Origin of the sequence: Pseudomonas vanderleydeniana (genome assembly GCF_014268755.2) — a bacterium.
In the GTDB taxonomy this organism is placed as follows: Bacteria; Pseudomonadota; Gammaproteobacteria; order Pseudomonadales; family Pseudomonadaceae; genus Aquipseudomonas; species Aquipseudomonas vanderleydeniana.
This window is the reverse complement of the sequence record NZ_CP077093.1, coordinates 2,350,329-2,405,616: the sequence shown is the minus strand read 5'-3', so window position 1 is coordinate 2,405,616 and position 55,288 is coordinate 2,350,329. Positions and strand designations below refer to the sequence as shown.

Here is a 55,288-nt window from a genome sequence, read left to right as displayed (position 1 = left end):
TTTTCCGCGATAACAATCACTTACCGCAATCCCCCGGAAAACCGGGGGTTGTTGGCCACACCTGCAACCGATGAATACGGCTGCGGCGTGGCCACTACCGGCTCAGGCGCTCACTCAGGCGATGGTGCCCAGCAGCTTTTCCCATTCCTTGTTTTCTTTCTTCGACACGCCACCCAGCAGCTCCAGCGCCTGGCGCAGACGGAAACGCGTCAGGTCCGGACCAAGGATTTCCATCGCATCGAGCACCGATACCGAGCTGGCCTGCCCGGTGATCGAGGCGAAGATCAGCGGCATGGCATCACGCAGCTTCAGCTCCAGGGCATCGACCACGGCCTGGATGGTCGCGGTGATGCTGTCCTTCTCCCACTGGCGCAGGCTTTCCAGCTTCCACAGGATCAGTTGCATCAGCTTGCGCACATCTTCCGGCGACAGCTTCTTGTGTTCGAACAGCTTGGGATCCAGCGGCAGGCTGCCGGCAAAGAAGAAATTCGCCAGTGGCGCGACCTGGCTGAAGGTCTCGACGCGGCTCTGCACCAGCGGCGCGATCTTCATCAGGTACTCGGGGTTGAACGCCCAGTTCTGCACGCGGCTGGCGAACTCTTCCACCGGCAGGTCGCGCAGCCACTGGCCATTGAGCCAGGACAGCTTCTCGATATCGAAGATCGGCCCGCCCAGGGAGACGCGGGACAGGTCGAAGTTGTCGACCATTTCCTGCAGCGAGAACTTCTCGCGCTCGTCCGGCATCGACCAGCCCATGCGGCCCAGGTAGTTGAGCATTGCCTGGGGCATGAAGCCCATGCGCTCGTAGAAGGTCACCGAGGTCGGGTTCTTGCGCTTGGACAGCTTGCTCTTGTCCGGGTTGCGCAGCAGCGGCATGTAGCACAGCTTCGGTTGTTCCCAGCCGAAGTATTCGTAGAGCAGGATCAGCTTGGGTGCCGATGGCAGCCACTCTTCACCACGCAGCACGTGGGTGATGCCCATCAGGTGGTCGTCGACCACGTTGGCCAGGAAGTAGGTCGGCAGGCCATCGGTCTTCATCAGCACCTGCATGTCCATGCGGTCCCACGGAATCTCGACATCGCCACGCAGCATGTCCGGCACCACGCAGACACCCTCGCTCGGCACCTTCATGCGGATCACATGGGGTTCGCCGGCGGCCAGGCGACGGGCCACCTCCTCTTTCGACAGCAACAGCGCACGACCGTCGTAGCGCGGGGTCTCGCCACGGGCGATCTGCTCGGCACGCATCTGGTCCAGCTCTTCGGCAGTGCAGAAGCACGGGAAGGCATGGCCCATGTCGACCAGCTGCTGGGTGTACTTCTTGTAGATCTCGCTCCGCTCGCTCTGCCGGTACGGGCCATGCGGACCACCGACGTCCGGACCTTCGGCCCAGGTGATGCCCAGCCAGTTCAGCGCATCGAAAATCTGCTGTTCGGACTCGCGGGTCGAACGCAACTGGTCGGTATCTTCGATCCGCAGGATGAACTCGCCACCGTGCTGCTTGGCAAAGCAGTAGTTGAACAGGGCGATGTAGGCGGTACCAACGTGGGGATCGCCGGTCGGGGATGGCGCGATGCGAGTGCGGACAGTGGTCATGGGTGGTCTCGAAATAGAGATAAAACAAAGGGCGAATGGTAACAGGCCGACCGCCCTCGTCTCCAGCATGGGCGGCAGGCAGAGGGCATATAAGCCAAGCTTCGGTCTAAAAATGGCGCCAGGCCACTAAAACCGGGCTTTATCCGTTGCTGGCATTTACCCACTAATTGCGCTGTGCCAGATTTGTCTACCGAGAAGTTCACTAATTACCCTGATCGTTGCCTGCCCATGCCCGCCCAACTCAAACGCCGCCTGTTCGTGTTCCTGCTGCTTGTCCTGCTGATCGCCCTCGGCTTCTTCGCCGAGTGGTTCTGGCACGGGCGCTTTTATGAAAGCACCGATAACGCCTATGTCCAGGGCGAGATTACCCGGGTCTCCAGCCAGCTTGCGGCACGCATCGACCAGGTGCTGGTAGCCGACAACCAGCATGTCGAGCAGGGCCAGTTGCTGGTGCGGCTCGAAGGTGCCGACTTCCAGCTCGCCGTCGAGCGGGCCAATGCCACCCTCGCCACCCGCGAGGCCGAGCGGCTGCAGGCGCAGAGCAAGCTGACCCAGCAGGCCAGCCTGATCGCCGCCGCCGACGCCCAGGTCGCCTCCAGCCAGGCCAGCCTGGGTCGTTCGCAACTCGACCTGTCGCGGGCCCAGACCCTGCGCAAGCCGGGCTACGTTTCCGAAGAGCGGGTCACCAGCCTGTCCGCCGACAACCACATCGCCCGCTCCCAGGTCGCCAAGGCCCAGGCCGACCTGCAGAGCCAGCGCCAGCAGGTCAACGCCCTGACGGCCGAGCTCAAGCGCCTTGACGGCCAGATCGCCAGCGCCCGCGCCGAACTGGCCCAGGCCGAGCTGAACCTGAGCCGCAGCGAGATCCGCGCGCCGATCAGCGGCCTGGTCGGCCAGCGCGCGGCCCGCAACGGCCAGTACGTACAGACCGGCGCCTACCTGCTGTCGATCGTGCCGGACCAGGACATCTGGGTGCAGGCCAACTTCAAGGAAACCCAGATCGGCCACATGCGCCCCGGCCAGAACGCCACGCTGCTGTTCGACGCCTACGAGGACACGCCGATCCAGGGCCGCGTCGACAGCCTGTTCGCCGCCTCCGGCGCGCAGTTCAGCCTGCTGCCGCCGGACAATGCCACCGGCAACTTCACCAAGGTGGTGCAGCGGATTCCGGTCAAGCTGGTCTTCGCCGCCGACAACCCGCTGCACGGCCTGATCCGCCCGGGCATGTCGGTCTACGTCAAGGTCGACATCCGCGACCACGCCGATGGCCGGTGATGCGCTGATCCGCCGGGTCGGCGAACCGACCCGGCGCGACTGGATCGCGGTGATGAGCGTGATGCTCGGTGCCTTCATGGCCGTACTCGACATCCAGATCACCAACTCCTCGCTCAAGGACATCCAGGGCGCCCTGTCGGCGACCCTGGAGGAAGGCTCGTGGATCTCCACCTCGTACCTGGTCGCGGAGATCATCATGATCCCGCTGACCGCCTGGCTGGTACAGTTGCTCTCGGCCCGGCGCCTGGCGGCCTGGGTCTCGCTGGGGTTCCTCGCTTCGTCACTGCTGTGCTCGATGGCCTGGAACCTGGAAAGCATGATCGTGTTCCGCGCCATGCAAGGTTTCACCGGCGGCGCACTGATCCCGCTGGCGTTCACCCTGACCCTGATCAAGCTGCCGGAACACCACCGTGCCAAGGGCATGGCGATGTTCGCCATGACCGCCACCTTCGCCCCGTCGATCGGCCCGACCCTGGGCGGCTGGCTGACGGAGAACTGGGGCTGGGAATACATCTTCTACATCAACATTCCACCCGGCCTGATCATGATCGCCGGCCTGCTCTACGGCCTGGAGAAGAAGGAGGCGCATTGGGAGCTGCTCAAGAGCACCGACTACGCCGGTATCGTCAGCCTCGGCATCGGCCTGGGCTGCCTGCAGGTGTTCCTTGAGGAAGGCCACCGCAAGGACTGGCTGGAGTCACAACTGATCCTGAGCCTGGGCAGCATCGCCCTGCTGAGCCTGATCACCTTCGTCATCCTGCAACTGTCCAGGTCCAACCCGCTGATCAACCTGCGTATCCTGCGCAACCGCAACTTCGGCCTGTCGAGTATCGCCAGCCTGGGCATGGGGGTCGGCCTGTACGGTTCGATCTATCTGCTGCCGCTGTACCTGGCGCAGATCCAGAACTACAACGCCCTGCAGATCGGCGAGGTGATCATGTGGATGGGCGTGCCGCAGCTGTTCCTGATTCCGCTGGTGCCCAAGCTGATGAAGTTCGTCTCGCCGAAGCTGCTCTGTGCCCTGGGTTTTGGCCTGTTCGGTCTGGCGAGTTTTTCCTCGGGGGTGCTCAACCCGGATTTCGCCGGCCCGCAGTTCAACCAGATCCAGATCATCCGCGCCCTCGGCCAGCCACTGATCATGGTGACCATCTCGCTGATCGCCACTGCCTACATCCTGCCCCAGGATGCCGGGTCCGCTTCCAGCCTGTTCAACATCCTGCGCAACCTCGGCGGCGCGATCGGCATCGCCCTGCTCGCCACCCTGCTCGATGCGCGAACCAAGGAATACTTCGACTACCTGCGCGAAGCCATCGTCCCGGCCAACCCGCAAGTGGCCGAACGCCTGGCGCTGCTGGCGGAGAAACTGGGCAGCGACACGGCGGCACTGGGCAAGCTCAGTGAAATCACCCACCAGCAGGCGCTGATCATGGCCTACAACGACGCCTTCCATCTCGTCGGGATCGCCCTGGGGGTGAGCATGCTGGCGGTACTGCTGACCAAGGCGCTGCCCGCCGGGATCAAGGCTGGAGAGGCGCATTGAGCCCAGCCCTGCCGTTCGCGGCGGGCCTGTTCGCGGATGAACCGGAGCGCCGGACCGCCGCCCCCCACCAACAGGTGCCGGCCCCTTCGCGGATGAATCCGGCTCCCACGGTTTTGTGGTGTTCACCGACCTTGTGAGCACTGCTATCCTCTGTGGGAGCCGGATTCATCCGCGAAGGGGCCGGCACAGGCAACAGATGATCACAAAGGCTGCCCACCCCGCTCGCGGATCAGTTCGATCAGCGCGCGCAAACCCGCCGGCACGTGCCGGCGGCCGGGGTAGTACAGCGACAGGCCATCCAGCGGCGGGGTCCAGTCCTGCAGGACGGGAACCAAGGTGCCCGCCGCCATATCGGCCGCCGCATTCCACTGCGAGATGAAAGCCAACCCCAACCCGGCCCGTGCGGCTTCCAGCACCAGGCTCGGCTCATCCAGGGTCAGCACGCCCGGCACATCCACCTCCAGGCTCTGGCCGTGACGCGAAAGCTCCCAGTGGTAGATCCGCCCGGTCGGCATACGCAGGCGAATGCAACGGTGCTGGTGCAGATCGCTCGGCGTCTGTGGCAACGGGTGTCGCGCCAGGTACTCCGGACTGCCCAGCACCAGCAAGCGCAACGGCAGGCCCAGGGGGATGGCGATCATGTCCTGGGGCACGCTCTCGTGCAGGCGAATCCCGGCATCGAAGCCTTCCACCACGATATCGATCAGCTTGCTCTCGGTGACGATGTCCACGTTCATCTGCGGATAACGCCGCATGTACTCGATGAACAAGGACATCGCCTGGTTCGCCGCCCCCGTCGAGGTGTTGATCCGCAAGGTGCCCGTGGGAACACCGGAATGGCTGCCGGCCTGCTCCATGGCCTGGCGAATGGTCGACAGCGCCGGCGAAATACTCTCGACGAACTGCGCCCCGGCCTCGGACAGCGCCACGCTGCGGGTCGTGCGATTGAACAGCCGGGCACCGATCCGGCCTTCCAGCGCCGAGACCGCATGGCTCAATGCCGAGGTCGACACATCCAGCTCGGCCGCCGCCGCGCGAAAACTTCGGTGGCGGGCCACCGCCAGCACCGCTTCCAGTTCACTGAGTCCCGACGTGCGCATTATCCCAAATCACTCATCAAGTCATGCCGAGTTATCCCACTTATCAGGCCAATGCTAGTCCCTTACCGTATTCGACACCACCCGCCTACGTTCTGGAGCAGCCATGCACCGCATCGACCGGATCTACATCAACGGCAACTTTGTCGCCCCCCATGGCCAGGAATGGTTCGACCTGTTCAACCCGGCCACCGCCCAGGTCATCGGCCAGGTTCGCCTTGCCGACGAACACGACGCCGATGCGGCGATCGCTGCCGCCAAGGCCGCCTTCCCGGCCTTCTCGCGAACCGGCAAGGCCGAGCGCGGAGCCATGCTGCTGCGCATGCACGCGGCCATTGCCGCCCGCGAGGAGCAACTCAACGAAGCGATCATCGAGGAATACGGCGCACCCACCTCGCGTTCACGCTGGATGGCCCGGCATGCGGCGAACGTGCTGCAGGAAGCGGCCAGGGTCCTGCAGGACTACGACTTCATCCGCCAGGCCTGCAGCGCCCAGGTCAGCATGCAACCGCTCGGGGTCGCCGGCCTGATCACCCCTTGGAACAGCAATGCCGGCTTCATCTGCGGCAAGCTCGCAGCGGCGATCGCCGCCGGCTGCACAGCGGTGATCAAGCCCAGCGAGATGAGTGCACTGCAGACCCGCATCGTCACCGAGGCGCTGCATGAGGCCGGGCTGCCACCCGGGGTGTTCAACATCGTCACCGGTCGCGGCGAGACCGTCGGCGCGCGGATCAGCGATCACCCGGACGTGGCGAAGATTTCCTTTACCGGCTCGACCGCTGTCGGCAAGCACCTCCTGCGCACGGCAGCCGACACCCTGAAACGGGTCACCCTGGAGCTTGGCGGCAAATCACCGGTCCTGATCCTCGACGATGCCGACTTCGACCAGGCCATTCCCCTGGCGCTGCAGGCCGGCTTCATGAACAGCGGCCAGGCCTGCATCGCCGGCAGCCGGATCCTGGTCCCGCAGCAGCGCCTGGCAGAAGCCGAAGCGACCGTGCTCAAGGTCATCGACGGATTCCGCAGCGGCGATCCGCGGGCGACGGACACCCACATCGGGCCGATGGTCAGCGAGAAACAGTGGCAGCGAGTGCAGCGCTATATCCGTATCGGCCTCGACAGCGACGCGCGCCTGTTGAGCGGCGGCGAAGGCCTGCCCGAGGGCCTGGACAGCGGCTGGTTCGTCCGGCCAACGGTGTTCAGCGGGGTGACCAACGACATGACCATCGCCCGTGAGGAGATATTCGGACCGGTGCTGTCGATCATCACCTACCGTGACGAGGCCGATGCCCTGCGTATCGCCAACGACACGCCATACGGCCTACAGGCCTATGTACTGGGCAACGATATCGAACGGGCCCGCCGGGTCGCCGGACAGATCGAGGCCGGGCGCGTGCTGGTCAATACCCTCGCCCATGAACCCCAGGCACCGTTCGGTGGGTTCAAGCAATCGGGGATCGGCCGCGAGTACGGCACGTACGGGATGGAGGCCTTTCTTGAGCCCAAGGCGCTGCTCGGACTGCCGGCCTGAAATACGATCCCCTGCAGGGGCCGGTGCAATCAGGATGAACGGACAGGCTTGCCCAGGCGGGCCCTCGGCGGTAGGTTGGCCGACATTCACTGGCCAACTGGCGGAGAGCCGCATGCCCCACGTAGTACTGGTGTTGACGGAGACCGTCAACGAATACCTGCCGATCATCGAGCGCCACGGCTTCGAACTGATCCTCGCCCCCACCAGCGCCCTGCGCGCCGAAGCCATCGCCGCTCATGGCGGACGCATCAAGGCCGTGCTGACCCGTGGCCCGCTCGGCCTGTTCGCCGATGAAATCGCGGCCCTGCCGCTGCTGGAAATCATCTGTGTGATCGGCGCCGGCTATGAAAAGGTCGACCTGCACGCGGCGAAGCAGCGCGGCATCGTCGTGACCAACGGCGCCGGCGCCAACGCCTCGTCGGTGGCCGACCACGCCATGGCCCTGCTGCTGTCGCTGGTCCGCGACATCCCTCGGGCCGACGCCTCGGTGCGCCGTGGCGAATGGCGCAAGCTGATGCGTCCGTCGCTGGGCGGCAAGCGCCTGGGCATTCTCGGCATGGGCGCCGTCGGCGCGGCGATTGCCCAACGTGCCGCGCTCGGCTTCGGCATGTCGGTGAGCTACCACAATCGCCGTCAACGCGAAGACATCGAGTATGCCTACTGCGCAACGCCGGCCGAGCTGGCCGCGGCGTCCGACTTCCTGATCATCGCCACACCCGGGGGTGCCGCCACCAACGGCCTGATCGGCAAACCGGAGCTGGACGCCCTGGGGCCTGAGGGTTTCATCGTCAATATCGCCCGCGCCAGCGTGGTGCTGACCGACGAACTGGTGGCGGCCCTGGAACAAGGCCGGATCGCCGGTGCGGCACTGGATGTCTTCGACGATGAGCCGAACGTGCCGGACGTGCTCAAGGAGCTGCCCAATGTGGTGCTGACACCCCACGTCGCCGGCCTGTCGCCGGAGGCCTCGGAGGCGACGGTCAGCCTGGTGGCGCAAAACCTGCTGGCGTATTTTTCCGGCCAACCGGTACTCACGCCCGTTGCCTTGCCCGAGTGATACCCCACGGGGCGATAGGCTATGATCGCCCCCTCCCTCCCCTACGGATACTGCCTGCATGGAACGCCTTTCCCGGCCGCTACCCCTTGCCTGCCTGCTGCTGAGCCTTGCGCCCCTGACCCAAGCCGCCGAGGCGCCGATCGATTGCGCGGCGCTGGATACCAAGGCCAATGCCGAAGCCGGCAGTTGGCGTCCCCCTATCGAAGGTACTGTCATCGGCCAGGGGCGCGTCTATTTTCACAGTGCGCCCAACAGCGCCTGTCTCGACAAGAAAGTCTTCATCATTCCCGGCGACAGCGTCACCATCTATGCCAGCACCCAGGACGATTGGGCCCAGGTCATGTACGTCGCCAAGGGCGGTAAGGACTTCACCGGCTGGATCGAGGAAAGCCGTCTCAAGCTCGGCGATCACCTGGGTGGCAACCTGGAGCCGGACGACGCAGCGGAAAACATGCCGGAAGATACTCCAGGACAGTAAACCGCCATTGGCCTGAACTTCCGTCGAGCAAAACCGGTCAGCTCAGTGAGTGCCGCCAAGCCGCGCACTCACCGCAGCCTGTTCCTCGACCCGGAGTCTCGTGGCCATGACCGATCACCCCAGCGAACCCCAGAGCCCCATCGAAGCCCATGGCATCATCGGCGACATGGGCAGCGCCGCGCTGATCAACGACCGGGGTAGCGTCGACTTTTTCTGCTGGCCGGCCTTCGACAGCCCGGCGATCTTCTGTGCCCTGCTCGACAGCCCCGACGCCGGGATTTTCCAGCTGGCCCCGGACCTGCCCGACGCGCGCCGCGAGCAGATCTACCTGCCCGACACCAACATCCTGCGCACCCGCTGGCTGAGTGCCCAGGCGGTGGTGGAAATCACCGACCTGCTGCCGGTCAGCGACGACGTGGACGACCTGCCGCTGCTGGTCCGTTGCGTGCGGGTGGTCAGCGGCCAGGCCACCTTCCACCTGCGTTGCGCGGTACGCCACGACTATGCCCGCGCCGCGACCACGGCCCGCCTGGATGACGACGATGTCTGCTTCGACGCACCGGGCCAACCGAGCCTGCGCCTGCGCGCCGACCAACCACTGCGGGTTGAACAGAACGCCGCCATCGCCAGCTTCCACCTGGGCCAGGGACAGGAGGCCGAGTTCCTCCTCGGCGCCCTCGACGACCCACGGGTCAAGCTTGGCGACGGCCACCTGGCCCTGCAACACACCATCACCTTCTGGCAGCACTGGATCGGCCAGTCCACCTATCGTGGCCGCTGGCGCGAAGCGGTCAACCGCTCGGCGCTGGCCCTCAAGCTGCTGACCTCGCGCAAGCACGGCGCGATCCTCGCCGCCGCGACCTTCGGCCTGCCGGAAAGCCCCGGCGGGCAACGCAACTGGGACTATCGCTACACCTGGATCCGCGACGCCTCGTTCACCATCTACGCCTTCATGCGCCTGGGTTATGTCGAGGTCGCCAACAATTTCATGCGCTGGCTGCGCCGGCGTATCGACGATGGTTGCGACCAGTCCATCAAGCTCAATGTCCTGTATGCCATCGACGGTACCCAGGAGCTGCCCGAGGTCGAGCTGACGCACCTGTCCGGCCACGGCAATGCCCGCCCGGTACGCATCGGCAACCAGGCGTGGGAACAGGTGCAGCTGGATATCTTCGGCGAGCTGATGGATGCGGTGTACCTGACCAACAAGTATGGCGAAGCGATTTCCCACCAGGGTTGGCTGCGCGTCGGCCAGGTCATCGATCATGTCTGTGCCAACTGGAACAAGCCGGATGTCGGCATCTGGGAGATGCGCGGTGGCAAGCACCATTTCCTGCACTCGCGGCTGATGTGCTGGGTGGCCCTCGATCGCGCCATCCGCCTGGCCTCCAAACGCTCGCTGCCGGCGCCATTCGCCCGCTGGGACGAAGCTCGCCAGGCGATCCACAACGATATCTGGAACAATTTCTGGAACGCCGAACGCGGGCACTTCGTCCAGCACACCGGCGGCACCGGCCTGGACGGCTCAATGCTGCTGATGCCGCTGGTACGCTTCGTCGGCGCCACCGACCCGCACTGGCTGGCGACCCTGGATGCGATAGAGAAGACCCTGGTGCGCGACGGCCTGGTCTACCGCTACCGCAACGATGATCACCCCATCGATGGCCTGCCGGGCAACGAAGGCGCCTTCGCCGCCTGCTCGTTCTGGTACGTCGAGTGCCTGGCCCGCGCCGGGCGCGTGGACCAGGCCCACCTGGAGTTCGAACAGTTGCTGCGCTACGCCAACCCGTTGGGGCTGTATGCCGAGGAGTTCGATCCCCAGGCCCGGCACCTGGGCAACACCCCACAGGCACTCACCCACCTGGCACTGATCAGCGCGGCGTGCTTCCTGGACCGTAAGCTCAGCGGCGACGTCACGCCCTGGCAGCCTTGAATGGCAAGGCCTGCAGCGTTTGTATGAAGTTTGTAACGAAACTGAATATATTGATTACCCCGTCGATACACTGGGTTAGAACTCTTTCAACAACCCTACATTCGACAGGATATTTCCCATGGTTTTCTCACCAGAAACCTGGCAGGACGCCAAGGCCGCCAGCCACCTGAGCACTGGAGGTCGGGTATGAGCGTAGGTTCGATCACCGCCTGGGCCACCGAAATGCGCTCGCGGGTACTCCAGCAGGGGACCGCCGCCGCGGAAAAAGCCGCCAAGCAGAAGGTCAAGACCGACGAGGTCCTCAAGGACATCAAGCCGGACCCGAAGGCGCTCGATACGGCCAAGATGGCCAAGGAAAAACTGCAGTCGAAGTTCCAGGGTTTCGATCCGAAGGCGGTCACCCCCGAGCAACTGTCCAAATACAGTGACATCCTCAAGGAACAGGGGCTGATCAGCGCTTCCACGGCGAACCTGCTGTCCAGTGCCGGCACGCAGAAGAAGCCGAACGAGAAGTTCAATGCCCTGGACTACTTCGCCAACCAGATCAGCACGCTGCAGAGCGGTCCGAGCAAGAACGAGCCGTTCGCCAACGTCATGATTCCCGAGTACAAGCGGGCGATCAGCGTGATGCTCAACCTGCAGCAGTTCGCCAACTCCGGCGCCAGCATCTCCATCGACACCAAGGCCTGATTGCCTTGCCCCCGCCCGTGGCGCAACCCGCCACGGGCGCCTGCTGCTCCTCTCCCTTGCCTAACGCATTGCGTCCACCCCTCGGATGATCGGCGCTTAATCGCAAATGATTTTTATCTATTTATGTAAATGATTATTATATAGATTGAAATCCGACAAGTTCGCGCAAACTGGAGTACCCGCAAGATGCCAGGCACCCTCCACCGGGCTTGGGCCGAAGCCTGCAAGCGTCTAAGCTGGGGGACCTATTCCCCAAGCCTTGGATCGCCGTGTGAAATTCAGCCTGCCGAAAGTTGCCACCGCCCCCTTCTGCCCTTCTGAAGTGAACGGCTCGATCGCAGTCGACAGCGGCGCGCCGTTCCTCAAGCGCGTGCTGCGCTTCGCCGGCCCCGGGCTGCTGGTTTCCATCGGCTACATGGACCCGGGCAACTGGGCCACGGCGATCGAGGCTGGCTCGCGCTATGGCTACAGCCTGCTGTTCGTGGTGTTGCTGGCGAGCCTGGCCGGCATGGCCGTGCAATGCCTGTGCTCGCGCCTGGGCATCGCCACCGGCCGGGACCTGGCGCAACTCTGTCGCGACCGCTACAGCCCCCGTTCGGCGAAGGCCCAATGGCTGCTCGCGGAAATCTCCATCATCGCCACGGACCTGGCCGAAGTGCTCGGTTGCGCCCTGGCCTTCCACCTGCTGCTGGGCTGTTCGCTGACCTTCGGCATCGTCCTGACGGCCTTCGACACCCTACTGATCCTGGCCTTGCAGAACCGTGGTTTCCGGCGCCTGGAAGCAATCATGCTGGTGCTGGTGGCGACCATCGGCGTGTGCTTCTTCATCGAGCTGCTACTGATCAAGCCGTATTGGCCGGACGTGTTCAGCGGGTTCAAGCCATCGGTCTCGGCCCTGAGCGAAGCGGCTCCGCTGTACCTGGCGATCGGTATCCTCGGCGCCACGGTGATGCCGCACAACCTCTACCTGCATACCTCGATCGTGCAGACCCGCCTGGTCGGCCGGGACCTCGAAAGCCGTCGCGATGCGGTGCGCCTGGCACGCTTCGACACCATCGGTTCGCTGGCCCTGGCGCTGTTGGTGAATGCGGCGATCCTGATCCTCGCGGCAGCGGCCTTCCATCAGTCCGGTCACACCGACGTGGTAGAGATCCAGGATGCCTACCACCTGCTCGATCCGCTGGTGGGCGGCGCCTTCGCCAGTATCCTGTTCGGCATCGCGCTGCTCGCTTCGGGGCAGAGTTCGACCTTCACCGGCACCATCGCCGGCCAGGTGATCATGGAAGGCTACCTGAACCTGAAGATCCCCTGCTGGCAGCGCCGCCTGATCACCCGTGGCCTGGCGCTGATCCCGGCGTTCATCGGTGTCTGGCTGATGGGCGAAGGTGCCGTCGGCAAGCTGCTGGTACTGAGCCAGGTGGTGCTGAGCCTGCAACTGCCGTTCGCCCTGTACCCGTTGATCCGCATGACCAGTGACGAGCGCCTGATGGGCGAGTTCGTCAATCGCTGGTACACCAAGGGCCTGGCCTGGCTGCTGTTCGTGGCGATCAGCGCGGCGAACATCTGGCTGATCGCCCAGGTCTTCAGCGACTGACGAGAGGATGCCCCGGCCATGACCGGGGCGCTCGCTCCACGCACGCTCACGGGCAGGCGTGTTCACCCAGCAGCGTCCACTCGACACCCGGCGGTGCCCGGTTCACCCAGTACTTGGCCTGGTACAGCTGGCCCTGGTGGATCACCTGGTTGCCCGCGACGTAGGGCCGCGACTGCCAGGGCACCGGCAGGTTGCTGACCAGCGCAAAGGCATCGACCCGGTCCGGCGCCATGCCACGGGTCGACCAGCCAGCCCGCCAGACCACGCCGTTGTATTGCACCATGTCGCCGCCGACGTAGGTCTTGGCCGATTCCCATGGCCGGTACTGGCCGGCGGCCGGATCGCTGGGCGCGCAGTCATCGCCACCGCCACTGCCCGCGGTAACGGTGACCGAGTGAGAGGCACGGCTGGTGCGGCTCTGCGAGTCGGTCACGGTCAGCACCACGGTACGCGGGCCGGCGCTGGCAGGCGCCGTGAAGGCAGCGCTGGAGGCGGTCGAAGTGGACGGAGTGAAACCGCTGGCGGACCAGGCATACCTGAGGTCGGCGCCGGTCGAGCCGGTACCGGACAGGTTGAGCAGCTTGCCTGCCTCGACCCGGCTTTCACCGGACACCACCGCCACCGGCGGCGCAATCACCGGCGGCAGGATCCGCAGGTTGTGCGTCTGGCTGGCACTGGCCAGGCCATCATCGACGGTCACCTCGAAGCGATATTCAGGGGTGCTGCCGAATGCCGGTGCGCTAAAGCGCAGCCGAGGCCCATCGGGCACGGCACCGACGATACCGCCGGGGATGCGCCAGTCGAAATGCAGCGGCGAGGCCCCGGGGTTGGCGGAGCTGGAAGCCGAGGCATCGAGTTCCACCGGTGCACCGGCCGACACCGCGGATGGGCCGGCGATGACCACCGTGGGGGGCAACGGCTGATTGGCAACCTTCCTGACCAGCAAGGTATCTTCCAGCCGGAGCGTTTGCCCGCCGCGAGTGACATCCACGGCGATCGGAATCGGGGTGTCGTCCTCCACCCGGGGCGCGCTCAGGCGAACTTCCTCGGCATTGCCGGGCGTGCCGGTCAGGCCCTCGGTGTGCCATTGGTAATCGACGGGCCGGGCATCGGGGTTGGACAGCACCACCTTGAGGGTGAAGGACGACTGTGACTCGATCTCCCCCGGGCTGGCCAACTGGCCAAGAGGCGGGCTGCCACTGTAGTCGCGCAGGAGTTTCTCCACCGCCAGTTTCAGGTCCGGCTGCACTCCGATAGGCTTGTTCTTGTCGGGAAAGGGCAAGGGGTGGCCGGTCTCCTGGAGAATCCGGCGCATGATCTTCGGAGGTACCGGGCCGATGCCATTGGCATTGGCGATACTCTGCATCAGGGCCACCGCCCCGGCCAGGATCGGGTTGGCCGACGACGTGCCACTGTAGGTATGGGTATAGAGCGTCGTCGGGTTGGCTGGCGAATAGCTGGTGCTGGTCACGTTGGAGCCCCAGCTGAACATCCCGACACGCTTGCCGTACTCGCTGTACCACGCACGGGCCCCCGTCGTCGGGTAGGCTCCACCGGCATAGATCGACCCGGAATCCAGCAGTTGCGGATCATAGCGCCCGCCAAAATACGGATCGTCCAGGTTGATATTGCCGTTGGCGGCGGCGATCACCACATGCACGCCCTTTTCCTGGGTCAACCAGGAGATCTCGTCCAGGATGGCGTCGCTGTATTCAACCGGCATGTAGCAGGGAGTCGCCGGACAGACCGACTCCGGCAGTCGGCCAACGCTGTAGTGAACCCCGACCTGCACCACGTCTCCCGGTTTCAACTGCGGCCCCAGGTCCAGCAAACCGCCAGTACCGAACTTCGTGTAGCCGGCCATGGCCCTGGGCACGAACCCGACGGTGCCATAGTCGTTGTCCAGGGAGAACATCACCCCGGCACTCGCCGTATCGTGGTGGCCGACCTCATGCTCACGCAGTTTCCAGTGGGTGATGAAGGGCTTGGGCAGGTCGACATGATCATAGGCCCAATGGTCGATCTCATCGGAAATGACCCGCACATTCTCTCCGTACCCACCCGGATAGCGCCTGAGCGCGAGTGCATCCAGCCCGCCAAGCTTGTAGGGCTCGACCGGCTCCGGCGACATCAGGTAGTTCTGCCGACTGATGTAGTCGGGCGGCGTGCTGCGCTGGCCGGCCTGCCGGGCCATCTCCGGCTCCGGTACACGCGGCGGCTCGCCCTGCTCCAGGCTGACGGGCTCGGGCTCGACATAGGCCCGTTGCACCAGCGGGTTGAGCTTGAGCTGGTCGAGCAATGCCTGGACATCCGCATCCGACCGGCCGGTGATGGTGATCCGGTAGTAGCGGTCCAGGCGATGGCGTTCAAAGGCGTGGGTATCGGCCACGGAGCGCGCCGCCGGCAATTGGAACACCGGGGCAAAACCGGGCTCGGCCTGCAACTGGCGCAACGCGTCGGAGTCTTGTGTACGGGTGGCGGCCACCTGGGGATTGGCCCGCAACAACACGATCACGGCATCGGAGCCGGCAGCGCCAACGCCCGTGGCCAGGGCCTGGAGGGACAAAAACAGAGACGTCAGGAACAGTTTCATCGGACGGCCTCGCGAGTCGGTCTGATCGCCACACGCTCCACGACAGTCCGCAAGGGACGGCGCTGGAACGTACCTTTCGGCACGACCACCTGCTCACGACACCCGGTAATGCATTCAATACGACAGGGCCGATCCGGCACCCGCGTGCCGCTGACCGACTCCAGCTGAAACCGACACCTGGCCCGCACCGCGGCCCTGGAACCCAGGAACCGCCACACGCCAGGAGCAGTTGGAGGACTACTGCGTTTGACTATATACGACAGCTGCCGGCCCCAGCGAATCGTCGCTATACGAAATCGGTATCTGCGCCGATACCGTTCTTCCAGACAGTTCTATGTACCCGCCCGGTGACCACTGGCGCCGACGCCATGCCGGCATGGACCCGTTCGGACCGTTAGCGATTACACTGTCCTCCCCTTGCCCCGGGACACCCCATGGATATCGACCTCGCCCGCACCTTCCTCGAAATCGCCCGCTGCGGCAGCCTGGTGGCCGCCGCCGAGAAACTGCACGTGACCCAGACCGCGATCACCGCCCGGGTGCAGAAACTCGAAAGCCAGCTCGATGCCAGGCTGTTCGTGCGCAATCGCGCCGGCGCCCGGCTGACCGCCGACGGAGAAGCCTTCGTGGTCTACGCCAACCAGCTGGTGCAGACCTGGGATGCCGCCCGCCGTGACCTGCCACTGCCGGAAGGCTTCAACAACGTGCTGCACATCGGCGGCGAAGTCAGCCTGTGCAACCCGCTGATCCTCAGTTGGGCCAAGGCCCTGCGCGAGCATATTCCGACCCACGCCCTGCGCACGGAAATCCGCGACGGCGAGCAACTGCTGCGCCAGCTCGAACTGGGCGTGCTCGATGCTGCACTGGTCTACCAGCCGACCTACTGGCCGGGACTGCAGGTCGAGCAGTTGCTGGAGGAAAAGCTGATCCTGGTACGCCTGGCGGAAAACCCCGAGCCCTACGTGTACATCGACTGGGGCGAGAGCTTTCGCCGCCAGCACGACGCCGCCCTGCCGGACAAGGCTCGGGCCGCCGCCAGCTTCAACCTCGGCCCGGTAGCCCTGCAGTTCATCCTCGGTAACGGCGGCTCCGGCTACTTCCGCACCCGCGTGGTCCAGAGCTACCTGGACAGCGGGGTGATGGAACGGGTGCCCAAGGCTCCCGAGTTCAGCTACCCGACCTACCTGGTGTATGCCCGCGAGCGGGATTCGGCCGCGCTGCAGAAAGCCTTCGAGCTGCTGCGCGACATCGTCAAGGCCGATACCGACTGGTCCCAGCGCTGGGACCCGATGATCTGAGTTTCAGGCCAGGCTGGCCTGCTCACGTCGCTCGTGTTCGGCGAGCACATGCTTGATGATGTCCATCACCTCCACATTCGAACGTTCCATGATATCCAGGTGGCCGAGGGTGTCTTCCAGACGACCCTCGCGGTGGGCCAGCAGCGCCTCGGCGCCCGCCGAATGCACCAGGCCATGGGGGCGCTCGATGCGGCTGAAGGCCTGGTAGCTCTTGAGTTGCTGGTTGCCTTCGCCGTAGTACCAGCGTCCGAACGGGCAATCATGGTCGCTGATCAGCGCACTGTCCTGCCCTTCACCCAGCACACCTTCATAGACCGAAACCTTCAGCGCCAGCTCGGCCAGGTTGGCCTGTTCGATGGAGGCCCGGAAGCAGGACTGGTTCATCTCCCGCTGCATGCGCTGGGCCAGCGAGTAGACCTCGTACATCGCCCCGCTCGCCTCGGTGGTCAGCCTGTGAAAGGCGCCGGCGGTACCGGCCTGCTGCTGGATGCCCTCCCGGGCGACACCGATCATGGCCTTGATATCGGCGGTTTCACGGATGATGTCCTGGGTGGCGCTGGCGGTCTTTTCCGCCAGGTCGCGAATCTCGCTGGCGACCACCGCGAAACCGCGCCCCGACTCGCCGGCCCGCGCCGCCTCGATGGCCGCGTTGAGGGCCAGCAGGTTGGTCATGTTGGCGATGGAACTGATCAGGCCGACGATCCGGTCGATCTCGCTGGCGCGGATCACCAGTTGCGCAATCTGTTCGTTGAGGTCCGCCAGGCCATCCTCCATGACATGGGCCTGTTCCTGCAGCACACCGAACTTCTGCCGGTTCTGGATCGCCGCGGCCGCCACGCTCGTGGCCCGCTGGTTGTTGTCCACCAGCCGCAGGTTGAGATAGTCGAAGGACTCGCCGACATGGGAGATGGAGCGGCCGAACAGCAGCAGGTTGCCGGCGAGCCCCTGGTAGAAGGCCAATTGATCGGCGGGGACCGCTTGCTGCTCCCCCTCAATCTGGGCGGCCTCGAGTATGGCAATGCGTTGACGGGCCTGGTCCAGTTCTTCACGCAGTCGGGCATTGTCCTGGAGCAGGGAGCGGTGGTGGCTGGCACGTACGAACAGCATGGGCATGATTCCGACGGAGATTAATGTCGTATTGCCACTCATCATCCATGCCAAGTGCATACCCCCTGAAAACAGGGCGCTGCAGCCTGCACGTGGTCATTATGACCCTGGGAGATCAATGGTCATATCGACTACACGGGTCAGTATGACCCTCCCTGGGGGCCTCCCCGAAGGATAAGGGCCGCAACCTTGACCAACGCTGTCGCTATCTCCAAAGGCCACTCGACTCTAGGAAACAACTGACAGGATGGCCACCTGGGCTCGACTAGGGTGAAGAACAGATACAAAGCCTGTCTTCCATTCTATACAAGGTCCAGTTGAGCAAACTGCAGCCGCTCGGGGCCGAGGAACTGGTGGCGATCCGTACCCAATTGAAACTGTCACGGGCGGTGTTCGCCATGTACCTGCGCACCAATACCCGCACCCTGGAGAATTGGGAACAGGGCCGGGCCCGCCCCAATGCCCAGGCCACCACCCTGATCCGGCTGGTTGAGAAATACCCGGAGACGGTAGAACACCTGGCCTCGCTTCGCTGAGTGGAAGGCTGGGAGCGGCAACCCGCTCCCAATCGGTCTCAGGCGAGTTCAAGCGTCTTATGCGCCCCTGACTCCACAGTCGCCGCAGCGTCGAACCGGTCCGCCAGGAACGGTGTGATATCCAGCGGCAGCGGCTGCTCGTTGACCAGGCGCTCGAGCATCACCCCGGTGATTGCCGAGGTCAGGATCCCGGTGCGGAAATGCCCGCAGGCGTTGAGGTAGCCCTCGACTCCCGCCATCGGCCCGAGGATCGGCAACTCGTCGGGCGAGCCCGGGCGCAGGCCGGCCCAGCAGCGCTTGAGGTTGATGCCCTGCAGTTCCGGTACGCAGCGCACGGCGCCCTGCACCAGCCCGGCCACTTCGGGGAAGGTGGTGCTCACATCGAACCCCTTGTCCTCGGTGGTGCTGCCGATCAGGATCTCGCCGTTGTCCTTCTGTGCCATGTAACAGTCGCTGGTGGTCAGGCACCCCCGCAGCAGGCCGGGCATGCGCTCGGTCAGGAGGATCTGTCCCTTGACCGGCTTGACCGGAATCGCGATCCCGGTGGCCTGCTGGCTGAGTTCGGCAGCCCAGGCTCCTGCGGCGTTGATCAGGGTCGAGCAATGGAACTCGCCCTCTTCCGCTGTCCGCACGCCGCTGACGCGCCCCCCCTGGTGCAGCACATCCGTGACATTGGTGTTGAAGAACAGGTCGACACCGTTCTGCCGCGCGCCCTCGGTATAGGCATCGGCCAGGCGGAACGGGCTGACCTGATGGTCGCAGAGGAACTCCAGCGCACCTTGCGCCTCGCCGCTGACCGCCGGCTCGGCCTCACGCAGGGCCTCGCGGTCCAGCCAACGCAACTGGTCGGCCAGGTGCGGAATATGCGAGACGATATGTTCGGCGTAGAGGCGATCCTCCTCGTCATAGATCACGTACTTCAGGCCGGTGCGTTCGAACTTGCAATCCATGCCATGGCGTTCGAGCAACTCGCGATGCAGTTGCGGGTACAACGCATTGGACTGCAGGGCGAAGTCGAAAAACGACTGCGGCAGGATATGCGGGGTACTGGAATCCACCACTACCGCCGCACCATGGGCCTCGCGACGACGCCGGGCGGACATCATGCGAAAGAAGATCACCCCGCAACCCAGGCCGACCGACTCACCGATGGCCCACAGGCCGCCCGCTGAGGCGCGGGTCGCGTTACCCGGACGCTTGGCGTCGATCAGGGCGATCCGCAGGTTCTTCTCACGGGACAGGTGATAGGCGCAGGAAGCACCGATCACACCGCCACCGGCAATCACGACATCATAGGTTCTGCTCATGGTTCAGGCGTCCTTGCCCAGTTGTTCGAAGGCGGAAAAGGGAATCGGCTCGATGGGAAAGCGTGGTCGCAACCAGCCGACATCGGCGCGCCCGGTGGCATCGCGCAGGCGGTCGCTGCAATAGCCGACACACATCCGCCCCTGGCAATCGCCCATGCTCACGCGAGTGCGCATCTTCAGCGCGGCCATGTCCTGCACGCCCTGGGACAGCGCCAGATCGATGTCGGCACGGGTCGCGTGTTCGCAACGACAGATCACCGTGTCGGGCCTGGCCAGGTCGATCTGCCGGGTACCTCGCCGGGTATAGCGATCGATGCCGGAGCGGAACCTGCGGATCTTCGCCAAGCGGTCGAGATAGCCCCGGCGCAGTGCCAGGGCCGCATCGGCCCCGAGCACGTCACGCTGCATCAGGATGGAGACTGCGGCGATTCGCCCAGCCAGCATCGCCGCTTCGCCACCGCGAATCCCGCCCATGTCGCCGGCCAGATGGATATGCGGCTCACTGCTCTGCTGCCAGATATTGGTCTCGGCGCACAGATAGCCGTCGGCATTGAAGGCATGGGCCAGGCCCATCTGCTGGCTGAGCTGGGTGCGTGGAATGAAGCCGTAGCCGACGGCGAGGGTCTGGGCTTCCACCTGATGCGCACGGGTCAGGTCCGGCTGCCAATCCTCGGAGTACGGCGCCAGGGTCACCTGCGCCAGCTCATCCTGGCCCTGCGCCTCGACCACGCCCCAGCCATAGTGCATCGGTATGCCGTGCAATTTCAGGTAGGCGAGCATGCTCAGGCCATCGAGGAACATCTGCGGTTTGTTGAGCAGAGCCAGGCTTTCCCGGGCAATGCGGCCAAAGGCACTGGCTTCGTAGATGCCCGCCACCGGCACGCCCGCCGCATGCAGCTGGCAGGCCACCAGCGGCAGCAGCGGCCCGGTACCGGCGATGACCGTGGCTCCCAGTGGCTTGACCACGCCACTCTTGATCTGCAACTGCAAACCACCCAGCAACATCACGCCGGGCAGGGTCCAGCCGGGAAACGGCACGTTGCGCTCATGGCAGCCGGAAGCCAGCAACAGTTGCGGATACTCGACCGAATACAGGGACTCGGCGGCATCCAGCGCCATCAGCGTCCGGGCGCCCTCGCCACCGACGATGCGGGTGTTGAGGCGCACATCGACCCGGTCCGCACAGGTGGCGAACTCGCCATGCAGTTTCTCCAGGGTCGAGCTGTAGCGCGCGCCCAGGTATTCAAGGTCGACCCCGCTGCGCAAGGGACCGCGATAGACCACCCCACCCAGGCGCGAGGCCTCTTCGAACAGCACGCTGGACACGCCATGGCGAGCCAGCTCGATGGCGGCGGACATGCCCGCCGGCCCACCGCCGACAATGACCGGGAGCTGGCTCATAGCACCTCCAGCGCGGCAAACCGGCTGACCCCGGTTTCGATACGCATGCCCGGTTTCACCAGGGTCTGGCAGGCCCGGCGCTTGAGCCGGCCATCAATCGACACCAGGCAACTCTGGCACACGCCCATGCCGCAGAAGGCACCGGCCAGTTGCCCATGGTCATTGCGCGAGACCTGGCGCAATCCAACCGACTGCAACACCGACAGCACGGTCTCGCCTTCTGCCGCGGGCACGTCCTGGCCATTGAGGTGGAGGGTCATATCCGCGCGGGGAAGCGGCTGGATATCGTATTTTCGATCCAGGTTCTGCATGTTCTGCATCATCCATGATTGACGTGAGTGGACTGCCACCCTGCGCCGGGCTCTTCCTGGCCTGGCCGCAACACACAGGGCGCGCATGGCGGCCACAGAGTGGTGGTTCGCCGCCGCGCGGTGAACCGGTGCGCATTCACGTTAAGGGGTTGTGCAGTGCAAAACCTTGACCCAGGCCAGTAAAGATGGGGAAAACCCTACCGGCCGTCAGTGCCAGTGGATCAAGACTGACGCCATAGCTCGTGGGAGCCGGCTTGCTGGCGATTGCGATGTGTCAGTCGATGAAAATGCCAACTGGCCTACCGCTATCGCCAGCAAGCCGGCTCCTACAGGAGACTGTGCCGTACGCGGAAGTGGCTTGGGCGTCAGTCGGCGACCGCCTGCAGCAGCCACTCGCCGTCCCGCTCCACGATCAGCCCAGAGGCCAGCAACAACGGACGCAGGCGGATGTGCAGTTCGGGTTTGACGAACTCCTGCACCCGGGGCAGGTCCAGCAGGCCGGGCACTTCCAGATCGGTCTTGAAGAACGACAGCCAGGCCTTTTTCAGCGCCAGCAACACGTCACTCGGTGTGGTCCGGGCAAATTGGCGATTGACCACCTTGCCCAACTCGAAGGTGTGTTGGAAGGCTTAGCCGGTCTCGGCACCCGAGTTCGCCGCGCAGCGCTGGCACTGGCACGGACCATCGGCGAACGCCTGGAGCAGGAAGGCGTTGAAGTCCATCACGGGCTTGAGGGAAAGCCGCTTGTCCACCTGAAACAGATCGTCCTGCTGAGGTATTTCCGCCATGCTGATTTCCTCGACTGTAGGCGACCGCCAGCCGCAGCCACCTGAATTCCGGGCAAAAAAAAACCTGCATCGCTGCAGGTTTTTTCTTCTATCTGGCTCCACAACCTGGACTCGAACCAGGGACCCAATGATTAACAGTCATTTGCTCTACCAACTGAGCTATTGCGGAATGGCCTCTATGTTACTGATATAAAAAGAGAAGTCAACCCCTGATCGAGGACTCTCGGCCACTCTCCTGGCCGTGTTCATGTATCACAGTGTGTCTCAGCTGCGTGGCGACACACTCACTCGATTTTCCGCGAACACCGAACACATCCCGGATACATCGACGCGATGAACTAGACCGGTCCTCAGTCACCCACGACGGGTGGACTGACCACCCCACGGAGATCATCAGCATGAGCATCACCCTTTACGGCTTCAGCGGCAGCACCTATGTCCGTACCGTCAGAATGCTTCTCGCCGAAAAAGGCGCGGACTATCGGCAGGTCCCGGTGGACGTCATCCAGGGCGAGCCCCATCACCCCGAACACCTGCTGCGTCATCCATTCGGCAAGGTGCCAGTGCTCGAACATGACGGCTTCAAGGTGATCGAAACCGGTGCCATCACCCACTACCTGAACGAAGTCCTGCCGGGCCCGTCGCTGCTGCCGGACACCGCCCAGGGTCGGGCCCGCGCCAACATGGCGATCGGCATCTACGATTCCTACGGTTACAACGCGCTGGTGGCGGTGGCCGGTTATCACCTGTTCCCCGACTTCATCGGCGGCAAGAACGAGGCTGCCCGCGAGGCCGGTATCGAAAAGTCGCGCCAGGTGCTGCGCGAGCTGATGAAGATCAGGGGCCAGGACCGCTTCATCGCCGGCCCGACCCAGTCCCTGGCAGACTTCTACCTGGTACCGTTCTGCAGCTACATCGCGCAGACCCCGGATGCCGAGCGGCTGTTTGATGTCGAGGGCTTTGCCCAGTGGTGGGAACAGGTGCAGGCGCTGCCGAGCTTCAAGTCGACCCAGCCCTGAGTCCCAAGCTCTGCAACCAGCCCGCTCCAGGCCGTTCTGGGGCGGGCCTTTTCATGTCTGTGCTCTTTACAGAATCGGCTTGGCGGTACGGTCCAGACGTGGCATCCAGTGGCCGAGGATGTCGGCCGACACTACGATATGGTGGGCCCGGCCGATCAGCAGGCGGCGTGGCACGAAGCCGATGTAGCGCGAGTCGGCGCTGTCGTCGCGATTGTCGCCGAGCATGAAATAGCTGTCCGCCGGTACCGTGACTGGTCCGAAATCACGGGCAGCCGCCACGCCGTGCAGAAACTGCACCCGGCGCACGCTGTTGTCCGACGCCTCGGTTACCGATACCCCGGGGATATTCACGCCATGGCCACCTGGCTCGGTGATTTCCTGATTGTCGCTGTAGTGCGCCGCAACGCCATTGACGAACAGCACCTCGTTACGCATTTCCAGCACATCCCCCGGGACGCCGACCAGCCGCTTGATCAGCCGTACACCATCCTTGGGCGAGGTGAATGTCACCACGTCACCGCGCTGCGGGTTAGCCAACGCCGCCAGGGAAATATCGCTCAAGGGCAGCTTGAGGTCATAGGCCAGCCGATTGACCAGCACCACGTCGCCTTCCAGCAGGGTTGGACGCATGGAACCCGAGGGGATCGGGTTCCAGTCCGCCATGGACGTCCGGAAGATGCCGAAACACAGGAGAAAGATCAGCAGCCCACGGTTATTGACGATCCAGCGTTTCATGGCGACCTCTGAACAGGATGACGTTTTCATCGACTCTTGTAGCACCACGTCTCGGCCCGAGCCAAGTTTCTTGTACGCAGCGCTGCGAACTTTCATGATCAGCGCGCACCTGCCGGCTGCAAACGAGCCGGTCTGGACGCGTCCATTCAAGATCCGATGATCGCCTGTATACCCCTCTCCCGCTAACCATCGCCAACGAAAGTTGTATCACGCCTTATCCAGAACAGTCTGCCGAGAAGGGCCTCTCGAAATGGACCCGCTCAGGTGCGCCATTGGCCGCCATGCACCAGGTCGGCCACCGCATCGGCGAAGACCCCGGGCGCCTCCTGGGGCAGGTTGTGGCCGACACCGGGAACCTGCCGGTGGCTGCGCGCCCCGCTGAAGCGGGCCGCGGACGCCCGGCCATCGGTGGCCGGAACAACCCCGTCGGCCATGCCGTCGAGGGTGATGGTCGGCACGCCGAGCGCCGGCAACAGGGCAAGCTTCTGCTCGGCTTCGGCATAGTTCGGATCGCCCTCGGCCAGCCCCATGCGGTGCCGATAGGAATGAATGACCACATCGACGTAATCGGGGTTGTCGAACGCCTCGGCCGCCCGCTCGAAGGTCGGGTCGTCGAAGTGCCAGGTCGGCGAATTGTTGCGCCAGAGAATTCGCGCGATGTCGCGACGATTGGCCGCCAGCCCCGCACGCCCACGCTCGGTCTGGAAATAATGCTGGTACCACAACCCCCATTCGACCTCGGCCGGCAACGGGCTGGCGGCCTTGGCGATGTCCTGGATCAGGTAGCCGTTGACCGACACCAGCCCCACGCAGCGGCTTGGCCGCAACGCCGCCGCGACGCAGGCCGCACGACCGCCCCAGTCATAGCCGGCAAGCACCGCCTCGGGGATATGCAGCTCGTTCATCAGGTCCAGTACATCCTGGCCGAGTGCCGCCTGCTGGCCTGAGCGCGGCGTGGCGCTGTCGAGGAAACGGGTGCTGCCGTGTCCACGCAGGTGCGGCACGATCACCCGAAACCCCTGGGCCGCGAGCAACGGCGCGACCTCGGCGTAACTGTGGATATCGTAGGGAAAGCCGTGCAGCAGGATCACCGGGCGACCGTTCTCCGGGCCGGTCTCGTGATAACCGATGTCCAGCACGTCGGTACGCACCTGGCGAATAGGCAGGTGCGCCAGCGGCTTGCCGGTGCGGGGGGTCGTGCCCTGCCCCGTCGAGGCCAGCGCCGACGGCACGTCGGCCAGGCCGATGGCGGCTGCACCGGCGGCGGCGGACAACAGGAAACGACGACGATTGAACAGGTACTCGGACATGATGCAGTTCCTTGGCAAAGAGAAAATGGGGGGTCAGTCGATCGCGACGATCAGTTCGCTGGCGAGCCAGCCGGCCAGCAGCGCACCGGCCCGCGCGACGCCCTCGGACTCGCCGAGACGCTCGACCAGCCACTGGCACAGGGCGGCGAAACTGCCATTTGCCTGCAGGTGCAGCAGCGCCTGGTATTCCAGGGCTTCCAGCGGACGCAGGCGTGAAGTGAACTGCCGACGCCAGACGATCACCCCACCCGGCTCGGCGAGCATTTCGCTTTCCGGCGGCGGTGTCTCTTCGCACAGCGCCGCCCAGATCGGTTCGGCATTGGTCGTCAATGCATGGCTGCGCAACGACGGTGTCAGGCGCAACCGCGCGGTGTCCCAATCGATGGTCGCCAGGGCGTCCAGCGACAGGGCCTGGGCGTCCTCGGCAACGAAAGCGTCATTGACCGCCGCCTCGATCCAGGCCAGTTCATGCAGGTCGGGATTGTTCGGGAACAATTCGACCAGGCTGGCGTGGAAGCCCTCGGGGTAGGCATCCAGCGTCCAGGCATGGGGTGGCTGCCGGTCGATATGGGCGATCGCCGCCGCGAGAAAGGCCTCGTCGCCGATCCACCGGCGCACCTGCGCAAATGCCTGCTCCAGGCAACCTACCAGCTGTGCCCGGTAGTTGTTCTGGTAGACCGCCAGGCCCGCCTCCAGGCCGTCCCCGAGGGAGCGGGCAAACTCGTCGGAACCGGTCACCAGCCACTGCTGGAACTGCTGCTGCAACTGGGCCAGGTTCATACCGCCCTCCGCAGTCCGCCACGGGCATTCGCCGCACCGATGGAACGGGCGATGTCCAGCTCCGCGAGCAGTTCGGCCAGCGGCGGGATGTGGTCGTCGCGCTCGATCAGGGTGGCGGCCGTGCCGAACCGCGACACCGCCTCGGCATACAGTGCCCAGACATCTTCACAAACCGGACTGTCGTGGGTATCGATCAGCAGGTGCTCGCCCTGGCTGTGCCCGGCCAGGTGCATCTGCCGCACGCGGTCGGCGGGCAACCCGTCGAGAAAGGCCAGGGCATCGAAACCGTGGTTGCTGGCACTGACGAAGACATTGTTGACGTCGAGCAACAGCCCGCAGCCGGTGCGTTCGGCCATGGCGCCGATGAACTCCCATTCGGTCATCGAGGCACCGTCGAAGGCCAGGTAGCTCGACGGGTTTTCGAACAGCATGGAACGGCCGAGGACATCCTGGGCCATGGAAATATTGCGGCAGACGATCTCCAGCGCCTCTTCGGTGTAGGGTACCGGCAGCAGGTCGTGGGAGTTGAAGCCGCCGATGCGCGACCAGCTCAGGTGATCGGAAACGAACAGCGGGTCGATCTCGTCGACCAGTTGCCTGAGGCGACGCAGGTAGTCCGGGTTCAGGCCGTCGGCCGAGCCGATGGACATGGAGACGCCATGCAGCACCACCGGATGCCGCTCGCGGACCTGGCGCAGGATGTGTCGTGGCTGACCACCGTCGACCATGAAGTTCTCGGAGATGACTTCGACGAAATCGACCGGAACCTCGGTCTCCAGGAAGTCCCGATAGTGTTCCTTGCGCAGGCCCAGGCCGAAGCCCGAGAAAGAAGTGGATACTGACATCGCAGGTGCTCGCTTGAGAGAAGTGTGGGCGGGTGCGTGAGTCGGTGCCCCCCGCAACCCGTGATGATCGTTCCCACGCTCGGCGTGGGAACGATCGAACAATGGGGGCTCACCCATCGGCCCCCTCACCCTGTGGTGTTTACTTCGGCTCGGTCAGGGTGCCGCCGGCCTTCAGGCACTCGCTCGGGGTTTTCACCACGACGCCCTGGCCCTTGCAGCCGTTGAGGCCCTTGCAGTCGTTCTTGGCGGTGGCACACAGGCTTTCACCCTTGCAGCTGTTGACGCCGTAGCAGCGACCCGGTTGCTCCTTGTCGGCGGCACTGGCCGAGACGGTGAAGGACGCGGACGCCAGGGCGATCAGGGCGGCGGCAGTGGCGAGGCTCAGGCGGGAAGCGGTAGTGGTCATGGTGTATCTCCAGATAAATGAAGTGGGTGAAGCGATGTGGGTCGGTGGATTTACTTGGCGTTCAGCGCGGCCTGCTCGATGACTTTCGCCACCGCCTCAGGCTGCGAGATGTACACGGTGTGGCTGGCCTTGATCTCGGTCACCTTGGAACCGGCACGCTTGTACATCCAGCGCTGCAGGTCCGGGTTCAGGGCCTTGTCATCGGTGGCGACGATCCCGTAGCTGGGTTTCTTGTGCCAGGCGGCCGCCCAGTTCTGGGTGCCGAAGGTCGCGGCAGCGGCCGGTACCTGGGAGGCCGCCAGGAAGTCGGTGCGGTTGGTGGTCTGGTCGGCGGCGAAGTCCTCGCCGAACTTGGCCCGATCGACGAACAGCAGGCCGTCACGGGTGGCATGGATATCGTTGCTCGGCGACGGCATGGAGCTCAGCAACTGGCCCAGGGTCTCGCCGACTTCCGGTTGCAGGCCGGCGACATAGACCAGTGCCTTGACCTTGTCGCGGTCACCGGCAATACCGATCACCGCGCCGCCGGAACTGTGGCCGACCAGCACCACCGGGCCGACCTGCTGGTCGAGGATTTCCCGGGTGGCGGCGACGTCGGCGTCCAGGCTGGTGGCCGGCTGGTGCACCACGGTGACGTGGTAGCCCTTGTGGATCAGGATGTCGTGAACCACCCGCCAGCCGGAGCCGTCGACAAACGAGCCATGGACGATGACGATGTTCTTGGCACCTGCCGGCGCGGCCGGCTCCGCCGCGGCACTGGCGAACATCGGTGCAGCCAGGGCCAGGGCGCTCAGGGCCAGGATGGGTAACTTGCGCATGCTGCTTCTCCTCAAGCCGTCATGGCTTGATGTTGTGGTTGAAAATCATCGGTTGAGAGGGCGTTGGAGCGCCGGGTCAGTTCGATCCGCGGCGCAACAGCCCGTCCAGCGACCACTTGCCGCCGCCGTAGGCGATCAGTGGCAACAGCAGGCCAGCCCAGGTCAGGTGCGTCGGCCAGGCGTCGGGGTAGACGAACACCTCGATCACCGCCGTCATGCCCAGCAGGGCCAGCGCCGCCGGCCGGGTCAGCAACCCCAGCACCAGCAGGATCGGGAACAGGTGCTCGGCATAGGTCGCCAGGTGGGCCGCCAACTCGGGCGACACCAGCGGCAATGCGTACTCCGAACGAAACAGGAAGTAGGTCGTTGGCTTGATGGTCAGCAGGCCCTCGACCTTGGTCCGTCCCGACAGGAAGAACACCGAAGCGATCCCGACCCGGGCCACCAGCAACAACAGGGACTCGGGCAACAGCCGGCCGAGGCCGGCGGTCACGGCCCCGCAGGTGCGGTTCATGGCTGCTCCGTCAGGGAGCCGAAGCCCTTGGGTGTCTTGATCTGGGTGCAGGTGCCCTTGTCCACCAGGACCCAGGCGTTGCCCTGGTAATCGGTCTTGGCGGTACCCGCGCAAGAGGTGCCGGCACCGGCGGCGCAATCGTTCTGGCCGGCCTTGGACACGCCGTAGCACTTCTCCTTGGGCGCCTGGTCATCGGCGGCGTGGGCATTGACCGCGAACGCGCCGAGGGAAATGGCGAGGGTGGCTGCGAGGGCGGCGTATTTGCTCTTCATGGGTCTTCTCCTTGATCAACGATGGGGTGAGCGAATCAGCGGCCCGACCGGCTGCGCTGTTCGACGAGCAAAGTTAATCGCAGGCGTGTATCCCCTCTGTGTCGGGCAACCGGCCAGGAAGTCGCGGGATGTATCAGCCAATGCTGCGTACACACTGTGATACACAGCCGCAGGCCGGCCAGGTCATTTCTGCCAGGAAGCAGCAGGTTCGGGGAGCAAACGCGAGATCGTCATACAAGCGTCATATTGGATAGATAGCGTTGTGCCTTCACTTTGCCCGGCGACTCCCAGCATGCGTGCAGAAAGCTTCTCCTTCATGCGTCCACAACGCTCCAGAGACCACCGTTGTGCCGGTGATCTCTGCATGCAGATGCCGGCGATCGAGGCCGACAGCACCAACGCCCTGGTGATGGAGACCTTCAGTTCGCAGAAGGAAATGGTGTGCCTGGCAGTGGTCGAAGACGCCCGTCCCATCGGCCTGATCAATCGCAACATCTTCCTGTCGATGATGAGCAAGCCGTTTCATCGCGAGCTGTACGACAAGAAAAGCTGCATTGCCTTCATGGACAAGGAGCCGCTGATCGTCGACGCCGGAATGAGCATCGAGGAACTGACCTTCAAGACCGTCGAGTCCGGCGAAAAGGCCCTGTCCGACGGTTTCATCGTCACCCGTGACGGACGCTTCGCCGGACTCGGCAGCGGCCTGCAACTGATGGCGGTGGTCGCCGCGATGCAGGCCGAGAAGAATCGCCAGATCATGCAGAGCATCGAGTACGCGAGCGTTATCCAGCGCTCGATGCTGCGCGCCTCGCGCGATACCCTCAAGTCGACCCTGGAAGACGCGGTCCTGCTATGGGAACCGCGGGATGTCGTCGGTGGTGACTTCTATCACTTCTGCGCGTACCACGATGGCTGGTTCGGCGCGATCGCCGACTGCACCGGCCACGGCGTTCCCGGCGCATTCATGACCCTCATCGCCTCCTCGTCACTGACCCAGGCCCTCGCACGGCTCGGTCCCCGCGACCCCGGCGCATTGCTGGCGGCGGTCAACCGCAGCGTCAAGGAACTGCTGGGACAAGTGCATGGCAGCGAGGGCACGCCCGAATCCGACGACGGTCTGGACGCCGCCTTCCTCTGGTTCGACAACGCCACCCAGACCCTGAGTTTCGCCGGTGCGCGCATGGCCCTCCACGTCCTGCCACCCAGCGCCGAGCAGATGGAAACCCTGGCCGGACAACGGGTCGGCGTCGGCTACGTGGACAGCGCCATCGACTACCAATGGCCGCTGAACCGCATCACGCTGGCCCCGGCCAGCCTGGTGTTCATCGCCACCGACGGCCTGACCGACCAGATCGGCGGCCCGCGCAACATCGCCTTCGGCAAGAGCAAGGCGTTCAACACGATACTGGAGCACCGCAATCAGCCGGCGACCGTCATCTGCGATGCCCTGCAACGCACGCTGGCCAATTGGCAAGGAGAGCAGGCCCGGCGTGACGACCTCACCCTTTTCTGTGCGCGTCTTGGAAACCGACCATGATCAATTCGAATGCTGCCCACCCCGACTACCACTTCTTCGATCTGGCCCAGCAGCGCAACGTGATCTTCTATCACATGGGGTATTTCTCCCACACCATCGTCAGCGCGATGGCCGAGGTGGTCAGGCTGCAGTTGGAGATCTCCGGGGTGAACGGACCGACGCGACGCAAGCTGTTCTCCTCCTTCGTCGAACTGTCGCAGAACATCATTCACTACTCCTCCGACTCGTTGCCCAACGAGCCCGGCGAAGAGTCGGCGCTGCGCCAGGGCGCGGTGTGCATCAGCAGCGAAGGTGACCGCCACCTGATGCTGTGCGCCAACCCCATCGCCACCCACGACGTCGACCGCCTGCGGGCAAAGCTCGAACCGCTGCGCAACATGTCCCTTGAAGAGATCAAGCAGGCCTACAAGGTCACCCTGCGGGCGGAGACACCCGCGGAAAGCAAGGGCGCGGGCCTGGGGTTCCTGACCATGGCGCGCGACGCCAGCGCACCGCTGGAGTTCGCGTTTTTCCCAAGAGCGGACGAACCGGGCACCACGCTGTTCTGCCTCAAAGCAACTATCTGATCAGAGTGACGCAATCACCATGGACAATTTCTACATCGAAGCAACCGCCACCTCGCCGGAAGTCGACTTTCGTTTCGATCAGGACCTGCTGACGATCAAGGGCGAGTCCTACCCGGAAAATGCCGCCGCCTTCTATGCCCCGGTCATCCAGCAACTGCGTACCTACCTCGCCTCCCGCGAGGACACCGTGATCACCACCCACATTGCGCTGGCCTACTTCAACAGCTCGAGCACCAAGATGCTGTTCAGCATCTTCGACGCCCTGGACCAGGCCGCCCAGTCGGGTAACGAAATGCAGGTGAACTGGTACCACGACGAGGAGGACGAGACCATTTTCGAATTCGGTGAAGAACTGAAGGCCGACTTCACCGCGATCGTCTTCAACGATCATGCCACGACCCCACAATGACTCCCCGACAAGGATGATGAGCATGACCGCTTCAGTCACTCGCGTAGGCGCACCGGCACAGGATGAGCCCGAACACGACCTGTTCCGCAGCGAAACTGACGCCCTCGAACACGCCCGTTCGATCCTGGCCCTGACTGAAGCCGATGCACCGGTGTACCAGCAGGCGCTCGCCGATCTGACCGCCCACTTCGAACGCCTGATGCGCGAAACGCGCCGGCTGATCCGGCGCAGCGACCGCGCCGAGCGTGAAATGAACGCACTCAACACCCAGTTGCAGACCTTGGCGCGCCAGCTTGAATACCGGGCCACCCACGATGCCCTCACCGGCGTGCTGAACCGCGGCGCGGTCATCGACCTGACCGTGCAGGCCCTGCAGAAGACCGGTGCGGTGATGGTGGTGCTGGACATCGATCACTTCAAGCACATCAACGACGAGTTCGGCCATCCCGCCGGCGATGCGGTGATCCAGGGCATCGTCAGTTGCCTGCGGCAGATCGTCGGCAATGCCGGGTTCATTGGTCGTGTCGGTGGCGAGGAGTTCACCGTACTGATTCCTGGCGGGACGCTTGAGGCCGGCCTGGCGTTGGCCGAAAGCCTGCGTGCAGCGATTGCCGCCCACGTCTTCGGGCAGCCGGTGAACCGGCAGATCACCGCGAGCTTCGGTGTCAGCGCCAGCCCGATGGGCACCAGCTTCGACTGTGCCTACGGCCGGGCGGATGCGGCGTTGTACCAGGCCAAGCGCGCCGGCAGGAACCGCGTGGAAGCGGCGCAGCCGGATACTGTGCAACCGGCGGGAGAAGAACACGCCTCCCCCGCCGCCTGATCAGAAGATCGAGATCGGGTAGTCGGCGATCAGCCGCAGCTCGTTGTTGTTGCCTTCGGCCTGGTCGGCGTTGCCCCGGTGGAACGATTGGCGCAGGCGCAGGGACAGGTCCTTGGCCGGCCCTCCCTGGACCACGTACTTGGCCTCGACGTCGGTCTCATGGTGCTCGCCGTTGGCGCCATAGCCATAGGCCCGGTAGGGGCTGTCCGCAGCCATCTTGGTGCCATCGATGTCATCGCCGTGGATGTAGCGGGTCATGAAGCTCAGCCCCGGCACGCCATAGCTCTTCATGTTCAGGTCGTAGCGCGCCTGCCAGGATTTCTCGCCCGGGCCGTTGAAGTCCGAGTACTGCACGGAGTTGGCCAGCAGGATCGAGTCGCCACCGTCACCGGGGCCATTGGTACCGAAGCCGGCGTAGTCGAACGGCGTATCGCCGTGCACCTTCTGGAACGCCAGGGTCACCGTGTGGGCGGTCAGGAAGGTGTAGGCGGTCGCGAAGGAGAAGGTGGTGTTGTTGATCGCACCGGCCTTGGCCTGGCCCTCGTCGAGCGTGCGGTAGAGGTTGAAGTCGAAGTTCAGCGATTGCCCCGGCGAGAGCGGCAGGGTGTAGTTGGCGTTGGTGTAGTACTGGCGCCAGATATCCTGGAACTCGGAACCGTAGAGGGTGAAACTCAGGTCGTCATTGACGCTGTACTTGCCACCCAGGAAGCTGACCGCGTTGGTGGGAACGTTGGCGTAGGTCGCGTACAGGTCGTGGTCATGACTGGTGGTGACCACACCGGTGCCGCTGGTGAAATGCCCGGCCTCCAGGTCCAGCCCCTTGATCTCGCTGCTCTGCAGATCGAAGCCGGTGGCGGTTTCCGGGATCAGCCGGGTGCCGCCGGCAGCGAAGACCGGAGCGGTCGGCTGCATGTCGCCGTAACGCAATTCGGTCTTGGAGACCCGCAGCTTGAGCGCGGCACCGGCCTTGGCGTAGTCATCCTCGGGAGAACCGTCGCGGCCGATTGGCAGGTTGCCGGTACCCGCGGTCCCCGGGCCGCCGTCGAGCTTGATGCCCCAGTAACCGAAGGCATCCACGCCGAACCCGACGGTGCCCTGGGTGAAGCCGGAGCTGTAGTTGCCGAAGATGCCCTGGGTCCAATCCTTGAGGTCGGATTTGCCATCCTTGCGGTCACGGTCGAAGTACTGGTTCTTCAGGTGCAGGTTGAGGCTGCTGTCTTCGACGAAGCCCTTGGCGTCACTCTGGTCGGCGATGGAGTCGGCCATCGCGACCTGGGCCAGGCCCAGTGAAACCGCCAGTGTGAGCAAGTTGATCTTTACCGACATCGTTATTATCCCCTGGTTAATGAAGTTTCACTCTTTTGTTGGAGCGAACGACGGCGCACACGCTGTCATCCGCGCGGAGAGTGGAAACGTGGAGCACTGAATGGCAGAGGTGCCCGAAGGCCAAAGACAATCTTCAAGAATGCAGAAGCGGGGATCCGGCCGGGCTTTGTCTGTCGCGCTCCGGTGCGCGCCCTGGGGGCGTTTGCAAGAGAAACCGGAAAACTTCAGGCCACCGACCAGGGGCCCCTGTTGTTATTTTTACTGCCGGTTTCTATATATATTTTTCCATTAATGCTCGACGAGTTAATTAGCCATGAAAGATTCTTCATCGATAATTAACTCGACGCTGCCAGGTGCTCAGGACACACGCTGGTAACCGCCCACCACACCTTTCTTCGACAGCACCCACTGCCAGAGCTGGATGTCCCTGGCGCGGAATGCACCGGCACAGGACAACAGGTAGTAACGCCACATGCGACGGAAGCGCTCGCCCATCTGCCCGGCAAAGCGCGGCCAGGCCGCTTCGAAGTTGTCGTACCAGGCCATCAGGGTCTTGTCGTAGTCGGCGCCGAAGTTGTGCAGGTCCTCGACGACGAACAGGCCGTCGACGGCATCGCCGATCTGGCCAATGGAAGGCAGGTCGCCATTGGGGAAGATGTACTTGTCGATCCAGCGATCGGTGGTGGAGTGGCGCCGGTTCTTGCCGATGGTGTGCAACAGGAACAGCCCGTCATCCTTGAGGCAGCGCGCGGCGGTTTCCATGTAGACCCGATGATTCTTGCGCCCGACATGCTCGAACATGCCGATGCTGACGATGTGATCGAACGGTTCGTCGACATCACGGTAGTCCTGCAGGCGGAACTCCAGCGGCAGCCCGGCATAACGCTGCCGGGCCCACTCGGCCTGGTCCCGGGAAATGGTCACGCCGACGCATTCGACACCATAGTGCTGCGCCGCATAGGACATGAAGCTGCCCCAGCCACAACCGATGTCCAGCACCCGCATGCCGGGTTCCAGGCGCAGCTTGCGGCAGATCAGGTCAAGCTTGGCATCCTGTGCCTCGGCCAGGTTGTCGGCCTCGCGCCAGTAGCCACAGGTGTAGGCCATGCGCGGGTCGAGCATGCTCGCGTAGAAATCGCTGCCCAGGTCGTAATGCTGTTCACCGACCTGCCAGGCCCGCTTGCGGTTCTGCAGGTTGAGCAACTTGACCCGCGCGGCATGGAACAGCATGGCCATCGGGTTGACCCCATCGGCCAGCCCCGAGCGCAGCAGGCGGGCAAAGAATTCATCCAACTGCTCGGCATCCCAGTCGCCGTCCATGTAGGCCTCGCCCAGCCCCAGGCTGCCTTCGGACAGGGCGCGCTCCGGTACGCCCGGGCGGTTGAGGCGCATGTCCCACGGCGCGCGACCGTCCAGGCGCAGGCCGGCCTTGTCAAGCAGCTCTTCGGCCAGGCGATGGGAACCGCTGCGCGGAATACTTTCGGAGGAAGTGTCGGGGGTATTGCAGGAACGGGAGACTAAAGAATCTTCGCACTTTGACTGCATCGGGAATCCTTACTTCTCAACTTGCACTGGAAGAGGACAACGAGGCCATTGTTCAAACCGTGGACGCAGGCGCTCAGGTTGACTTTCGAAGCTCTGGGAAGCTTATGTCCAGGCTCTTGAGCCTGACAAACAAGGATTTGATAAAAGTGCTTTACGGTATTTGTAACAATTTATGAATCATTTCTCGGATGCTCGAGTATCTGTCAGAGCGCTGGTATGCACGGGTGGTGCATGAAGGTGTTCGGGTGAGGCTGATGGCCCTTTCGCGGATAAATCCGGCTCCCACAAGTGCCAGCGTCGTTCGCGGGATTCATGCACGGCGCGAGCACCGTGGGAGCCGGATTTATCCGCGAAAGGGCCCGCGCGCGCCCCAGCCATCTCGGCCAGAAACAAAAAGGCCCGCATCGCTGCGGGCCCTCTTCATCCGAAAACAGCGGCGGGAAACGTCCCGCCCCGCGATCAGATCACCTGAACAATAGCCTTGACCACAGCCTCGATGTTGCGCTGATTCAGCGAAGCCACACAGATACGACCGGTATCCAGGGCATAGATGCCGAACTCGCTCTTCAGGCGTGCCACCTGCTCCACGGTCAGGCCGGAGTAGGAGAACATGCCACGCTGGCGACCGACGAAGCTGAAGTCACGCTTGGCACCGTGCTTGGCCAGCAGCTCGACCATCTGCATGCGCATGTCGCGGATGCGATCGCGCATCTCGGCCAGTTCCGCTTCCCACTGGGCACGCAGCTCAGGGTTGTTCAGCACGGTAGCGACGATGGTCGCGCCGTGGGTGGGCGGGTTGGAGTAGTTGGTACGGATCACGCGCTTGACCTGGGACAGGACGCGGGCGGTCTCTTCCTTCGACTCGCTGACGATCGACAGCGCGCCGACGCGCTCGCCGTACAGCGAGAACGACTTGGAGAACGAGCTGGAAACGAAGAAGGTCAGGCCCGACTCGGCGAACAGGCGCACGGCGGCGGCGTCTTCATGGATACCTGCGCCAAAGCCCTGGTAGGCCATGTCGAGGAACGGTACCAGGTCCTTGGACTTGACCACGTCCAGCACGTCCTGCCAGTCCTCGGGCGTCAGGTCGACACCGGTCGGGTTGTGGCAGCAGGCGTGCAGCACGACGATCGACTTGGCTGGCAGCGCGTTGAGGTCTTCCAGCAGGCCGGCACGGTTCACACCATTGCTGGCGGCATCGTAGTAGCGATAGTTCTGCACCGGGAAACCGGCGGTTTCGAACAGCGCACGGTGGTTTTCCCAGCTCGGGTCGCTGATCGCCACGGTGGCGTTCGGCAGCAGTTGCTTGAGGAAGTCGGCACCGATCTTCAGCGCGCCGGTACCACCGACAGCCTGGGTGGTGAGCACGCGACCGGCAGCGATCAGCGGCGAGTCCTGACCGAACAGCAGGGTCTGCACGGCCTTGTCGTAGGCGGCGATACCGTCGATCGGCAGGTAGCCACGGGAAGCATGCTGCGCCGCGCGCTGGGTCTCGGCTTCGACAACGGCACGCAACAGTGGGATCTTGCCACTTTCGTCACAGTAGACGCCCACGCCCAGGTTGACCTTGTCGGTGCGGGTATCGGCATTGAATGCTTCGTTGAGGCCCAGGATAGGATCGCGTGGTGCCATTTCGACAGCGGAGAACAGGCTCATTATTGCGGCGGCTCTGAATGGAGGATGATCGGGCGTGACAGCGCTCCAGCCGATTGCACTAGAGCGGTGCACAAACGGGGAGCTAGTATAGAGGCCATCAATGGCGAGGGCGACCGACTATTGTCGGAATCCGAGAAGTTTTTTTGATTTATTTTACGCCCGACAGTCGAAATGTAACGTTACGTCCGACAGACGCTTGCCTTGAAAGCAATCGGACGAAACACCACTTCCAGGCTTATGATGCTTTTTTCCGCGACATGCCGTCGTGGACGATCTTTTTCCTCGCTGCGCGCCTGCCGGGCAGCAGTGCCTCTGGGGCACATGCAAGAGGTACGTTATGTCCGAATTCCAGCTCGTCACCCGCTTCCAACCCGCCGGCGACCAACCCGAGGCGATCCGCCAGATGGTCCAGGGCATCGAGGCCGGCCTGGCCCACCAGACCCTGCTCGGGGTGACCGGCTCGGGCAAGACCTTCAGCATCGCCAACGTGATCGCCCAGGTCCAGCGCCCCACCCTGGTGCTGGCCCCGAACAAGACACTGGCCGCCCAGTTGTACGGCGAGTTCAAGACGTTCTTCCCGAACAACGCCGTCGAGTACTTCGTTTCCTACTACGACTACTACCAGCCGGAAGCCTACGTGCCCTCCTCCGACACCTTCATCGAGAAGGACGCGTCGATCAACGACCACATCGAGCAGATGCGCCTGTCGGCGACCAAGGCCCTGCTCGAACGCAAGGACGCCATCATCGTCACCACGGTGTCCTGCATCTACGGCCTGGGCAGCCCGGAAACCTACCTGAAGATGGTCCTGCACGTAGACCGTGGCGACAAGCTCGACCAGCGCGCCCTGCTGCGCCGCCTGGCCGACCTGCAGTACACCCGCAACGACATGGACTTCGCCCGCGCCACTTTCCGCGTGCGCGGTGACGTGATCGATATCTACCCGGCCGAATCCGACCTGGAGGCGATCCGCGTCGAACTGTTCGACGACGAGGTGGAGAGCCTGTCGGCCTTCGACCCGCTGACCGGCGAGGTGATCCGCAAGCTGCCACGTTTCACCTTCTACCCCAAGAGCCACTACGTGACGCCGCGCGAAACCCTGCTCGAGGCCGTCGAGGGGATCAAGGAAGAGTTGCAGGAGCGTCTCGAATACCTGCGCAACAGCAACAAGCTGGTGGAAGCCCAGCGCCTGGAGCAGCGGACCCGCTTCGACCTGGAGATGATCCTCGAACTGGGCTACTGCAACGGCATCGAAAACTACTCGCGCTACCTCTCCGGCCGCGAAGCCGGCGCCCCGCCACCGACCCTCTACGACTACCTGCCGGCGGATGCGCTGCTGGTGATCGACGAATCCCACGTCAGCGTTCCGCAGGTCGGCGCCATGTACAAGGGCGACCGCTCGCGCAAGGAAACCCTGGTCGAATACGGCTTCCGCCTGCCCTCGGCCCTGGACAACCGGCCCATGCGCTTCGATGAATGGGAGGCGGTGAGCCCGCAGACCATTTTCGTCTCCGCCACCCCCGGCAACTACGAGGCCGAGCACGCCGGACAGATCGTCGAGCAGGTGGTACGCCCCACCGGGCTGGTGGACCCGCAGGTGGAAGTCCGTCCGGCCCTGACCCAGGTCGATGACCTGCTCTCGGAAATCAACAAGCGCGTGGCCCAGGAAGAACGCGTGCTGGTCACCACCCTGACCAAGCGCATGGCCGAAGACCTGACCGACTACCTCGCCGACCACGGCATCCGCGTGCGCTACCTGCACTCGGACATCGACACCGTGGAGCGGGTGGAAATCATCCGCGACCTGCGCCTGGGCACCTTCGACGTCCTGGTGGGAATCAACCTGCTGCGTGAAGGCCTGGACATGCCGGAAGTGTCGCTGGTGGCGATTCTCGATGCGGACAAGGAAGGCTTCCTGCGTTCCGAACGCTCGCTGATCCAGACCATCGGCCGCGCCGCGCGCAACCTCAACGGCCGGGCGATCCTCTATGCCGACAACATCACCGGCTCCATGCAGCGGGCGATCGGCGAAACCGAACGCCGCCGCGACAAGCAGATCGCCTTCAACGAGGCCAACGGCATCACCCCCAAGGGCGTGTTCAAGGATGTCGCCGACATCCTGGAAGGCGCCACCGTGCCCGGCTCGCGCAGCAAGAAGCGCAAGGGCATGGCCAAGGCCGCCGAGGAAAACGCCCGTTACGAAAACGAACTGCGCTCGCCGAGCGAGATCAGCAAGCGCATTCGTCAGTTGGAGGAAAAGATGTACCAACTGGCCCGCGACCTGGAGTTCGAGGCCGCCGCACAGATGCGCGACGAGATCGCCAAGCTGCGCGAGCGCCTGCTGAATGTCTGAGTGCGCTTGAAGCGCTTCGCGGGCAAGCCCGCTCCCACAGGCTTGAGCCAGGCACGACTCCATGCTCGGCCGATGCTCTTGTAGGAGCGGGCTTGCCCGCGAAGCCTCTCACTGTCGACGCGACCCTCAACCAAGCACCATCGCCAGCAGCACCAGCCCCAGCAAACCGATGTAGATTCCGGCGTGCAGGCGGTCCGGGATACGTCCGATCAGGGGCGTCGCCAGGCGCATGCCGAGCAGCGCGCCGAAGATCAGCAGGACGAACGCCAACAGGTCCACATAGCCGGCGAACCCGGGGCCCAAGCCCAGGGGATGAACGCCGGCCAGGGCCACGTAGGTCAGCGTACCGACCACCGCCACCGGCACGCTCAACGGGTTGGCCATGGCCGTGGCGAGCGTCATGCTCAGGCCACTGCGCCGCAACAGCGGCACGGTCATGACGCTGCCACCCACCCCGAGAAAGGTCGCCACGCTACCGATCAACACCCCGCCCAGCACCGTCACGACCGGCGTCAGCGGGCGAATCGGACGGATCGTCGCCTGCTGGATGAACCCCCGCCGCGCCAGGCAGTCGAGCAAGGTCAGCCCCAGGTAGACAATGAAGGCCCAGCGCAGCACCTCGCTGCTGCACCCGCTGGCCAGCACCGCCCCCAGTATCGCGCCGAGGCCGATGAACCCGGCCAACGGCCAGATCCAGGCTCGCCGCAGGTTGCCTGCACGCCGGTGCTTGGCGGTGGCGAGCAGCGCATTGACGATCATCACGCAGGTCGAGGTCGCCACGGCAATCTGCATCGCCGCGCCACTGACCGCGGGATCCGGACTGGCACTCAGCGCCCGGTACAACAACGGCACCACCACGAAGCCCCCCCCGAAACCGAACAGCACGCTGGTCACGCCGGCCAGCCCACCAAACAACGCCAACAGCCCGTAGAGCATCATGTCAGGTCCTTTCAGGAAGAAAGACCCCATCCTGAGGGCGCGACACTTGGCGCGCCTACGCAAGTCAGTCAAGATTGTTCGTGTTTCGGCCAAACAGACTGCCCATGTACAACCTGCCGCTCGACCGGTACGACCACCTGCCCCAGGCGGTGATCGCCATCGGCACCGACTATCCCCAGGGTCACCTGCTGGCCCGCCACCGGCACCGGCGAGCCCAACTGCTGTACGGCGCCACCGGTGTGATGCACGTGCTGACCGACGACGGCAACTGGATCGTGCCGCCACAACGGGCGGTCTGGATTCCTCCAGGCGTACCCCACCAGGTGCTGATGCTCGGCGTCAGCACCCGCAGCCTGTACATCGAGCCCACGGCCGTCACGACCATGAGCCCCGCCTGCCAGGTGCTGGAGGTTTCACCGCTGCTGCGCCAACTGCTGCTCGCCGCCGTCGAAATGCCGGTGGAATACGCCGAACAGGGCCGCGACGCTGCACTGGTCAGCCTGCTGCTGCATGAACTGGCCGCCGCCGGCAGCCTGCCGCTGCATATCCCCCTGCCCCAGGACCCGCGCCTGCTGCTGCTGTGCCAGGCCTTCATCGAACAGCCGGATATCCGCCAGTCCCCCCAAGCCTGGGCAGGGCACCTGCACCTGAGCCTGCGCAGTTTCGGCCGCCTGTTCCACAGCCAGACCGCCTTGAGCTTTTCCCAGTGGCGCCAGCGGGTCTGCGTGGTCCTGGCGTTGGCGCGGCTGGCCGAGGGTGAGGCGGTGACGCGCATTGCCCTGGACTTCGGCTACCAGAGCCCGGCCGCCTTCTCGACCATGTTCCGTCGTACCCTGGGCCGTTCGCCCACCGACTACTGAAACGGCAGCGGACCTGATCGGCAGGTACACGACGCCAGAGGGCCTGTGTTATTAATGGCCCTACGCACCGCCGATGGACCGAGCATGAAATTCGACAAAGCCTATTGCGTCAGTCTCGACGAGAAACTGACGATCTACGATGTTCGCGACCTGAACTTCGATGAGACCGTGCCCTTCGATTCGGACACGGAAACCTTCCAGTGCCCCAACGATGCCTGTCGCAACGCGTTCGACCGCAGCAACCACCTGACCACCTTCAATGCCCGTCGGGTCCGCTTCAAGCGCACCCCACACTTCAAGAACACGCCGAGCACCCGGCACCTGGCCGACTGCCCCTACCTCAGCCCGGAAACCGCGCCCGGCCTGCTCGACCCGGACCAGGCAGCGGACGAGGTCGAAGGCGAGCAGAACTTCCCGGTGGAGCTGCTGCTGAGCCGTCGCGTCTACAGCCGCAAGCCCGCCACACCCGCAGCACCCGCCCAGGCAGAGCCTCGGGAGGTGACGCGCCCTGCGCCCGAGGGCACCCCCAACAACGCGCCAAGGCAAACACCCAACCGCACCAGTGTGTTCGCCCACCCGGTGGAGTGTTTCGTCTCCAACTTCGCCAACAAGGAGCTGCTCAAGCGCATGCCGCTGACCATCGGCGAGCTGAGCCTGAACTACAACGCGTTCTTCAAGAGGGTCGAGTACTGCCAGGACCGCAGTGGGCTGATCTACTGGGGCAGGATCAAGGAGATCAAGGACTACAAGAGCAGCTTCAGCGTGGTCTTCGACAAGCCGGTGTGGGCCGACCGCAAGCGCTACTCGGTGAATGTCTACCTGAGCAAGAGCCTGATCGAAAACTACCGCCAGCGCACGGCATTCCTTGAAGAGATCAAGAGCGTGATCGACCAGGCCGATGACCTGTACTGCTTTTTCTACGGGGTGACACCGGAGCTGAAACAGGTGCCAAGCAAGAAGAATCCGGAACAGACCTTCAGCGTCTTCAGCTGTGAAATCGAAAACCTGGATCACTTCCTGATTCGCGAAGCTTCGGCCCTCGAGACACCTTGAGCGGTTTACTCGGCCGGGGCAGTTCGGGTGGTCGCGGCACCGGCCCACTGGTAGGTCTTGTGGGCCGCACAACGGCTGTCACTGGCCTTGGAGCGGTCGAAGACGAACTCGAAGGTCACCGCTCCCTGGTAGTCGGTGCGTACGATCCGGTTGACGTCCAGCAGATGCCAATTGCCGTCCTGCTTGAGTGAATCCGGCGAATGGTAGACATCGTTGCCCCTGACCACGCCCTGGCGATTGAGCGTGTCCAGGTGGAAATTGATGTTGGCCTTGTTGCCGCCCCCCTCGCCACCGCTGCGCACGATCCGGTAGCGGACCGTGCTGACATCGAAGTAGGCCGAGCTGCCGGCCGAGGCGAAGGCCACCCGCGCCTCCAGCTCGCCCCTGAAATGCCCGACCGAGCAGGAGAAGTAGTCGGTGCGAACACCGCCCAGCACCTCCGCCGGCGTCGGTTCGACACCGTCCGGAGCCGTGGAGGACGCCGCGATCTGCTCCTCCCGCGCCTGCCCGGAGCGGGCCTCCAGCGTGAACATCAGGCCCACGCACAACAACGTACCGCACACACCCTTGAGTGCTTTCATCGCAAATTCCCTTTGATCGAGTCGAGAGTCCGGGCCGTGCGTTTTCACCCGCCGGCCCCTCGATCCATCAAGCCAAAAAGCGCCCGGCCCGGACAAGGACACAAGGTCCCGCCGGCGGGCAAGGAGAATCCGAACAACACGTCAGGGGTGTTTGCTCGTCACGATCAGACCTGGCGCCGGGCCGCGCCGAACAGCTGGACACTCTGCAGTTCGCCGGCCTGCTCCAGCAGGCGAATCGGTGCGGTGCCACCCGGCATGCTCACCCGCACTTCGCCGGCGGCGACCCAACCCACCCGCCAGGCCGCACAGGCCACCGCGCTGGCGCTGGTGCCCGAAGAGGCTGTCGGGCCCTCGCCACGCTCGAACACTCGCGCCTGCAACTGCCCGGGAGCCTCGAGCGTCGCCCACTGCAGGTTGACCCCGGCCGGGCATGGCTCGCCGCTGCCCAGCGGTGGCGCAAAGGCAATCGCGGTCAGACCTGGTTCCAGGGTTGCTTCCAGCATTTGCGCATTGCTCGGCAGGGCCGAGACATCCTCGACCAGCGTCACACAATGGGGGTTGCCGACACGCACGAACTGGCTACGCTGCCAGGCGTCATTCAACTCCGCCAGAGAAGCCACACGACTCAATTGGCGCCCATTCAACCCAGCCTGCCCGGCACCACGGGCGCCTACCGCCGCAGGGCCGAACTCTGGCCTGCCCAGGGCCAGCCAGAAACCCGGCTGCCCCTCGACCTGTGCCGGCTCGACCGCCGTCGCGACGGGAGAGAGACCACCCGGCTGATCATGATGGACGCGCAACAGGCTGCTGCCCTCAGCCGGCAGCAGCCCCTGCTCGCTCAGGGCCTGGGAAAAGATCGTCAGGCCGTTGCCACTGCGCTCGGCCAGGGTGCCGTCGGTATTGACGATCAGCAGATCGAACGGTGCTGCGCACTGGAACGGCCCGACCAGCAGCCCGTCGGAGCGATGGTGCTTGCCAGCGCGCCCCGGTTCCTGGCCCGCCCAGCCGCACAAGGCCTCCACCGCCGCGACGGACCAGTCGCGCCGCTGCAACGCCGCCTGCGCGGCATCGGCCGGCACCGCCAGCCCCAGTCCGCGCAGTTCGTCAGGACTGGCCACCGCATAGATGTTCCCGCGTGCATCGTAAAACGTCGCCATGGTCCCGCTCCGTTCAGGCAAAGCCACCACTCTAGCCGCGATCCGGCCGCGGCAGAACACCCTCGCGCTAGCATTTTCGCGCGGATTGGCTAGTCTGCCAGCTGTCGATGTCCTGCTGTCGTCGACGCGCGAACGCTTGCTCACGATCGCCAATGGAGACAGCATGCACGACAACGACCCCATGGCCACGCTCTACCGCGAAGGCCGCAGGCAATTCATCGAACTCGTACCCGACGGCGGTGCCCGCCTGGATGCCCTGTTCCACACCACGCCCGCCCTCGGCGAACTGGCCGTCGGCGTGGTCTACGGCCACCTGCACCAGCGCCCCGGCCTCGATCCGCGGCTGCGCGAGGCGGCTACCCTTGCCGCGATCATCGCCTCGGGCATGGTCGGGCCGCCCCTGGGTGTGCATTTCAAGACCGGCCTGGCCTCCGGACTGGCACCGGGCGAATACACCGAACTGCTGTTGCAGGCTTCGGCGTTCACCGGTTTCCCCAGGGCTGTCGCCACCGCCGACCGCCTGAACCAGCTGTTCACCGAAGCAGGCATGACCTCGCCCCCGCCCCCCGCACCCCGTGCCGTGGTGCTGGAGTTCTGCGAGGCGGTGCGGGACGACCGCGAGCACTTTCCGATCTCGCCGGCGATACGGGCCCTGTTGCGGCCACCGCACCGCCTGCTGGCGACCACGACGGCAGCGGACCGGGTGCTGGTGGAGAGTTACCAGCAGGGCCAGCCGGTGCCAAGGGGACTGCTGCAGGTGCGTGTCGATGGCGCGCGGATCATCGCCGTGACGCTGTTCAATCGGGTCCCGCTCTAGGCTGACCGTCGCCCACTGCCGGCGCATGAACGGTCAATCGGCCGGAATGCGCCGGCAGTCGTCCGGCCCCACCAGGCGACCGTCTTCGGCCCGCAATTCCAGCGGTCTGAGCGGCATTCCGCGCTCACGGTCGACCATCACCGAATGCGGCTCCTGGGGTCCGTAGAAATGCGCCTCGCCCCACTGGCGCAGCCCGATGATCAGGTTGAACAGCCCCCTGCCCTTTTCCGTCAACACGTACTCCTGGTAGGCACTGCCATCCGACGCCGGAACGACGACCAGCACCCCATGCCCCACCAGGCTCTTCAAGCGCGTAGCCAGCACATTCCTCGCCACGCCCAGGTTGCGCTGGAAATCGCAGAAGCGGCGAATGCCGTCGAACGCGTCGCGAATGATCAGCAAGGACCAACCATCACCGATGGCTCCCACCGAGCGCGCCACCGGGCACTCGGCGGCTTCCAGGCTGGAACGTTTGACCATGGCACGGCCCCTCGACAGAAAAATGTGGTTGCAATGTAAAACCGGTCTCTCTAGGGTACAAGTGGTTTTAAATTGAAACCAGTTATTCGAGGAGCCCTTCAATGGCGCTTGAAGCCCAGGCCGACCAGGCCATCGCGCAGGCCGGCAGCCGGCTTTCCGGCATGACCGTCCTGCTCTTCGCCATCGCCTGCGGCCTGTCGGTGGGCAACGTGTATTACGCCCAGCCACTGCTGGATGCGATGGCCGATACCTTCGCCATGGACCACGCCACCGTGGGCATCGTGGTCAGCCTCAGCCAGGTCGGCTACGGCCTGGGCCTGTTGCTGCTGGTACCGCTGGGCGACCTGCTCAACCGTCGGCGCCTGATCGTCGGCCAGATGCTGTTGTCGGTCGCGGCCCTGCTGCTCGTTGCCCTGGCCCCCGGCAGTGCCTGGCTGTTGCTGGGCATGAGCCTGGTCGGCCTGCTGGCGGTGGTGACCCAGACCCTGGTGGCCTATGCCGCGCAGTTGGCCGCGCCGGCTGAGCGCGGGCAGGTCGTCGGCAGCGTCACCAGTGGCATCGTCGTCGGCCTGCTGCTGGCCCGCACCGTCGCCGGCGGCATGGCCGACCTGGCCGGCTGGCGCTCGGTCTACCTGCTGTCGGCGCTGCTGACGCTGCTGATGGCCGTGGCACTCTGGCAGGTCCTGCCTCGCCACGAGCCGGTCAAGCCACGCCAGGGCTACGGCGCGCTGATCGCCTCGCTGTTCGGGTTGTTCCGCGAGGAAAAGGTCCTGCGCGACCGAGCGGTGCTGGCGATGCTGATCTTCGCCGCCGGGACCGTGTTGTGGACCCCGCTGGTGCTGCCCCTGAGCGCCCCGCCACTGTCGTTGTCGCATACCGAGATCGGCCTGTTCGGCCTGGCCGGCGCGGCCAGTGCATTGGGCGCGGCGCGCGCCGGGCATTGGGCCGATCGTGGTCGGGCCCAGTGGGTGAGCGGCCTGTCACTGGCGATGATGCTGCTGTCCTGGCTGCCGATCGCCTTTACCCAATCCTCGCTCTGGGCCCTGCTGCTCGGGGTGATCGCCCTGGACCTGGGCCTGCAGGCGGTGCACGTGACCAGCCAGGCGCTCATCTATGGCGTCCGGCCCCAGGCGCAGAGCCGGCTGGCGGCGGGCTACATGCTGTTCTACTCGATCGGCAGCGCCAGCGGTGCCGTTGGCGCCACCGCGATGTATGCCTGGGCCGGGTGGACGGGGGTCTGCCTGCTGGGGGCGGCAATCAGTGCCACTGCGCTGGTGTACTGGTGGTGGTCGCTGAGAGGATGAAACCGCGTTGAGTCAGGGGAGCCCTCTTCGCGGGCAAGCCCTGCTCCTACAGTTCAGAGTCGCGGCTCTTGGGCACGCCCCATGACTGCAGGAGCAGGGCTTGTCGGGGCGCCGAACCGCCGCGAAGAGGCTCGCATGACCGGCACGAACCTCAGTTCTTGCCCCGCAGCATGCTCTCCAGCACCCCATCCCGACGAATCCAGCCATGGAACAGCGCCGCCGCCAGATGCACCAGCACGGTCAGGAACAACAGGTAGGCCAGGTAGCCATGGGCCTTGCGCAGGAAGGCGAAGGTCGCGGCATCGGCCGACAGCAGCGCCGGCAAGCGGATCGAACTGCCGAGCATCACCGGATCACCGGCCGCGGAAATCATCGCCCATCCCAGCAGCGGCAGCACCAGCATCAACCCATACAGCACCACATGGGAGAGCTTCGCCGACAGCACCTGCCAGGCAGGCAGGTCCCGGGGCAACGCCGGCTGGCGCGTGCCGAAGCGTACGCCAAGCCGCACGATCGCCAACCCCAGGATCGCGATGCCCAGCGGCTTGTGCAGGTCGATCAGCCACTCGTGCCGCGCCGAAACCGACGCCACCATCCCGGCGCCGATGAACAGCATGGCCAGGATCATCAGCGCCATCAGCCAGTGCAGCAGGCGCGCCAGGGGGACGAAATGCTTCAACGGGGCGCTCATGGGCGGGACTCCTGTTTGGCGTGGCTGGCAGGCAATTGGCCGACCTCACTGGTACGACGCAGGTAGGAACTGGCATACGCCGCCGAGCGCGCCGCCAGCAACGGGTCGGCCGAAGCCTCGATACCACTGGGCAGGACCAGCGGGTCGTAGTTGATGTCACGGCAATCGCCACTGTCCTGCGGCTGTGTGCTCTCCAGCACCAGGGTGCCGGCATTGAGCACCTTGTGCTCGCCGGTCCAGGCCTTGCTCGCGTCGTCGACCGGATCGCCGGGGTTGGCCAGGGTGATGCGCAACGTCCATTTCAGCGGACCGGCCGCCAGGCGCTGTACCAGGTCCTGTTCCAGATAATCGGCACCGGCCGGCGCCACCGCCCCCGGGGCATCCTGGCTCAACGGCACATAGCCCCAACGGACCGCCTGGCGCTGGCCCGCGGCATTGACCAGGTAGAACGCGTTCAGCGCGTTGTAGCTCTCGGTGGCGTAGCTCGCCGATGGCTTGGCGGTCTTGACCCACTGCAGGAACTGGGCGGTTTCCGGATGCGCGGCAAAGAACGCCGCCATCGCCGCCGGGTTCGGCTTGCCGGTCGCCGGGTCCGGCGCGGAGGCCTTGAGCTGCTCGTAGAAGGCTTGCGGCGTGCTCACCGGGAACACCGGCATGCTGTTCATGCCGGTCCGCCATTGCTGGCCATTGGCGAGAATGAAGCGCAACCCCAGGCTGCGGATCGGCACACTGCTGTCCGGCGCGTAGGGGTTGCCGCCGGGCAAGGCAAACCGGCCTTCAACCGGCACGCTGCCCTCGGCGAAGACCCTGGCGGTCGAATACGGGCGGGCTTCATCGCTGCTTTCGAAATAGCCGGCGACACAGACGCCCTTGGCATGGTTGCGCCGCAGCCCCGGATAGTGGCCGCTGTTGCTTTCCAGCTTGTCGACGATGCGCGCCGGTGTCAGGCGCTGCGGATCGAGCCGGCCACCGACATAGCCGAAGGCGCCGGCCAGCACCGCGACGACCACGGCGATGGCGGACAGGCGCAGAACCTTGCTCGTACCGCTCAGTGGCGGCGGGGTGTGATCTACCATGAAAAACTCCAGGGCCCTGGGCGGCCACACGGTTGGGGAGCGAGTAGGACGCAGGCCGTCATGGGTTATTCCCAGGCCCCGATAATTTTTTTTGATCATTATTTTTCCGCAGACTGGAATAACCTTCAGCCACGGACGTCTTCCTCTCCCAAGCGTAGTGACTGGCCAGGCTCCAGCAGGTTTCCATGAACGAACTCGACGAACAGTTACGTGAACTGATCCCCCGCATGCGGCGCTTTGCCGTGTCGCTGACCCGCAACCCGAGCAGCGCCGACGACCTGGTCCAGGCCAGCCTGGAGCGGGCGCTGTCCAGCTGGGGCAGGAAACGTCCCGACGGCGACCTGCGCGCCTGGCTGTTCTCGATCCTCTACCGGCAGTTCCTCGACGCCCATCGGCGCCAGCGTCGCTATGCGCGGATGCTGGAGTTCTTCACCGGCCGCGATGACAGCGAGCCTTCGGTGGAACGCACGGTGGTGGCACAATCGACCCTGGAGTCCTTCGAACGCCTGCCGGTGGAACAGCGGGCGCTGCTGCTCTGGGTCTCGGTGGAGGGTCTGAGCTACAAGGAAGTCGCCGAAATCCTCGACGTCCCCATCGGCACCGTGATGTCGCGCCTGTCCCGCGCCCGCCAGGCCCTGCGCCAGCTCAGCGACGGCGAAATCACCAGCCCTTCCCTGCGGATACTGAAATGATCACCATGCCTCCCAGCGAACGCGACCTGCATGCCTACGTCGACCATCGGCTCAGCGATGCCGACCGGCAATTGATGGACACCTACCTCGCCAGCCACCCCGACGTGGCCCGCCAGGTCCGCGCCTGGCAACAGGATGCCCAGCACCTGCGCGCGGCCCTCGGCGGTGCCCTGCAGATGCCGGCCAATCCCGAGCTGGACCCGGCGGTCATCCGCCAGCGTCGAGGTGAACGTTCCCGACGCTACCTGGCCAGCGCAGCGGTGCTGCTGATCGCCGTGAGTGTCGGCGGCGTGAGCGGCTGGCAGGCCCGCCAGTTGACCCTGCCGAGCCCACTGCCCATGGCCGATGCCGTGCAGGCCTACCGGATGTTCGCCACCCAGGACATCCTGCCGGCGGACTTCAAGGTCGAGCAGAACGGCGACCTGCAGGGCTGGCTCGACCGCTACTTCAGCCGGGCCAACCGCCTGCCGAACCTGGACAGCGCCGGTTTCAAGCCGGTCAGCGCACGCCTGCTGAGCACCGAACAGGGTGCAGCGGCGATGGTGCTGTACGAAGGCCCGCAAGGACAGCGGATCACCTACTACATGCGCCCGCCAGGACCTCAGAATCATCTGCTGGAGCGTGGCCGCCGCCGCGATGGCGAATTGCAGGCCGAGTACTGGTCCAGCCCCGGCTACAACTACGCGATGGTGGCGCCGGCCGACACCCCGGTGGCGCAGGTGCTGCAGCAGACCACACCGTTCTAGCGGCTCGGGGCTTGAGAGAAACCGTTCGCGGGTTCATCCGCGAGCCGATCTTGAGGCCCGCGCAAGGACCAGCAGAAGCCGCTACTCCGGGGTTGCGAAAATCTGCGAAGGCCTGCGCAGCAGGGGATCGAACGGATTGATCCGCGGGCCGATTGCCGCCGCCTCGCGCTTGAGCAACTCCACCACCGTTGGCAAACGGTCCGGCCCGAGGCGATCGGTAATGGTCGCCACGCTCAAGGCCGCGACCGCCCGGCCCTCACGATCGAGGATCGGCACGGCCAGCCCCGCCATACCCTGCAACACGCCGGTATTGCGCCCGGCATAACCGAGCTTGCGTACATTCTCGACCTCCGAACGCAGGAACACCTCGTCGTACAGGTGAAAGTCGCGCAGCCGTGGCAGGTTGTAGCGAATCACCGTTTCCCGCTCGTCTTCCGGCAGGTAGGCCAGAATCGCCAGGCTCCCCTGCCCGACGCCCAGGGCCACGCGCCCGCCGATATCGCCGGTAAAGGTGCGAATCGGGAAGGGCCCCTCGCTGCGATCCAGGCAGATCGCATCGAAACCGCTGCGCGCCAGCAGAAACAGCGAGTCGCCCAACGAGGCGGACAATCGCAGCAACGCCGGACGGACCAGTTCACGCAGGTTGCCGCTGCGCCCGGCCCGGGCGGCCAGGGCGAAGAACTCCAGACTCAGGCGGTAGCGCTTGCTGCGAGCATCCTGTTCGACCATGCCCTCCTCCATGAGGCTGCGCAGCAGGCGATGGGTGGTCGGCTGCGACAGGCCGATGCGCTCGGCCAGTTGCGTGACCCGCTCGCCGCCCTCCGGCGAGTCACCGAGGCTGCGCAACACCGCAAACAAGCGGGAGACCGCCCCCACACCGACTTCGTTCGACTTTTCATTCCGCTCAGTGGAATTCATTATTCAATTTCTCACCTATTAATCTGCTGAATGAATGAAAGTGAAAATAGTCATTCTTTCAGTGAAATTCACCCTTTCGCACATCCTAGGCTTCGTCCTACTCTGCGTCCACAAGGGGCGATTCGAACAACACCGGTAGCCGACCGCCGTCGAGCACCACGCACCCACGCAACGCCCCTTCGTCTCTGCCCATGACAAGAAACGTGCACCTCGCCGTGCACAACAACCCAAGGTGGAACGCAGTTATGGCCTTTCTACGACTTGAAGGCGTGTGCAAACGCTATGGCGCCCTCGAAGCGGTGGTCGCCACCGACCTGGCGGTGGACAAGGGCGAGTTCGTCTCGCTGCTTGGCCCCTCCGGTTGCGGCAAGACCACGACCCTGCAGATGATCGCCGGTTTCGTCGAGGTCAGTGCCGGGCGGATCCTGCTCGGCCAGCGCGATATCACCCATGCCAAGCCCAGCAGCCGGGGCTTGGGCGTGGTATTCCAGAGTTACGCCCTGTTTCCCCACATGACCGTCGCGGACAACGTCGCCTTCGGCCTGCGCATGCGCAAGGTTGCGGCGGCCGAGGTGCAGCGGCGTGTGGCGACGGTGCTGCAACTGGTGCGCCTGGATCGGCATGCCGAGCGTTATCCGCGCGAGCTCTCCGGTGGTCAGCGCCAGCGTGTCGCCCTGGCCCGCGCTCTGGTGATCGAGCCACCGGTGCTGCTGCTCGATGAGCCGCTGTCGAACCTCGACGCCAACCTGCGCGAGGAAATGCAGTTCGAGATTCGTCGCATCCAGCGCGAGGTCGGCATCACCACCCTGATGGTCACCCACGACCAGGCCGAGGCGCTGTCCGTCAGCGATCGCGTGGTGGTGATGCAGGCCGGGCGTATCACCCAGGTCGACGAACCCTATCGCCTCTACGAACACCCGCGCACCCGCTTCATCTCCGGCTTCGTCGGCAAGGCCAACCTGTTGCCGGGAGACCGTGACGTCCATGGCTGTCCACAGGTCCGCCAAGTGCCGGGCGAAGGCACCCTGACCCTGAGCCTGCGCCCGGAAAAGATCGACCTGCTGGCCGCCGGTTCCGGGCGCCTGCCCGGACGAATCCGCACACGCTTCTTCCTCGGCAGCCAATGGCTGTACCGCGTCGACACCGCCCTCGGTGAACTCAGCGTGGTCCGCCGCAACGATGGCTCGGCACCGCTGGAGGAAGGCAGCGCGGTCGGCCTGGACTGGCCTGCCGAACTGCTGCGGGTACTGGAAACCGGCGAGGTGCCAGCATGAGCCTGCTGGCGCGGATGCGCCAGGGCCGACATGGCTACCTGCTGTCGGCACCGGCACTGGCCCTGTACATCGGCCTGCTGGTACTGCCGCTGGGGTTGACCGCCGTGCTGTCGCTCAACGTCTTCGACTACCAGAGCGGTGTCCAGGACAACGCCTATACCCTGGAACACTACGGTGTGCTGTTCAGCGACCCGTACTTCTACGAGATTTTCCTGCGCACCTTCTGGATCAGCGGCCTGACCACCCTGCTCTGCGTGCTGATCGGCGTGCCCGAAGCCTACATCCTCAGCCGCATGGGCCGCCCGTGGCGTTCGATCTTCCTGATCCTGATCCTCACCCCGCTACTGATCTCGGTGGTGGTGCGGGCCTTCGGCTGGAGCCTGCTGCTGGGCGCCGACGGCCTGGTCAACCAGAGCCTGCAGGCCATCGGCCTGGCGCCGATGAAGCTGCTCTACACGCCCTTCGCGGTAGTGATCGCCCTGGTCCATGTGATGTTGCCGTTCATGATCATCCCGGTCTGGACCTCATTGCAGAAACTCGACCCGGCTGCCGAACAGGCCGCCCTGTCCCTCGGCGCCAGTCACGCCAGGGTGATGCGCCTGGTGGTCCTGCCCCAGGTCATGCCCGGCGTGCTGTCCGGCACGCTGATCGTGTTCGGCCTGTCCGCCAGCTCCTTCGCGATTCCCGGTCTGCTCGGCGGACGCCGGCTGAAGATGGTCGCGACGCTGGTCTACGACCAGTACCTGTCGGAACTCAACTGGCCGATGGGCGCGGCAATCGCGGTGACGCTGCTGTTGCTCAACCTGCTGATCATGCTGTCGTGGAACCGGATGATCGAACGTCGCTACAAGAAATCCCTGGGGGCCATGTAAATGTCCAGAAACGGCCCGTTGGCCCTGCTGTTCCATAGCCTGATCGTGGTGTTCATGCTCGCACCGCTGGTCGTGGTATGCCTGGTGGCGTTCACTCCGGAAAACACCCTGAGCCTGCCGACCACGAACTTTTCCCTGCGCTGGTTCCGTGCAGTGTTCGAGCGGGCGGACTTCGTCCAGGCGTTCTACAACAGCCTGCTGCTGGCCTTCAGCGCCGCCAGCCTGGCGACCCTGATCGCCGTTCCGGCGGCCCTCGCGATGACCCGTCACCGGTTCCCCGGGCGGGACTTTCTCAACGGTCTGTTCCTCTCCCCGATCATCATTCCGCACCTGGTGCTCGGGGTGGCACTGCTGCGGCTGTTCGCCCTGATGGGCGTCAATGGCAGCTTCAGCTGGCTGATCCTGGCCCACGTGCTGGTGATCACCCCCTACGTGCTGCGCCTGGTGCTGGCGGCCGCCATCGGCCTGGACCGCAGCGCCGAGCAGGCCGCCGAATCCCTCGGTGCGGGACGTTTCACGCTGTTTCGCCAGATCACCCTGCCGATGATCCTGCCGGGTGTCGCCGGTGGCTGGCTGCTGGCGTTCATCAACAGCTTCGACGAGGTGACCCTGTCGATCTTCGTCACCTCGCCCGCGACCCAGACACTGCCGGTGCGCATGTACGTGTACGCCACCGAGTCCATCGACCCGATGATGGCGGCGGTCTCGGCACTGGTGATCGCGCTCACGGCACTGACGATGATTCTGCTCGACCGGGTCTACGGCCTCGATCGGGTCCTGGTAGGCAAACAATGAGGCTGCTATGGCGCTGCTGAAACGACTGGCCGAGACGGAACGCCCGGCCCTGGACTTTACCCTCGACGGCCAGCCGGCCAGCGGCCTGCAGGGCGATACCCTGCTGACCGCGCTGCTGACCGCCGGTGAACACCTGCGCCACAGCGACTTCAGCGGTGAGCCCCGTGCAGGCTTCTGCCTGATGGGCGCCTGCCAGGACTGCTGGGTCCGCCTGGCCGACGGGCGCCGGGTCCGCGCCTGCTCGACGATGCTCGAAGCCGGGCAACAGGTGAACCGCGAAGGGAGCGTGCGATCATGAAACCCGTGCTGATCGTCGGTGCCGGGCCGGCCGGCATTCGCGCCGCCCAGACCCTGGTCGAACATGGCCTGCGACCGGTGCTGCTGGACGAGTCGCCCCGAGGGGGCGGACAGATCTATCGGCAGCAACCGGAGAATTTCCGCCGCTCACCCGAGCAGTTGTATGGCTTCGAGGCCACCAAGGCCGGGGCCATCCACCAGGCCCTCGACAAGTTGCGCGGGCAGCTGGACTATCGCCCCGAAACCCTGGTGTGGAACGCCGAACACGGCGCGCTCGATACCTTGTGCCGGGGCCGTACCGAGCACCTCGAATACTCGGCGGTGATCGTCGCCACCGGCGCCACCGATCGCGTACTGCCGGTGCCCGGCTGGACCCTGCCAGGTGCCTACAGCCTCGGGGCGGCGCAGATCGCCCTGAAGTTCCAGGGGTGCGCCATCGGCGAACGGGTGGTCTTCGCCGGCAGCGGCCCCCTGCTCTACCTGGTGGCCTACCAGTACGCCAAGGCCGGGGCCAAAGTCGTGGCGGTGCTCGACAGCGCGCCCTTCAGCGCACAATGCAAGGCGCTGCCGGGGCTGCTCGGGCAACCGCTGACCCTCGCCAAGGGCGTGTACTACCGGGGCTGGCTGGGTGCCCATGGAGTGCCCGTGCACCAGGCCGCGCACCTGCAACGCATCGAAGGCGACCAGCAGGTGCAGGCATTGCACTGGCACCAGGCTGGCCAGGCGCATTCGCTTGAATGCGATGCCGTAGCCTTCGCCCATGGCCTGCGCAGCGAAACCCAACTGGCCGACCTGCTGGGTTGCCGGTTCGACTGGGACCCGTTGAACCGCAGTTGGCTGCCGGAGCGCGATCGCGCCGGGCGCAGCAGCGTGGCCGGGATCTACCTGGCCGGCGACGGTGCCGGCATCATGGGTGCCGATGCCGCGGAGCGGGCCGGCGAACGCGCCGCCCTGGCACTGCTGGAAGACCAGGGCTACACCGTCGACGCCATCCGTAGCGCCGATCTGGAAGCATGCCTGGCGCGCATCGGCCGGTTTCGCACGGGCCTGGAGAACGCCTTCCCCTTTCCCGAGCATTGGGCGCACGAAGCGCCGGATGAATTGGTGCTCTGCCGCTGCGAGGAGGTGCGGGTCGGTGAAGTCCGCACGGTGGTTCGCGAGGGGCATTGGGAGATCAACCGGGTCAAGGCCCATTGCCGGGTCGGCATGGGGCGCTGCCAGGGCCGGATCTGCGGTGCGGCAGCGGCGGAGATCATTGCCCGTGAAAGCGGCCGCCCCCTGGATGCCATCGGCCGACTGCGGGCCCAGGCGCCGATCAAACCGTTGCCGTTCGGCGTGGAGGTCGCGCCATGATCGAGGTCGAGGTAGCCATCCTGGGGGGCGGCATTGTCGGTTCCTCGGCGGCCCTGGCCCTGAGTCGCCAGGGTCGAAGCGTGGCCCTGCTGGAACGGGACTTCTGTGGCAGCCACTCCAGCGGCGTGAATTATGGTGGAGTCCGTCGCCAGGGCCGACCGCTGTCGCAGTTGCCGCTGTCGCAACGTGCCCACGGGATCTGGAGCCGCCTGCCCGAACTGATCGGCATTGACGGCGAGTACCAGCGTTGCGGGCATCTAAAGCTCGCTCGCAGCCCCGAGGACCTGGCCGCCCTGCAGGCCTATGCCGAGAGCAGCCGGGGATTGGGGCTCGACCT

The 55,288-nt window shown here is 64.8% G+C and carries 52 protein-coding genes, 1 tRNA gene and 3 pseudogenes (1 of these 56 running past the window's edge); 28 read left to right on the top strand and 28 right to left on the bottom strand.

The features are described from left to right. Positions 1-114: 114 nt before the first annotated feature. A complete protein-coding gene (gltX, locus tag HU752_RS10860) occupies positions 115-1,596 on the bottom strand; it encodes a glutamate--tRNA ligase (protein ID WP_186681587.1) in 1,482 nt (493 codons plus the stop codon). Between the two features lie 228 nt (positions 1,597-1,824). Here gltX and HU752_RS10855 point away from each other — a divergent pair, with 228 nt between their 5' ends. After that, the gene (locus HU752_RS10855; protein WP_186681589.1) at positions 1,825-2,871 is read left to right on the top strand and encodes an HlyD family secretion protein; all 1,047 of its coding nucleotides are present in this window, start codon (positions 1,825-1,827) and stop codon (positions 2,869-2,871) included. After that, entirely contained in the window at positions 2,861-4,411 is a 1,551-nt protein-coding gene (locus tag HU752_RS10850; RefSeq protein WP_189656589.1) for an MDR family MFS transporter, read from the top strand. The genes HU752_RS10855 and HU752_RS10850 overlap by 11 nt, the downstream gene beginning before the upstream one ends. Before the next feature lie 200 nt (positions 4,412-4,611). Here HU752_RS10850 and HU752_RS10845 read toward each other — a convergent pair whose 3' ends face one another. Next, on the bottom strand, positions 4,612-5,511 hold the full coding sequence (locus tag HU752_RS10845; protein WP_186681591.1) for a LysR family transcriptional regulator: 900 nt from the start codon (positions 5,509-5,511) through the stop codon (positions 4,612-4,614). Positions 5,512-5,614: 103 nt separating this feature from the next. On the opposite strand from HU752_RS10845, the gene HU752_RS10840 reads away from it, so the two are divergent. From HU752_RS10840 to HU752_RS10815, 6 genes are all read left to right on the top strand, one after another. Next, a complete protein-coding gene (locus HU752_RS10840; protein ID WP_186681593.1) occupies positions 5,615-7,039 on the top strand; it encodes an aldehyde dehydrogenase family protein in 1,425 nt (474 codons plus the stop codon). A 112-nt stretch (positions 7,040-7,151) separates the two neighbouring features. Continuing rightward, positions 7,152-8,096 (top strand): 2-hydroxyacid dehydrogenase, encoded by a 945-nt coding sequence (locus HU752_RS10835; RefSeq protein ID WP_186681595.1) that lies wholly within the window; start codon positions 7,152-7,154, stop codon positions 8,094-8,096. Positions 8,097-8,154: 58 nt separating this feature from the next. Next, entirely contained in the window at positions 8,155-8,574 is a 420-nt protein-coding gene (locus HU752_RS10830) for an SH3 domain-containing protein (RefSeq protein ID WP_186681597.1), read from the top strand. 106 nt (positions 8,575-8,680) lie between these two features. Further along, positions 8,681-10,507: a glycoside hydrolase family 15 protein gene (locus HU752_RS10825; RefSeq protein WP_186681599.1), complete on the top strand. Its 1,827-nt coding sequence runs from the start codon at positions 8,681-8,683 to the stop codon at positions 10,505-10,507. A 186-nt stretch (positions 10,508-10,693) separates the two neighbouring features. Further along, positions 10,694-11,197: a hypothetical protein gene (locus tag HU752_RS10820; RefSeq protein WP_186681600.1), complete on the top strand. Its 504-nt coding sequence runs from the start codon at positions 10,694-10,696 to the stop codon at positions 11,195-11,197. 271 nt (positions 11,198-11,468) lie between these two features. Continuing rightward, complete coding sequence (locus HU752_RS10815; RefSeq protein WP_186681602.1) at positions 11,469-12,791, top strand: Nramp family divalent metal transporter; 1,323 nt, start codon at positions 11,469-11,471, stop codon at positions 12,789-12,791. A 46-nt stretch (positions 12,792-12,837) separates the two neighbouring features. On the opposite strand, the gene HU752_RS10810 is transcribed toward HU752_RS10815, so the two are convergent. After that, positions 12,838-15,384 (bottom strand): carbohydrate-binding protein, encoded by a 2,547-nt coding sequence (locus HU752_RS10810; protein WP_186681604.1) that lies wholly within the window; start codon positions 15,382-15,384, stop codon positions 12,838-12,840. A 434-nt stretch (positions 15,385-15,818) separates the two neighbouring features. Between HU752_RS10810 and HU752_RS10805 the strand changes: the two genes are divergently transcribed. Next, positions 15,819-16,682 carry a LysR family transcriptional regulator gene (locus HU752_RS10805; protein WP_186681605.1) on the top strand — a complete coding sequence of 288 codons (864 nt, stop codon included), beginning with the start codon at positions 15,819-15,821 and terminating at the stop codon, positions 16,680-16,682. A gap of 3 nt (positions 16,683-16,685) precedes the next feature. Here HU752_RS10805 and HU752_RS32115 read toward each other — a convergent pair whose 3' ends face one another. Together HU752_RS32115 and HU752_RS32110 are read right to left on the bottom strand one after the other, a co-directional pair. Continuing rightward, on the bottom strand, positions 16,686-17,066 hold the full coding sequence (locus HU752_RS32115; RefSeq protein ID WP_437182362.1) for a CZB domain-containing protein: 381 nt from the start codon (positions 17,064-17,066) through the stop codon (positions 16,686-16,688). A gap of 18 nt (positions 17,067-17,084) precedes the next feature. After that, positions 17,085-17,456, bottom strand: a pseudogene (locus tag HU752_RS32110) (methyl-accepting chemotaxis protein); the annotation flags it as partial. 638 nt (positions 17,457-18,094) lie between these two features. On the opposite strand from HU752_RS32110, the pseudogene HU752_RS10795 reads away from it, so the two are divergent. Next, positions 18,095-18,325: pseudogene (locus HU752_RS10795) on the top strand (helix-turn-helix domain-containing protein); the annotation flags it as partial. 38 nt (positions 18,326-18,363) lie between these two features. On the opposite strand, the gene hcnC reads toward HU752_RS10795, so the two are convergent. From hcnC to HU752_RS10770, 5 genes and pseudogenes are all read right to left on the bottom strand, one after another. After that, entirely contained in the window at positions 18,364-19,632 is a 1,269-nt protein-coding gene (gene hcnC, locus HU752_RS10790; protein WP_186681609.1) for a cyanide-forming glycine dehydrogenase subunit HcnC, read from the bottom strand. A 3-nt stretch (positions 19,633-19,635) separates the two neighbouring features. Continuing rightward, entirely contained in the window at positions 19,636-21,033 is a 1,398-nt protein-coding gene (hcnB, locus tag HU752_RS10785) for a cyanide-forming glycine dehydrogenase subunit HcnB (RefSeq protein ID WP_186681611.1), read from the bottom strand. Further along, positions 21,030-21,344 (bottom strand): cyanide-forming glycine dehydrogenase subunit HcnA, encoded by a 315-nt coding sequence (gene hcnA / locus HU752_RS10780; protein WP_186681612.1) that lies wholly within the window; start codon positions 21,342-21,344, stop codon positions 21,030-21,032. The genes hcnB and hcnA overlap by 4 nt, the downstream gene beginning before the upstream one ends. A gap of 365 nt (positions 21,345-21,709) precedes the next feature. Further along, positions 21,710-22,132, bottom strand: a pseudogene (locus HU752_RS10775) (hypothetical protein). A 93-nt stretch (positions 22,133-22,225) separates the two neighbouring features. Continuing rightward, positions 22,226-22,301 (bottom strand) — tRNA-Asn (locus tag HU752_RS10770). A gap of 229 nt (positions 22,302-22,530) precedes the next feature. Here HU752_RS10770 and HU752_RS10765 point away from each other — a divergent pair. After that, on the top strand, positions 22,531-23,151 hold the full coding sequence (locus tag HU752_RS10765) for a glutathione S-transferase family protein (RefSeq protein WP_186681614.1): 621 nt from the start codon (positions 22,531-22,533) through the stop codon (positions 23,149-23,151). A 66-nt stretch (positions 23,152-23,217) separates the two neighbouring features. Here HU752_RS10765 and lepB read toward each other — a convergent pair whose 3' ends face one another. The 8 genes from lepB to HU752_RS10725 form a co-directional block, all read right to left on the bottom strand. After that, entirely contained in the window at positions 23,218-23,886 is a 669-nt protein-coding gene (lepB, locus tag HU752_RS10760) for a signal peptidase I (RefSeq protein ID WP_186681615.1), read from the bottom strand. A 260-nt stretch (positions 23,887-24,146) separates the two neighbouring features. Further along, positions 24,147-25,196, bottom strand: coding sequence for an alpha/beta fold hydrolase (locus HU752_RS10755; RefSeq protein WP_186681617.1), 1,050 nt, complete (start codon positions 25,194-25,196; stop codon positions 24,147-24,149). Positions 25,197-25,229: 33 nt separating this feature from the next. Beyond that, positions 25,230-25,976, bottom strand: coding sequence for an HvfC/BufC N-terminal domain-containing protein (locus HU752_RS10750; protein ID WP_186681619.1), 747 nt, complete (start codon positions 25,974-25,976; stop codon positions 25,230-25,232). Further along, a complete protein-coding gene (bufB, locus tag HU752_RS10745) occupies positions 25,973-26,821 on the bottom strand; it encodes an MNIO family bufferin maturase (protein ID WP_186681621.1) in 849 nt (282 codons plus the stop codon). Before bufB ends, HU752_RS10750 begins: the two co-directional genes overlap by 4 nt. Before the next feature lie 139 nt (positions 26,822-26,960). Further along, on the bottom strand, positions 26,961-27,227 hold the full coding sequence (gene bufA2 / locus HU752_RS10740; protein WP_054057655.1) for a BufA2 family periplasmic bufferin-type metallophore: 267 nt from the start codon (positions 27,225-27,227) through the stop codon (positions 26,961-26,963). A gap of 50 nt (positions 27,228-27,277) precedes the next feature. Then, positions 27,278-28,045 carry an alpha/beta fold hydrolase gene (locus HU752_RS10735; RefSeq protein WP_186681623.1) on the bottom strand — a complete coding sequence of 256 codons (768 nt, stop codon included), beginning with the start codon at positions 28,043-28,045 and terminating at the stop codon, positions 27,278-27,280. Positions 28,046-28,121: 76 nt separating this feature from the next. After that, on the bottom strand, positions 28,122-28,559 hold the full coding sequence (locus HU752_RS10730) for a DoxX family protein (RefSeq protein WP_186681625.1): 438 nt from the start codon (positions 28,557-28,559) through the stop codon (positions 28,122-28,124). Further along, the gene (locus HU752_RS10725; protein ID WP_186681627.1) at positions 28,556-28,831 is read right to left on the bottom strand and encodes a BufA1 family periplasmic bufferin-type metallophore; all 276 of its coding nucleotides are present in this window, start codon (positions 28,829-28,831) and stop codon (positions 28,556-28,558) included. Before HU752_RS10725 ends, HU752_RS10730 begins: the two co-directional genes overlap by 4 nt. Positions 28,832-29,195: 364 nt before the next feature. On the opposite strand from HU752_RS10725, the gene HU752_RS10720 reads away from it, so the two are divergent. From HU752_RS10720 to HU752_RS10705, 4 genes are read left to right on the top strand one after another with little or no spacing between them, the layout of a single operon-like run. Continuing rightward, complete coding sequence (locus HU752_RS10720; RefSeq protein WP_202894686.1) at positions 29,196-30,368, top strand: SpoIIE family protein phosphatase; 1,173 nt, start codon at positions 29,196-29,198, stop codon at positions 30,366-30,368. Then, positions 30,365-30,934, top strand: coding sequence for a SiaB family protein kinase (locus tag HU752_RS10715; protein ID WP_186681629.1), 570 nt, complete (start codon positions 30,365-30,367; stop codon positions 30,932-30,934). Before HU752_RS10720 ends, HU752_RS10715 begins: the two co-directional genes overlap by 4 nt. A 19-nt stretch (positions 30,935-30,953) precedes the next feature. After that, positions 30,954-31,343: a DUF1987 domain-containing protein gene (locus tag HU752_RS10710; protein ID WP_186681631.1), complete on the top strand. Its 390-nt coding sequence runs from the start codon at positions 30,954-30,956 to the stop codon at positions 31,341-31,343. 22 nt (positions 31,344-31,365) lie between these two features. Beyond that, positions 31,366-32,166, top strand: coding sequence for a GGDEF domain-containing protein (locus HU752_RS10705; RefSeq protein ID WP_186681633.1), 801 nt, complete (start codon positions 31,366-31,368; stop codon positions 32,164-32,166). Here HU752_RS10705 and HU752_RS10700 read toward each other — a convergent pair whose 3' ends face one another. The 3 genes from HU752_RS10700 to HU752_RS10690 form a co-directional block, all read right to left on the bottom strand. Then, positions 32,167-33,492, bottom strand: a complete 1,326-nt coding sequence (locus HU752_RS10700; protein WP_186681635.1) for an OprD family porin — start codon at positions 33,490-33,492, stop codon at positions 32,167-32,169. A 357-nt stretch (positions 33,493-33,849) separates the two neighbouring features. Continuing rightward, positions 33,850-35,037 carry a cyclopropane fatty acyl phospholipid synthase gene (gene cfa / locus HU752_RS10695; RefSeq protein ID WP_186681637.1) on the bottom strand — a complete coding sequence of 396 codons (1,188 nt, stop codon included), beginning with the start codon at positions 35,035-35,037 and terminating at the stop codon, positions 33,850-33,852. 459 nt (positions 35,038-35,496) lie between these two features. Further along, entirely contained in the window at positions 35,497-36,693 is a 1,197-nt protein-coding gene (locus HU752_RS10690; protein WP_186681639.1) for an amino acid aminotransferase, read from the bottom strand. 337 nt (positions 36,694-37,030) lie between these two features. Here HU752_RS10690 and uvrB point away from each other — a divergent pair, with 337 nt between their 5' ends. Then, positions 37,031-39,046 carry an excinuclease ABC subunit UvrB gene (uvrB, locus tag HU752_RS10685; RefSeq protein ID WP_186681641.1) on the top strand — a complete coding sequence of 672 codons (2,016 nt, stop codon included), beginning with the start codon at positions 37,031-37,033 and terminating at the stop codon, positions 39,044-39,046. A gap of 126 nt (positions 39,047-39,172) precedes the next feature. On the opposite strand, the gene HU752_RS10680 is transcribed toward uvrB, so the two are convergent. Further along, positions 39,173-39,982, bottom strand: a complete 810-nt coding sequence (locus HU752_RS10680) for a sulfite exporter TauE/SafE family protein (RefSeq protein WP_186681871.1) — start codon at positions 39,980-39,982, stop codon at positions 39,173-39,175. 107 nt (positions 39,983-40,089) lie between these two features. Between HU752_RS10680 and HU752_RS10675 the strand changes: the two genes are divergently transcribed. Together HU752_RS10675 and HU752_RS10670 are read left to right on the top strand one after the other, a co-directional pair. Further along, the gene (locus HU752_RS10675; protein WP_186681643.1) at positions 40,090-40,845 is read left to right on the top strand and encodes an AraC family transcriptional regulator; all 756 of its coding nucleotides are present in this window, start codon (positions 40,090-40,092) and stop codon (positions 40,843-40,845) included. An 84-nt stretch (positions 40,846-40,929) separates the two neighbouring features. Continuing rightward, on the top strand, positions 40,930-41,898 hold the full coding sequence (locus tag HU752_RS10670; protein ID WP_186681645.1) for a hypothetical protein: 969 nt from the start codon (positions 40,930-40,932) through the stop codon (positions 41,896-41,898). A gap of 5 nt (positions 41,899-41,903) precedes the next feature. Here HU752_RS10670 and HU752_RS10665 read toward each other — a convergent pair whose 3' ends face one another. Both HU752_RS10665 and HU752_RS10660 read right to left on the bottom strand, forming a co-directional pair. Next, positions 41,904-42,479 (bottom strand): hypothetical protein, encoded by a 576-nt coding sequence (locus HU752_RS10665; RefSeq protein ID WP_186681647.1) that lies wholly within the window; start codon positions 42,477-42,479, stop codon positions 41,904-41,906. Positions 42,480-42,643: 164 nt separating this feature from the next. Continuing rightward, positions 42,644-43,636, bottom strand: a complete 993-nt coding sequence (locus HU752_RS10660) for a diaminopimelate epimerase (protein ID WP_186681649.1) — start codon at positions 43,634-43,636, stop codon at positions 42,644-42,646. 163 nt (positions 43,637-43,799) lie between these two features. Between HU752_RS10660 and HU752_RS10655 the strand changes: the two genes are divergently transcribed. Continuing rightward, on the top strand, positions 43,800-44,453 hold the full coding sequence (locus tag HU752_RS10655) for a carboxymuconolactone decarboxylase family protein (protein ID WP_186681651.1): 654 nt from the start codon (positions 43,800-43,802) through the stop codon (positions 44,451-44,453). A gap of 33 nt (positions 44,454-44,486) precedes the next feature. Here the strand turns inward: HU752_RS10655 and HU752_RS10650 are convergent, their stop codons facing one another. After that, positions 44,487-44,933, bottom strand: coding sequence for a winged helix-turn-helix transcriptional regulator (locus tag HU752_RS10650; RefSeq protein ID WP_186681653.1), 447 nt, complete (start codon positions 44,931-44,933; stop codon positions 44,487-44,489). A 101-nt stretch (positions 44,934-45,034) separates the two neighbouring features. On the opposite strand from HU752_RS10650, the gene HU752_RS10645 reads away from it, so the two are divergent. After that, complete coding sequence (locus HU752_RS10645; protein WP_437182339.1) at positions 45,035-46,237, top strand: MFS transporter; 1,203 nt, start codon at positions 45,035-45,037, stop codon at positions 46,235-46,237. A gap of 151 nt (positions 46,238-46,388) precedes the next feature. On the opposite strand, the gene HU752_RS10640 is transcribed toward HU752_RS10645, so the two are convergent. Together HU752_RS10640 and HU752_RS10635 are read right to left on the bottom strand one after the other, a co-directional pair. Beyond that, entirely contained in the window at positions 46,389-46,928 is a 540-nt protein-coding gene (locus tag HU752_RS10640; protein WP_186681654.1) for a cytochrome b, read from the bottom strand. Further along, on the bottom strand, positions 46,925-48,004 hold the full coding sequence (locus HU752_RS10635) for a catalase family peroxidase (RefSeq protein WP_186681656.1): 1,080 nt from the start codon (positions 48,002-48,004) through the stop codon (positions 46,925-46,927). Before HU752_RS10635 ends, HU752_RS10640 begins: the two co-directional genes overlap by 4 nt. Positions 48,005-48,189: 185 nt before the next feature. Here HU752_RS10635 and HU752_RS10630 point away from each other — a divergent pair, with 185 nt between their 5' ends. Both HU752_RS10630 and HU752_RS10625 read left to right on the top strand, forming a co-directional pair. Continuing rightward, positions 48,190-48,696: a sigma-70 family RNA polymerase sigma factor gene (locus tag HU752_RS10630; RefSeq protein WP_186681658.1), complete on the top strand. Its 507-nt coding sequence runs from the start codon at positions 48,190-48,192 to the stop codon at positions 48,694-48,696. Further along, on the top strand, positions 48,693-49,442 hold the full coding sequence (locus HU752_RS10625; RefSeq protein ID WP_186681660.1) for an anti-sigma factor family protein: 750 nt from the start codon (positions 48,693-48,695) through the stop codon (positions 49,440-49,442). Before HU752_RS10630 ends, HU752_RS10625 begins: the two co-directional genes overlap by 4 nt. A gap of 81 nt (positions 49,443-49,523) precedes the next feature. On the opposite strand, the gene HU752_RS10620 is transcribed toward HU752_RS10625, so the two are convergent. Next, on the bottom strand, positions 49,524-50,363 hold the full coding sequence (locus HU752_RS10620; protein WP_186681875.1) for an IclR family transcriptional regulator: 840 nt from the start codon (positions 50,361-50,363) through the stop codon (positions 49,524-49,526). A 242-nt stretch (positions 50,364-50,605) separates the two neighbouring features. Between HU752_RS10620 and HU752_RS10615 the strand changes: the two genes are divergently transcribed. The 6 genes in view from HU752_RS10615 to HU752_RS10590 are tightly spaced (at most 7 nt apart) and all read left to right on the top strand, a layout consistent with a single transcriptional unit that may run on beyond the window. Continuing rightward, positions 50,606-51,634, top strand: coding sequence for an ABC transporter ATP-binding protein (locus HU752_RS10615; RefSeq protein WP_186681662.1), 1,029 nt, complete (start codon positions 50,606-50,608; stop codon positions 51,632-51,634). Beyond that, positions 51,631-52,506, top strand: a complete 876-nt coding sequence (locus HU752_RS10610) for an ABC transporter permease (protein ID WP_186681664.1) — start codon at positions 51,631-51,633, stop codon at positions 52,504-52,506. Before HU752_RS10615 ends, HU752_RS10610 begins: the two co-directional genes overlap by 4 nt. Beyond that, positions 52,507-53,301, top strand: coding sequence for an ABC transporter permease (locus HU752_RS10605; RefSeq protein WP_186681666.1), 795 nt, complete (start codon positions 52,507-52,509; stop codon positions 53,299-53,301). Between the two features lie 7 nt (positions 53,302-53,308). Then, positions 53,309-53,599 carry a (2Fe-2S)-binding protein gene (locus HU752_RS10600; RefSeq protein WP_186681668.1) on the top strand — a complete coding sequence of 97 codons (291 nt, stop codon included), beginning with the start codon at positions 53,309-53,311 and terminating at the stop codon, positions 53,597-53,599. Beyond that, on the top strand, positions 53,596-54,951 hold the full coding sequence (locus HU752_RS10595) for an FAD/NAD(P)-dependent oxidoreductase (protein WP_186681670.1): 1,356 nt from the start codon (positions 53,596-53,598) through the stop codon (positions 54,949-54,951). The genes HU752_RS10600 and HU752_RS10595 overlap by 4 nt, the downstream gene beginning before the upstream one ends. Further along, on the top strand, positions 54,948-55,288 hold the 5' portion of the coding sequence (locus HU752_RS10590) for an NAD(P)/FAD-dependent oxidoreductase (protein ID WP_186681672.1). 775 nt of this gene lie beyond the right edge of the window; the window shows 341 of its 1,116 coding nt (coding positions 1-341); it begins with the start codon at positions 54,948-54,950; its stop codon lies beyond the right edge, outside the window. The genes HU752_RS10595 and HU752_RS10590 overlap by 4 nt, the downstream gene beginning before the upstream one ends.

What these genes read in the sequence shown, in the direction of transcription:
- gltX (WP_186681587.1), bottom strand. Translation starts at nt 1,596, where the DNA reads ATGACCACTGTCCGCACTCGCATCGCGCCATCCCCGACCGGCGATCCC.
- HU752_RS10855 (WP_186681589.1), top strand. Translation starts at nt 1,825, where the DNA reads ATGCCCGCCCAACTCAAACGCCGCCTGTTCGTGTTCCTGCTGCTTGTC.
- HU752_RS10850 (WP_189656589.1), top strand. Translation starts at nt 2,861, where the DNA reads ATGGCCGGTGATGCGCTGATCCGCCGGGTCGGCGAACCGACCCGGCGC.
- HU752_RS10845 (WP_186681591.1), bottom strand. Translation starts at nt 5,511, where the DNA reads ATGCGCACGTCGGGACTCAGTGAACTGGAAGCGGTGCTGGCGGTGGCC.
- HU752_RS10840 (WP_186681593.1), top strand. Translation starts at nt 5,615, where the DNA reads ATGCACCGCATCGACCGGATCTACATCAACGGCAACTTTGTCGCCCCC.
- HU752_RS10835 (WP_186681595.1), top strand. Translation starts at nt 7,152, where the DNA reads ATGCCCCACGTAGTACTGGTGTTGACGGAGACCGTCAACGAATACCTG.
- HU752_RS10830 (WP_186681597.1), top strand. Translation starts at nt 8,155, where the DNA reads ATGGAACGCCTTTCCCGGCCGCTACCCCTTGCCTGCCTGCTGCTGAGC.
- HU752_RS10825 (WP_186681599.1), top strand. Translation starts at nt 8,681, where the DNA reads ATGACCGATCACCCCAGCGAACCCCAGAGCCCCATCGAAGCCCATGGC.
- HU752_RS10820 (WP_186681600.1), top strand. Translation starts at nt 10,694, where the DNA reads ATGAGCGTAGGTTCGATCACCGCCTGGGCCACCGAAATGCGCTCGCGG.
- HU752_RS10810 (WP_186681604.1), bottom strand. Translation starts at nt 15,384, where the DNA reads ATGAAACTGTTCCTGACGTCTCTGTTTTTGTCCCTCCAGGCCCTGGCC.
- HU752_RS10805 (WP_186681605.1), top strand. Translation starts at nt 15,819, where the DNA reads ATGGATATCGACCTCGCCCGCACCTTCCTCGAAATCGCCCGCTGCGGC.
- HU752_RS32115 (WP_437182362.1), bottom strand. Translation starts at nt 17,066, where the DNA reads ATGAACCAGTCCTGCTTCCGGGCCTCCATCGAACAGGCCAACCTGGCC.
- hcnC (WP_186681609.1), bottom strand. Translation starts at nt 19,632, where the DNA reads ATGAGCAGAACCTATGATGTCGTGATTGCCGGTGGCGGTGTGATCGGT.
- hcnB (WP_186681611.1), bottom strand. Translation starts at nt 21,033, where the DNA reads ATGAGCCAGCTCCCGGTCATTGTCGGCGGTGGGCCGGCGGGCATGTCC.
- hcnA (WP_186681612.1), bottom strand. Translation starts at nt 21,344, where the DNA reads ATGCAGAACCTGGATCGAAAATACGATATCCAGCCGCTTCCCCGCGCG.
- HU752_RS10765 (WP_186681614.1), top strand. Translation starts at nt 22,531, where the DNA reads ATGAGCATCACCCTTTACGGCTTCAGCGGCAGCACCTATGTCCGTACC.
- lepB (WP_186681615.1), bottom strand. Translation starts at nt 23,886, where the DNA reads ATGAAACGCTGGATCGTCAATAACCGTGGGCTGCTGATCTTTCTCCTG.
- HU752_RS10755 (WP_186681617.1), bottom strand. Translation starts at nt 25,196, where the DNA reads ATGTCCGAGTACCTGTTCAATCGTCGTCGTTTCCTGTTGTCCGCCGCC.
- HU752_RS10750 (WP_186681619.1), bottom strand. Translation starts at nt 25,976, where the DNA reads ATGAACCTGGCCCAGTTGCAGCAGCAGTTCCAGCAGTGGCTGGTGACC.
- bufB (WP_186681621.1), bottom strand. Translation starts at nt 26,821, where the DNA reads ATGTCAGTATCCACTTCTTTCTCGGGCTTCGGCCTGGGCCTGCGCAAG.
- bufA2 (WP_054057655.1), bottom strand. Translation starts at nt 27,227, where the DNA reads ATGACCACTACCGCTTCCCGCCTGAGCCTCGCCACTGCCGCCGCCCTG.
- HU752_RS10735 (WP_186681623.1), bottom strand. Translation starts at nt 28,045, where the DNA reads ATGCGCAAGTTACCCATCCTGGCCCTGAGCGCCCTGGCCCTGGCTGCA.
- HU752_RS10730 (WP_186681625.1), bottom strand. Translation starts at nt 28,559, where the DNA reads ATGAACCGCACCTGCGGGGCCGTGACCGCCGGCCTCGGCCGGCTGTTG.
- HU752_RS10725 (WP_186681627.1), bottom strand. Translation starts at nt 28,831, where the DNA reads ATGAAGAGCAAATACGCCGCCCTCGCAGCCACCCTCGCCATTTCCCTC.
- HU752_RS10720 (WP_202894686.1), top strand. Translation starts at nt 29,196, where the DNA reads ATGCAGATGCCGGCGATCGAGGCCGACAGCACCAACGCCCTGGTGATG.
- HU752_RS10715 (WP_186681629.1), top strand. Translation starts at nt 30,365, where the DNA reads ATGATCAATTCGAATGCTGCCCACCCCGACTACCACTTCTTCGATCTG.
- HU752_RS10710 (WP_186681631.1), top strand. Translation starts at nt 30,954, where the DNA reads ATGGACAATTTCTACATCGAAGCAACCGCCACCTCGCCGGAAGTCGAC.
- HU752_RS10705 (WP_186681633.1), top strand. Translation starts at nt 31,366, where the DNA reads ATGACCGCTTCAGTCACTCGCGTAGGCGCACCGGCACAGGATGAGCCC.
- HU752_RS10700 (WP_186681635.1), bottom strand. Translation starts at nt 33,492, where the DNA reads ATGTCGGTAAAGATCAACTTGCTCACACTGGCGGTTTCACTGGGCCTG.
- cfa (WP_186681637.1), bottom strand. Translation starts at nt 35,037, where the DNA reads ATGCAGTCAAAGTGCGAAGATTCTTTAGTCTCCCGTTCCTGCAATACC.
- HU752_RS10690 (WP_186681639.1), bottom strand. Translation starts at nt 36,693, where the DNA reads ATGAGCCTGTTCTCCGCTGTCGAAATGGCACCACGCGATCCTATCCTG.
- uvrB (WP_186681641.1), top strand. Translation starts at nt 37,031, where the DNA reads ATGTCCGAATTCCAGCTCGTCACCCGCTTCCAACCCGCCGGCGACCAA.
- HU752_RS10680 (WP_186681871.1), bottom strand. Translation starts at nt 39,982, where the DNA reads ATGCTCTACGGGCTGTTGGCGTTGTTTGGTGGGCTGGCCGGCGTGACC.
- HU752_RS10675 (WP_186681643.1), top strand. Translation starts at nt 40,090, where the DNA reads ATGTACAACCTGCCGCTCGACCGGTACGACCACCTGCCCCAGGCGGTG.
- HU752_RS10670 (WP_186681645.1), top strand. Translation starts at nt 40,930, where the DNA reads ATGAAATTCGACAAAGCCTATTGCGTCAGTCTCGACGAGAAACTGACG.
- HU752_RS10665 (WP_186681647.1), bottom strand. Translation starts at nt 42,479, where the DNA reads ATGAAAGCACTCAAGGGTGTGTGCGGTACGTTGTTGTGCGTGGGCCTG.
- HU752_RS10660 (WP_186681649.1), bottom strand. Translation starts at nt 43,636, where the DNA reads ATGGCGACGTTTTACGATGCACGCGGGAACATCTATGCGGTGGCCAGT.
- HU752_RS10655 (WP_186681651.1), top strand. Translation starts at nt 43,800, where the DNA reads ATGCACGACAACGACCCCATGGCCACGCTCTACCGCGAAGGCCGCAGG.
- HU752_RS10650 (WP_186681653.1), bottom strand. Translation starts at nt 44,933, where the DNA reads ATGGTCAAACGTTCCAGCCTGGAAGCCGCCGAGTGCCCGGTGGCGCGC.
- HU752_RS10645 (WP_437182339.1), top strand. Translation starts at nt 45,035, where the DNA reads ATGGCGCTTGAAGCCCAGGCCGACCAGGCCATCGCGCAGGCCGGCAGC.
- HU752_RS10640 (WP_186681654.1), bottom strand. Translation starts at nt 46,928, where the DNA reads ATGAGCGCCCCGTTGAAGCATTTCGTCCCCCTGGCGCGCCTGCTGCAC.
- HU752_RS10635 (WP_186681656.1), bottom strand. Translation starts at nt 48,004, where the DNA reads ATGGTAGATCACACCCCGCCGCCACTGAGCGGTACGAGCAAGGTTCTG.
- HU752_RS10630 (WP_186681658.1), top strand. Translation starts at nt 48,190, where the DNA reads ATGAACGAACTCGACGAACAGTTACGTGAACTGATCCCCCGCATGCGG.
- HU752_RS10625 (WP_186681660.1), top strand. Translation starts at nt 48,693, where the DNA reads ATGATCACCATGCCTCCCAGCGAACGCGACCTGCATGCCTACGTCGAC.
- HU752_RS10615 (WP_186681662.1), top strand. Translation starts at nt 50,606, where the DNA reads ATGGCCTTTCTACGACTTGAAGGCGTGTGCAAACGCTATGGCGCCCTC.
- HU752_RS10610 (WP_186681664.1), top strand. Translation starts at nt 51,631, where the DNA reads ATGAGCCTGCTGGCGCGGATGCGCCAGGGCCGACATGGCTACCTGCTG.
- HU752_RS10605 (WP_186681666.1), top strand. Translation starts at nt 52,507, where the DNA reads ATGTCCAGAAACGGCCCGTTGGCCCTGCTGTTCCATAGCCTGATCGTG.
- HU752_RS10600 (WP_186681668.1), top strand. Translation starts at nt 53,309, where the DNA reads ATGGCGCTGCTGAAACGACTGGCCGAGACGGAACGCCCGGCCCTGGAC.
- HU752_RS10595 (WP_186681670.1), top strand. Translation starts at nt 53,596, where the DNA reads ATGAAACCCGTGCTGATCGTCGGTGCCGGGCCGGCCGGCATTCGCGCC.